At 64.6% G+C, this 56,629-nt stretch carries 51 protein-coding genes and 9 pseudogenes (1 of these 60 running past the window's edge); 40 read left to right on the top strand and 20 right to left on the bottom strand.

The features are described 5' to 3' along the window. The 3 genes in view from PE067_RS05160 to PE067_RS05150 are tightly spaced (each overlapping or abutting the next) and all read right to left on the bottom strand, a layout consistent with a single transcriptional unit that may run on beyond the window. Window positions 1–771: the 5' portion of a multidrug effflux MFS transporter gene (locus PE067_RS05160; RefSeq protein WP_276188126.1), read on the bottom strand. 435 nt of this gene lie to the left of the window's left edge; the window shows 771 of its 1,206 coding nt (coding positions 1–771); it begins with the start codon at window positions 769–771; the stop codon falls past the left edge of the window. Further along, the gene (locus PE067_RS05155) at window positions 758–1,108 is read right to left on the bottom strand and encodes a DMT family protein (protein WP_276188125.1); all 351 of its coding nucleotides are present in this window, start codon (window positions 1,106–1,108) and stop codon (window positions 758–760) included. Before PE067_RS05155 ends, PE067_RS05160 begins: the two co-directional genes overlap by 14 nt. Further along, complete coding sequence (locus tag PE067_RS05150) at window positions 1,105–2,601, bottom strand: replicative DNA helicase (protein ID WP_276188124.1); 1,497 nt, start codon at window positions 2,599–2,601, stop codon at window positions 1,105–1,107. Before PE067_RS05150 ends, PE067_RS05155 begins: the two co-directional genes overlap by 4 nt. 150 nt (window positions 2,602–2,751) lie before the next feature. On the opposite strand from PE067_RS05150, the gene PE067_RS05145 reads away from it, so the two are divergent. Next, a complete protein-coding gene (locus PE067_RS05145; RefSeq protein WP_276188123.1) occupies window positions 2,752–3,243 on the top strand; it encodes a nuclear transport factor 2 family protein in 492 nt (163 codons plus the stop codon). A 33-nt stretch (window positions 3,244–3,276) separates the two neighbouring features. On the opposite strand, the gene PE067_RS05140 is transcribed toward PE067_RS05145, so the two are convergent. Next, window positions 3,277–3,948 (bottom strand): orotate phosphoribosyltransferase, encoded by a 672-nt coding sequence (locus PE067_RS05140; protein WP_276188122.1) that lies wholly within the window; start codon window positions 3,946–3,948, stop codon window positions 3,277–3,279. Next, window positions 3,945–4,988 (bottom strand): dihydroorotase, encoded by a 1,044-nt coding sequence (pyrC, locus tag PE067_RS05135; protein ID WP_276188121.1) that lies wholly within the window; start codon window positions 4,986–4,988, stop codon window positions 3,945–3,947. Before pyrC ends, PE067_RS05140 begins: the two co-directional genes overlap by 4 nt. Window positions 4,989–5,113: 125 nt before the next feature. On the opposite strand from pyrC, the gene PE067_RS05130 reads away from it, so the two are divergent. Then, entirely contained in the window at window positions 5,114–5,431 is a 318-nt protein-coding gene (locus tag PE067_RS05130) for an antibiotic ABC transporter (RefSeq protein ID WP_276188120.1), read from the top strand. Window positions 5,432–5,508: 77 nt separating this feature from the next. Here the strand turns inward: PE067_RS05130 and gap are convergent, their stop codons facing one another. From gap to purB, 5 genes and pseudogenes are all read right to left on the bottom strand, one after another. Continuing rightward, a complete protein-coding gene (gene gap, locus PE067_RS05125; protein WP_276188119.1) occupies window positions 5,509–6,510 on the bottom strand; it encodes a type I glyceraldehyde-3-phosphate dehydrogenase in 1,002 nt (333 codons plus the stop codon). 110 nt (window positions 6,511–6,620) lie between these two features. Beyond that, window positions 6,621–6,764: a hypothetical protein gene (locus PE067_RS05120; RefSeq protein WP_276188118.1), complete on the bottom strand. Its 144-nt coding sequence runs from the start codon at window positions 6,762–6,764 to the stop codon at window positions 6,621–6,623. A 227-nt stretch (window positions 6,765–6,991) separates the two neighbouring features. Next, window positions 6,992–7,519: a FliG C-terminal domain-containing protein gene (locus tag PE067_RS05115; RefSeq protein WP_276188117.1), complete on the bottom strand. Its 528-nt coding sequence runs from the start codon at window positions 7,517–7,519 to the stop codon at window positions 6,992–6,994. Window positions 7,520–7,739: 220 nt separating this feature from the next. Continuing rightward, window positions 7,740–8,021: pseudogene (locus tag PE067_RS05110) on the bottom strand (hypothetical protein); the annotation flags it as partial. A gap of 58 nt (window positions 8,022–8,079) precedes the next feature. After that, window positions 8,080–9,396 carry an adenylosuccinate lyase gene (gene purB, locus PE067_RS05105; protein ID WP_276188304.1) on the bottom strand — a complete coding sequence of 439 codons (1,317 nt, stop codon included), beginning with the start codon at window positions 9,394–9,396 and terminating at the stop codon, window positions 8,080–8,082. Window positions 9,397–9,571: 175 nt separating this feature from the next. Between purB and PE067_RS05100 the strand changes: the two genes are divergently transcribed. Continuing rightward, window positions 9,572–10,825 carry a CAP domain-containing protein gene (locus tag PE067_RS05100; RefSeq protein ID WP_276188116.1) on the top strand — a complete coding sequence of 418 codons (1,254 nt, stop codon included), beginning with the start codon at window positions 9,572–9,574 and terminating at the stop codon, window positions 10,823–10,825. Between the two features lie 53 nt (window positions 10,826–10,878). Here the strand turns inward: PE067_RS05100 and glnA are convergent, their stop codons facing one another. Then, window positions 10,879–12,285, bottom strand: coding sequence for a type I glutamate--ammonia ligase (gene glnA, locus PE067_RS05095; protein WP_276188115.1), 1,407 nt, complete (start codon window positions 12,283–12,285; stop codon window positions 10,879–10,881). Window positions 12,286–12,404: 119 nt separating this feature from the next. Then, entirely contained in the window at window positions 12,405–12,743 is a 339-nt protein-coding gene (locus PE067_RS05090) for a P-II family nitrogen regulator (protein ID WP_276188114.1), read from the bottom strand. A gap of 131 nt (window positions 12,744–12,874) precedes the next feature. Between PE067_RS05090 and PE067_RS05085 the strand changes: the two genes are divergently transcribed. The 4 genes from PE067_RS05085 (at window position 12,875) to PE067_RS05070 (ending at window position 16,033) form a co-directional block, all read left to right on the top strand. Then, window positions 12,875–13,309, top strand: coding sequence for an NAD(P)H-hydrate epimerase (locus PE067_RS05085; protein WP_276188113.1), 435 nt, complete (start codon window positions 12,875–12,877; stop codon window positions 13,307–13,309). A 100-nt stretch (window positions 13,310–13,409) separates the two neighbouring features. Further along, complete coding sequence (locus PE067_RS05080; protein ID WP_276188112.1) at window positions 13,410–13,706, top strand: hypothetical protein; 297 nt, start codon at window positions 13,410–13,412, stop codon at window positions 13,704–13,706. Next, entirely contained in the window at window positions 13,610–14,485 is an 876-nt protein-coding gene (locus PE067_RS05075; protein ID WP_276188111.1) for an NAD(P)H-hydrate dehydratase, read from the top strand. The genes PE067_RS05080 and PE067_RS05075 overlap by 97 nt, the downstream gene beginning before the upstream one ends. A 261-nt stretch (window positions 14,486–14,746) precedes the next feature. Further along, window positions 14,747–16,033 carry an O-acetylhomoserine aminocarboxypropyltransferase/cysteine synthase gene (locus tag PE067_RS05070; protein ID WP_276188110.1) on the top strand — a complete coding sequence of 429 codons (1,287 nt, stop codon included), beginning with the start codon at window positions 14,747–14,749 and terminating at the stop codon, window positions 16,031–16,033. A gap of 155 nt (window positions 16,034–16,188) precedes the next feature. Here PE067_RS05070 and PE067_RS05065 read toward each other — a convergent pair. Continuing rightward, window positions 16,189–16,733: pseudogene (locus PE067_RS05065) on the bottom strand (SIMPL domain-containing protein). A gap of 397 nt (window positions 16,734–17,130) precedes the next feature. Between PE067_RS05065 and PE067_RS05060 the strand changes: the two are divergent. Together PE067_RS05060 and PE067_RS05055 are read left to right on the top strand one after the other, a co-directional pair. Beyond that, the gene (locus tag PE067_RS05060; RefSeq protein ID WP_276188109.1) at window positions 17,131–19,842 is read left to right on the top strand and encodes a hypothetical protein; all 2,712 of its coding nucleotides are present in this window, start codon (window positions 17,131–17,133) and stop codon (window positions 19,840–19,842) included. Continuing rightward, on the top strand, window positions 19,824–20,516 hold the full coding sequence (locus tag PE067_RS05055) for a hypothetical protein (protein ID WP_276188108.1): 693 nt from the start codon (window positions 19,824–19,826) through the stop codon (window positions 20,514–20,516). Before PE067_RS05060 ends, PE067_RS05055 begins: the two co-directional genes overlap by 19 nt. Here PE067_RS05055 and PE067_RS05050 read toward each other — a convergent pair. Beyond that, window positions 20,470–21,183, bottom strand: a complete 714-nt coding sequence (locus PE067_RS05050) for a lytic transglycosylase domain-containing protein (protein WP_276188107.1) — start codon at window positions 21,181–21,183, stop codon at window positions 20,470–20,472. The genes PE067_RS05055 and PE067_RS05050 overlap by 47 nt on opposite strands. Before the next feature lie 205 nt (window positions 21,184–21,388). Here PE067_RS05050 and PE067_RS05045 point away from each other — a divergent pair, with 205 nt between their 5' ends. The 7 genes and pseudogenes from PE067_RS05045 (at window position 21,389) to PE067_RS05015 (ending at window position 24,109) form a co-directional block, all read left to right on the top strand. After that, the gene (locus tag PE067_RS05045; RefSeq protein ID WP_276188106.1) at window positions 21,389–21,517 is read left to right on the top strand and encodes a hypothetical protein; all 129 of its coding nucleotides are present in this window, start codon (window positions 21,389–21,391) and stop codon (window positions 21,515–21,517) included. Then, window positions 21,514–21,888 carry a hypothetical protein gene (locus PE067_RS05040; RefSeq protein WP_276188105.1) on the top strand — a complete coding sequence of 125 codons (375 nt, stop codon included), beginning with the start codon at window positions 21,514–21,516 and terminating at the stop codon, window positions 21,886–21,888. Before PE067_RS05045 ends, PE067_RS05040 begins: the two co-directional genes overlap by 4 nt. Before the next feature lie 81 nt (window positions 21,889–21,969). Continuing rightward, window positions 21,970–22,188 (top strand): annotated as a pseudogene (gene gatB / locus PE067_RS05035) (Asp-tRNA(Asn)/Glu-tRNA(Gln) amidotransferase GatCAB subunit B); the annotation flags it as partial. A gap of 46 nt (window positions 22,189–22,234) precedes the next feature. Beyond that, on the top strand, window positions 22,235–22,813 hold the full coding sequence (locus tag PE067_RS05030) for a hypothetical protein (RefSeq protein ID WP_346429659.1): 579 nt from the start codon (window positions 22,235–22,237) through the stop codon (window positions 22,811–22,813). After that, entirely contained in the window at window positions 22,767–23,021 is a 255-nt protein-coding gene (locus PE067_RS05025; protein WP_276188104.1) for a hypothetical protein, read from the top strand. Before PE067_RS05030 ends, PE067_RS05025 begins: the two co-directional genes overlap by 47 nt. After that, window positions 23,015–23,491, top strand: coding sequence for a hypothetical protein (locus PE067_RS05020; RefSeq protein ID WP_276188103.1), 477 nt, complete (start codon window positions 23,015–23,017; stop codon window positions 23,489–23,491). The genes PE067_RS05025 and PE067_RS05020 overlap by 7 nt, the downstream gene beginning before the upstream one ends. 243 nt (window positions 23,492–23,734) lie before the next feature. Next, window positions 23,735–24,109 carry a DUF4177 domain-containing protein gene (locus PE067_RS05015; protein ID WP_276188102.1) on the top strand — a complete coding sequence of 125 codons (375 nt, stop codon included), beginning with the start codon at window positions 23,735–23,737 and terminating at the stop codon, window positions 24,107–24,109. A 19-nt stretch (window positions 24,110–24,128) separates the two neighbouring features. Here PE067_RS05015 and PE067_RS05010 read toward each other — a convergent pair. Beyond that, window positions 24,129–24,346: pseudogene (locus tag PE067_RS05010) on the bottom strand (SlyX family protein). 48 nt (window positions 24,347–24,394) lie between these two features. Between PE067_RS05010 and hisS the strand changes: the two are divergent. From hisS to PE067_RS04985, 5 genes and pseudogenes are all read left to right on the top strand, one after another. After that, window positions 24,395–25,881 (top strand): annotated as a pseudogene (gene hisS / locus PE067_RS05005) (histidine--tRNA ligase). After that, a pseudogene (locus PE067_RS05000) lies at window positions 25,881–26,948 on the top strand (ATP phosphoribosyltransferase regulatory subunit). Before hisS ends, PE067_RS05000 begins: the two co-directional pseudogenes overlap by 1 nt. Further along, window positions 26,945–27,637, top strand: coding sequence for an ATP phosphoribosyltransferase (gene hisG / locus PE067_RS04995; RefSeq protein ID WP_276188101.1), 693 nt, complete (start codon window positions 26,945–26,947; stop codon window positions 27,635–27,637). Before PE067_RS05000 ends, hisG begins: the two are co-directional and overlap by 4 nt. A gap of 51 nt (window positions 27,638–27,688) precedes the next feature. After that, window positions 27,689–28,072 (top strand): hypothetical protein, encoded by a 384-nt coding sequence (locus PE067_RS04990; RefSeq protein WP_276188100.1) that lies wholly within the window; start codon window positions 27,689–27,691, stop codon window positions 28,070–28,072. 106 nt (window positions 28,073–28,178) lie between these two features. After that, window positions 28,179–28,826, top strand: coding sequence for an HD domain-containing protein (locus PE067_RS04985; protein WP_276188099.1), 648 nt, complete (start codon window positions 28,179–28,181; stop codon window positions 28,824–28,826). A gap of 132 nt (window positions 28,827–28,958) precedes the next feature. On the opposite strand, the gene PE067_RS04980 is transcribed toward PE067_RS04985, so the two are convergent. Continuing rightward, entirely contained in the window at window positions 28,959–29,855 is an 897-nt protein-coding gene (locus PE067_RS04980; protein ID WP_276188098.1) for a LysR family transcriptional regulator, read from the bottom strand. Between the two features lie 190 nt (window positions 29,856–30,045). Here PE067_RS04980 and PE067_RS04975 point away from each other — a divergent pair, with 190 nt between their 5' ends. From PE067_RS04975 to polA, 5 genes are all read left to right on the top strand, one after another. Continuing rightward, entirely contained in the window at window positions 30,046–30,768 is a 723-nt protein-coding gene (locus PE067_RS04975; RefSeq protein ID WP_276188097.1) for an isochorismatase family protein, read from the top strand. Between the two features lie 90 nt (window positions 30,769–30,858). Further along, entirely contained in the window at window positions 30,859–32,934 is a 2,076-nt protein-coding gene (locus PE067_RS04970) for a hydantoinase/oxoprolinase family protein (protein WP_276188096.1), read from the top strand. A 1-nt stretch (window position 32,935) separates the two neighbouring features. Continuing rightward, window positions 32,936–34,717 (top strand): hydantoinase B/oxoprolinase family protein, encoded by a 1,782-nt coding sequence (locus PE067_RS04965; protein ID WP_276188095.1) that lies wholly within the window; start codon window positions 32,936–32,938, stop codon window positions 34,715–34,717. Window positions 34,718–34,832: 115 nt separating this feature from the next. Beyond that, the gene (locus PE067_RS04960; protein ID WP_276188094.1) at window positions 34,833–36,335 is read left to right on the top strand and encodes an NCS1 family transporter; all 1,503 of its coding nucleotides are present in this window, start codon (window positions 34,833–34,835) and stop codon (window positions 36,333–36,335) included. Between the two features lie 157 nt (window positions 36,336–36,492). Then, on the top strand, window positions 36,493–39,381 hold the full coding sequence (gene polA / locus PE067_RS04955) for a DNA polymerase I (protein ID WP_276188093.1): 2,889 nt from the start codon (window positions 36,493–36,495) through the stop codon (window positions 39,379–39,381). 34 nt (window positions 39,382–39,415) lie between these two features. On the opposite strand, the pseudogene hemN reads toward polA, so the two are convergent. Continuing rightward, a pseudogene (gene hemN / locus PE067_RS04950) lies at window positions 39,416–40,772 on the bottom strand (oxygen-independent coproporphyrinogen III oxidase). 53 nt (window positions 40,773–40,825) lie between these two features. Between hemN and PE067_RS04945 the strand changes: the two are divergent. Continuing rightward, window positions 40,826–41,575 (top strand): Crp/Fnr family transcriptional regulator, encoded by a 750-nt coding sequence (locus PE067_RS04945; protein ID WP_276188092.1) that lies wholly within the window; start codon window positions 40,826–40,828, stop codon window positions 41,573–41,575. Window positions 41,576–41,634: 59 nt separating this feature from the next. Here the strand turns inward: PE067_RS04945 and PE067_RS04940 are convergent, their stop codons facing one another. After that, complete coding sequence (locus tag PE067_RS04940; RefSeq protein ID WP_276188090.1) at window positions 41,635–42,468, bottom strand: universal stress protein; 834 nt, start codon at window positions 42,466–42,468, stop codon at window positions 41,635–41,637. Window positions 42,469–42,781: 313 nt separating this feature from the next. Between PE067_RS04940 and ccoN the strand changes: the two genes are divergently transcribed. The 8 genes and pseudogenes from ccoN (at window position 42,782) to ccoS (ending at window position 51,002) form a co-directional block, all read left to right on the top strand. After that, entirely contained in the window at window positions 42,782–44,401 is a 1,620-nt protein-coding gene (gene ccoN / locus PE067_RS04935; RefSeq protein WP_276188089.1) for a cytochrome-c oxidase, cbb3-type subunit I, read from the top strand. Window positions 44,402–44,413: 12 nt separating this feature from the next. Then, entirely contained in the window at window positions 44,414–45,139 is a 726-nt protein-coding gene (ccoO, locus tag PE067_RS04930) for a cytochrome-c oxidase, cbb3-type subunit II (RefSeq protein ID WP_276188088.1), read from the top strand. Window positions 45,140–45,152: 13 nt separating this feature from the next. Continuing rightward, complete coding sequence (locus tag PE067_RS04925; protein ID WP_276188087.1) at window positions 45,153–45,341, top strand: cbb3-type cytochrome c oxidase subunit 3; 189 nt, start codon at window positions 45,153–45,155, stop codon at window positions 45,339–45,341. After that, window positions 45,341–46,390 carry a cytochrome-c oxidase, cbb3-type subunit III gene (ccoP, locus tag PE067_RS04920; protein WP_276188086.1) on the top strand — a complete coding sequence of 350 codons (1,050 nt, stop codon included), beginning with the start codon at window positions 45,341–45,343 and terminating at the stop codon, window positions 46,388–46,390. The genes PE067_RS04925 and ccoP overlap by 1 nt, the downstream gene beginning before the upstream one ends. 298 nt (window positions 46,391–46,688) lie before the next feature. Continuing rightward, window positions 46,689–48,145 (top strand): annotated as a pseudogene (ccoG, locus tag PE067_RS04915) (cytochrome c oxidase accessory protein CcoG). 2 nt (window positions 48,146–48,147) lie between these two features. Next, window positions 48,148–48,612: a FixH family protein gene (locus tag PE067_RS04910; protein ID WP_276188085.1), complete on the top strand. Its 465-nt coding sequence runs from the start codon at window positions 48,148–48,150 to the stop codon at window positions 48,610–48,612. After that, complete coding sequence (locus PE067_RS04905; RefSeq protein WP_276188084.1) at window positions 48,613–50,826, top strand: heavy metal translocating P-type ATPase; 2,214 nt, start codon at window positions 48,613–48,615, stop codon at window positions 50,824–50,826. It begins immediately after the preceding gene. 17 nt (window positions 50,827–50,843) lie between these two features. Next, a complete protein-coding gene (gene ccoS, locus PE067_RS04900; RefSeq protein ID WP_276188083.1) occupies window positions 50,844–51,002 on the top strand; it encodes a cbb3-type cytochrome oxidase assembly protein CcoS in 159 nt (52 codons plus the stop codon). Window positions 51,003–51,109: 107 nt separating this feature from the next. On the opposite strand, the gene PE067_RS04895 is transcribed toward ccoS, so the two are convergent. Further along, window positions 51,110–52,681 carry a serine hydrolase gene (locus tag PE067_RS04895; RefSeq protein ID WP_276188302.1) on the bottom strand — a complete coding sequence of 524 codons (1,572 nt, stop codon included), beginning with the start codon at window positions 52,679–52,681 and terminating at the stop codon, window positions 51,110–51,112. A 361-nt stretch (window positions 52,682–53,042) separates the two neighbouring features. Here PE067_RS04895 and clpS point away from each other — a divergent pair. The 4 genes and pseudogenes from clpS to PE067_RS04875 form a co-directional block, all read left to right on the top strand. Continuing rightward, window positions 53,043–53,357 (top strand): annotated as a pseudogene (clpS, locus tag PE067_RS04890) (ATP-dependent Clp protease adapter ClpS); the annotation flags it as partial. 131 nt (window positions 53,358–53,488) lie between these two features. Then, window positions 53,489–53,719, top strand: a complete 231-nt coding sequence (locus PE067_RS04885; RefSeq protein ID WP_276188082.1) for a hypothetical protein — start codon at window positions 53,489–53,491, stop codon at window positions 53,717–53,719. A 5-nt stretch (window positions 53,720–53,724) separates the two neighbouring features. Further along, window positions 53,725–54,420 carry a methyltransferase gene (locus PE067_RS04880; RefSeq protein WP_276188301.1) on the top strand — a complete coding sequence of 232 codons (696 nt, stop codon included), beginning with the start codon at window positions 53,725–53,727 and terminating at the stop codon, window positions 54,418–54,420. After that, on the top strand, window positions 54,417–55,226 hold the full coding sequence (locus PE067_RS04875; protein WP_276188081.1) for an SDR family oxidoreductase: 810 nt from the start codon (window positions 54,417–54,419) through the stop codon (window positions 55,224–55,226). Before PE067_RS04880 ends, PE067_RS04875 begins: the two co-directional genes overlap by 4 nt. A gap of 7 nt (window positions 55,227–55,233) precedes the next feature. On the opposite strand, the gene PE067_RS04870 is transcribed toward PE067_RS04875, so the two are convergent. Continuing rightward, a complete protein-coding gene (locus PE067_RS04870) occupies window positions 55,234–55,638 on the bottom strand; it encodes a hypothetical protein (RefSeq protein WP_276188080.1) in 405 nt (134 codons plus the stop codon). 100 nt (window positions 55,639–55,738) lie between these two features. Here PE067_RS04870 and hemF point away from each other — a divergent pair, with 100 nt between their 5' ends. Then, window positions 55,739–56,599: an oxygen-dependent coproporphyrinogen oxidase gene (hemF, locus tag PE067_RS04865; RefSeq protein WP_276188300.1), complete on the top strand. Its 861-nt coding sequence runs from the start codon at window positions 55,739–55,741 to the stop codon at window positions 56,597–56,599. The last annotated feature ends 30 nt before the right edge of the window (window positions 56,600–56,629 follow it).

Raw genomic sequence — 56,629 nt, 5'->3', positions numbered from 1 at the left:
GACCGCAGGCGCCGCGAACCAGTATCCGACCTGCGACGAGGTCAGGTGGAACACCGTTTCCCCGATATAGGGGGCACCGCCCAGATAGGCAAAGAACGACCCGGAGGCCAGCATGGCGACGATGGAATAGCCCCAGAACCGCCATGACCGCGCCAGAACCGGATATTGGGCGAATTGCGCGCGCAGGGGCACGCCGCCGGGACGCGAGGTTTCGCCCATGTCGAACCAGCACAGGATCAGCACCGCCAGGCCCAACAGACCCATCATGGCGAAATTGGCTTTCCAGCCAAAAGCTTCGTCCAGCATGCCGCCAAAGATCGGGGCCAGCATCGGCACGATCGACATGCCCATCGTGACATAGCCCAGCAGGCTGGCCGCCGCATCGCCCGGCACGATGTCGCGGACCACGGCGCGCGACAGCACCATGCCCGCGGCGATCACCGCCTGCATCATGCGAAACACCAGGAACCATTCGGCGGTCGGCGCCAGCAAGGTGCCGATGGTGGCCAGCAGAAAGATCACCAACGCCCCAAGCATCACCGGCCTGCGTCCGAACATGTCGCTGATCGGGCCGACGAACAGTTGCAGGATGGCGGTGACGGCCAGATAGACCGACACGGAAAGCTGCATGACGCCGTAATCCACCTGAAACCAGCGGGCCATGCCGGGCAGCGAGGGCAGGAAGACGTTCATCGACAGTGCCGACAACCCGGCCAGCGCCACAAGCGTCACGATGCTGGGCGGCGTCCGCCCGGTCTCAGGTCCAGTCATGAAATACGAACCACGCGCCAAGGCAGATCAGGCCGAAACCGACCCCATGCTGCCAGCTCATGCGTTCCCCCAGGTAAGCCCATGAAAATATAGCAAAGATAGAAAGGCTGATGACTTCCTGAATGGTCTTCAGCTGGGCGGCGCTGAAATGGCCATGGCCGATGCGGTTCGCGGGAACCTGCATGACATATTCGAAAAAGGCGATGCCCCAGCTGACCAGAATGACGGCGATCAGGGGGGCGGATTTGTATTTCAGGTGACCATACCACGCGAAGGTCATGAAGACATTCGACGCGATCAGCAGGCCGATGGTCGCGGCCGGGACGGGCAGGCTCATTCGTGGTCCCAGCTACGATGCTTTTCCAGATTGCCGAAGCGGGTAAAGCGCCCTTCAAAGGACAGTTCCACCGTGCCGATGGGGCCGTGGCGCTGCTTGCCGATGATGACCTCGGCCTTGCCATGGCAGGATTCCATGATCTGTTGCCAGGCGGCCATCTTGTCCAGATCGTGGTCGGCGGGCTTTTCACGTTCGCGGTAATATTCCTCGCGGAAGACGAACATCACGATATCGGCGTCCTGTTCGATACTGCCGGATTCGCGCAGGTCGGACAGTTGCGGGCGCTTGTCCTCGCGGCTTTCGACGGCGCGGGACAGCTGCGACAGGGCGATGACGGGAATGTCCAGTTCCTTGGCGACGGCCTTCAGGCCCTGCGTGATTTCCGACACCTCGTTGACGCGGCTGTCCTTGGCCGATGCGGCGCGCAAAAGCTGCAAATAGTCGACGATCAGCAGGTCCAGCCCCATCGTGCGCTTCAGCTTGCGGGCGCGGGCGGCAAGCTGGTTGATCGGCAGGGCGGGGGTGTCGTCGATGAACAGCGGGCAGTTCTGCAGGTCATGCGCGGCCTGAACGAAACTGCGGAACTGATCCTCGGTCATGTCGCCGCGGCGGATCGATTCACTGGGCACCTCGGCGGCTTCGGACAGGATCCGGGCGGCAAGCTGTTCGGATGACATCTCCAGACTGAAAAAGCCGACGACCCCGCCCGCGACCGTGCCGTGGCTGCCGTCGGGCAGTTCGCCGGTGCGATGCGCCTTGGCGACGTTGAAGGCGATATTCGTTGCCAGCGAGGTTTTCCCCATCGAGGGGCGCCCCGCCAGAATGATCAGGTCGGAACGGTTCAACCCGCCCATCTTGTTGTCCAGATCGACCAGCCCGCAGGACACGCCCGACAACCCGCCGCCCCGGCTATAGGCGGCATTGGCGGCATGGACCGCGCCCGTCACCGCATGCAGAAAGCTTTGGAAACCGCGTTCCGCCACGCCCTGTTCGGCCAGCTTGTACAGGATCTGTTCGGCATCCTTGATCTGTTCTTCGGCATGGTCGCTGACCTCGACCGTGGCTGCGCGGGAAGCGATGTCATGGCCCAGCACGATCAGGTCGCGGCGCAGCGCGAATTCGCGGATCATCTGGGCGTAATCGCGCGCCGCATGGGATGAAATCGCCGCCGCCGCCAGCCGTGCCAGATAGGCGGGACCGCCCAGATCCTTCAGCCCCTGATCGTTTTCCATGAAGGCCTTGATCGTGACCGGGCTGGCCAGCGCATTGCGGGTGATGCGCTCGGCGCAGATTTCATAGATCCGGCGGTGGACGGGATCATAGAAATGTTCGGGCTTGATGATGCGCGAAACGTGGTCATAGACCTCGTTATTGGTCAGCAGCGCGCCCAGCAACTGCTGTTCCGCCTCGATCGAGAAGGGGACGGCCTGTGCGGCGGCCTCGGTGGCAATCTCGGATGGGTTCCTGATTTCGACCGCGCGCAGCTCGCTCATGATTCCGTTCCTTTGGTTCAAGCCTTCTTACTAGCCCAGAGGGGGCCGGCGGGGAAAGGCGTATCAGCGGGTCCGTCGGCGGCTTCGTGATTTGAGGCGCGACGGCTTCGCGGGCAAGGTGGGTGCGAACTGGTTTCACAAGGATCTTCCATGACGTTTCCCAAGCTTCGCCATGCCGCGCTGGCCCTGATGCTGGGCGCATCCAGCGCCACCGCAGAGATTGCCGCTTGCGGCGGCTCATCGGGTAATCCCTGCCGAAACCCGCAAGTGGAAGCGGCCAATCGCACGCTGGTCATTGATTTCTACAACAGTTTTTTCAACGACCATGACGTGACCGCCGCCGAGCGTTTCGTGGCCGAGGATTACATCCAGCACAACCCGACGGTGCCGGACGGGCGCGCGCCGATCATCGAATTCTTTTCGGACAATTTTCAGAAAAACCCCGAACGCAGTTCGCGCATCGTGCGCAGCGCGGCGGATGGCGATCTGGTCTGGTTGCATGTGATATCGAAACAGAACCCTGCTGATCGCGGCGTGGCGGTGGTCGATATATTCCGCGTCGAAGATGGCAAGATCGTCGAACATTGGGATGTCATCCAGCCGGTGCCGGAAACGGCGGCGAATGACAACACCATGTTCTGAAATGAAAAAGGCCCCGATATCCGGGGCTTTTCATCAGGGATGCGCGGCTTGCCAGGCGCGGGGATCGTTCAGGAAGCTTTCGACCTCGGCCAGCGTCGCCTCGTCATAGAAACCCTGCGCCTTGGCCTCGGCCAGCACGTCCCACCAGGTGCACAGGTAATGCAGGTTGACGCCGTGATCGGCCAGCCGCTGCTCGGTCCCCTTGAAAATCCCGTAGTAGAAAATCACCGCCGTATGGGCGCAAGCCGCCCCGGTTTCACGGATCGCATCGACGAATGACAGCTTGCTGCCGCCGTCCGTGGTCAGATCCTCGACCAGCAGCACGCGCTGGCCTTCGGTCATGGCGCCTTCGATGCGGGCGTTACGGCCGTAACCCTTGGGCTTCTTGCGCACATAGGTCATCGGCAGTTCCAGCCGTTCCGCGACCAGCGCGGCAAAGGGGATGCCCGCCGTTTCACCGCCGGCGATATTGTCGAATGCGTCGAAACCCGCATCGCGCAGCACCGTTGCCGCCATGAAATCCATCAGGGTCGAACGGATGCGCGGAAAGCTGATCAGCTTGCGGCAGTCGATATAGGTCGGGCCTTTCAAGCCCGACGCATAGGTATAGGGCTCGGCCGCGTTGAAATGCACCGCCTTGATTTCCAGAAGCATGCGGGCGGTCAGGCGGGCGATTTCCTCGCGCGGGGGGAAGGGCAGGGTCATGCGTTGTCCTCGACATGCCAGTAAAGCGGAAAGCCGGGGTCGAAGACGGTGACCTCGTCATCGCCGGCGGGGACTTTGGCGGGATAGGTGGCGGGCGTGTCGCGCCTGACCAGACGGATGGTGTCGTCATTCGCGGGCAGGCCATAGAACGCCGCGCCGTTCAGCGAAGCGAATTTTTCCAGCCGGTCCAGCGCGCCGTCCTCTTCAAAGACATGGGCAAGGATCGACATGGTGTTGGGCGCGGTAAAGCAGCCCGCGCAGCCGCAGGCCGATTCCTTGGCGTGATCGGGGTGGGGTGCCGAATCGGTGCCCAGGAAAAAGCGCGGGTCGCCCGAGGTCGCGGCCTGACGCAGCGCGATGCGGTGGCTTTCGCGCTTGGCGACGGGCAGGCAGTAGTAATGCGGTTTGATCCCGCCGACCAGGATATGGTTGCGGTTGATGACCAGATGATGGGTCGTGATCGTGGCGCCCAGATTGTCCTGCGAGCGGACATAATCCGCGCCGTCACTGGTCGTGATATGTTCCATGATGACGCGCAGGCCGGGGGTCTTGCGCCGAATCGGGTCCAGCACGCGGTCGATGAACACCGCCTCGCGGTCGAAAATGTCGATGTCGGGGTCGGTGACCTCGCCATGAACGCAAAGCGGAATGCCGGCCTCGGCCATCGCTTCGAACACCGGGCGGACCTTGTTGAAATCGCGCACGCCGCTGGCGGAATTGGTGGTCGCGCCCGCCGGATACAGCTTGACCGCCGCGATCACCCCGTCGCGATGCGCCTGCACCACATCGGCGGGATCGGTGGTTTCCGTCAGATAGAGCGTCATCAACGGACGCAACGTCACGTGTTTCTGCAGTGCAGCAAGAATGCGGCTGCGGTAGGATCGTGCCTGTTCCCCCGTGACAACCGGCGGGACCAGATTGGGCATGATGATCGCCCGCCCGAAATGTGCGGAATAACCACATATTGCATTCAACATGGCCCCGTCGCGCAAGTGAAGGTGCCAGTCGTCGGGGCGGCGGATGAGCAGGCTTTGGTTCATGGTCTGGCCTTATAGGTGGTGCTGCGGGGACAATGAAGAGGCCCATCCTGGCCAAAAGTCGAACTTGGCAAAGATTCACGACATGCCAAGCATGACGATAACGCGACAGGAAAGGAATATCGTGAATGAAACCCGGAATGTTTGATCCGGCACTGATGCTTGCACCCCTGACGATCTGGCGGCATGTCGCGCAGATCACCTGGGATCTGCAAATGGTCATCATGATGCGGACCGCCGGAATGATGGGACTGATGCGCCAGGACATCATGGAACCTCAGCGCATGGTCCTGGAAAAGGCCGATGCCGCGCAAGAGGCGATGGGCGCCGCGATCAGCGCCGCCGCGCGTGGCAAGCGCGCCGATCAGGTGCTGGCAGCCGCCCTGCGTCCCTATCGCCGCCGCACCAAGGCGAATGTCCGTCGTCTGAGCGGTCATCGCGGCTGATCCCGCGATTGCGACGGTCCCGCGACATGAAAAACGCGCCCCAAGGGGCGCGTTTTCGCGTGTCGTCGTGGTGCTGATCAGATCAGCTTGCCCATGGCGACGGCGGTATCGGACATGCGGTTCGAGAAACCCCATTCATTGTCATACCAGGTCAGGATGCGGACCAGCTTGCCTTCCATGACCTTGGTCTGGTCCAGGTGGAAGACCGAGGAATGGCTGTCATGGTTGAAATCCGACGACACCAGCGGTTCGTCGGTATAGCCCAGAATGCCTTTCAGCGGGCCATCGGCGGCCGCCTTGATCGCGGCGTTGATTTCGTCGACCGAAGTGTCGCGGGCGGCTTCGAAAACCAGATCGACGACAGAGACGTTCGGGGTCGGCACGCGGATCGCGACGCCGTCCAGACGGCCTTTCAGTTCAGGCAGCACCAAGCCCACGGCCTTGGCCGCGCCGGTCGAGGTCGGGATCATCGACAGTGCCGCAGCGCGGGCGCGATACAGATCCTTGTGCATCGTGTCCAGCGTCGGCTGGTCGCCGGTATAGCTGTGGATCGTGGTCATGAAGCCACGGGTGATGCCGATCGTGTCATTCAGCACCTTGGCGACGGGCGACAGGCAGTTGGTCGTGCAGCTGGCGTTCGAGACGACGATGTCATCGGCGGTCAGCGTGTCGTCATTGACGCCAAAGACGATGGTCTTGTCGGCATTGTCGCCGGGGGCCGAGATCAGCACGCGTTTCGCGCCCGTCGACAGATGCGGCTGGACCTTGTCCTTCGAGGTGAAGATGCCGGTGCATTCCATAATCACGTCGATGTCGCCCCAGGGCAGTTCGGCCGGGTTGCGGATCGCGGTGACCTTGATCGGGCCGCGGCCGACGTCGATCAGATCGTCGGTGACGGTCACCTTGGCAGGGAAACGGCCATGGACCGAATCGTAGCGCAGCAGATGCGCGTTGGTTTCGACCGGGCCAAGATCGTTGATCGCCACGACCTCGATATCGGTCCGGCCCGATCTGATGATCGCGCGCAGCACGTTCCGACCGATCCGTCCAAAGCCGTTGATTGCAACTTTTACAGCCATGCTAGTCCTCCGCCACTGATTCCGGTTTCGGCTGCAAATAGCCTGCAATTCACGGGGATTGCAAATGGCCAGAAGCGTGAAATGGCCTGATCGCGGCAATCTGTTCGATGTTAGCGCCAGAAACTGAGATATTCGATCAGGGCGACGAATTGTTTGGCCAGAAACAGCGGCATGTCGCCGCCGAAAAACGCCATGTCGGCGGCAAAGACCGCGATGATGACGGCGGCAAGGGCGATGGCGATCTGATTGGTCATGGCCTTGTCCATTCTTGCCGGGCGCGGGGCGACGCATCGGATGGTTTCCGGCACGGCCTGCGGCGACGGCTGTTCGTCCGCTGTCGATAGCTAGGAAAACTGGCGGGGCACCGCAAGGGTCGACAGGGTTGCCGGTCGGACGAGCGGGGCGGGCCGCCGACAGGGCCATGCGCAGGCGGACCGGATCGGGTGCCTTCATGCCGGATGGCGGGGCAGGGTTCTGGCGGTCATTCCTCCTCTGCATCGGGGGCGATCATGATCAACTGGTCCTCTGACTCGAGCCGGCGGATGGTTGCGACGACTTCGGACATGGCGAGTTCCGCATCCTTGGCCGAAACCTTGCCCACCCCCTCCATTTCTTCGCGCATGGAATCGGCCAGACGGGTCGACAGCGCGCCAAGGATGAATTCCGCCGTGGGCAGGTTCTGATCCCGTGCGCCCGCCAGCGCCTTGGTCATCAGCGCCGCATCCATTTCGCGCACGACGCGGGGGATGTCGCGCGGGTCGATGCGGGCGGGGATATGCGCCCAGGTGAAAATCGCCTTGCGGACGTTTTCGGCGAATTCGGCGTCATCGCTGTCCAGACCGGCCAGAACCGTGTCGCGGGTGTTCGATTGGGCGTAGTTCAGGATGGCGCCGACCGTGTCGACCGGCCCGCCGGGCAGCGCGGGCCGGGGCAGGGCGTCGGCGGCCTGAACCAGCGCCAGACCGATGCGGCGCAGGGCAGGCGCCTCGATCGCGCCGGTCAGGGACATGGCACAGGCAATCTGGCGCGCCAGTTCCGGGTCGATCAGCTTGAAGATTTCCGCCCGCGCGGGGCACGGGCAGGTTCGAGAACATGACGGCGGTGATTTCCACCGCCTCGACCCGGACCAGTTCAGCCAGGGTTTCGGCGGGCAGGGCGGCGATGCGTTCCCAGGGGTCGCTGATCCCCGACATGACCGCCATGCGCCGCAGCCGGTTGGTGGTCACATCGGACAGATGCCTGTCCAGCAGCGCCAGCGCGCCGTCGATGGTGCCCGGAAAGGACAGGCCCACCGCTTCCAGCATGTCGCAGAATTCGGTGATGACCGCGTCACGGGTTTCGCGGTCGATCAGCCCCATGATGGCCATTTCCTGCGCCAGCGCCGCCTGCACCGAGGTCGGCAACTGCCGCAGGTCAAGCTCCGCCCCCTCGGCCAGAAGATAGCGCACGACGATGGCGGCCTTCTGCCGGGAGGTCAGCACATTGGCCGCAAAGCCGGCATCCAGCGTCATTCTTGCCCCCGAATCGTCAATCCTCGGGGCAGGATGGCACGGAATTCCTAACGTCAGGTTAGCCGGTCACGCCTTCGCCGAAAACCCGCGCGAAAATCCGGCCGACGTTCTTGGTGTGATAGCCCAGATCGAATTTCTCGTCGATTTCTTCTGCGGAAAGGGCGGCGGTGACTTCGGCGTCTTTCAGCAGTTCTTCGCGGAAATCAGCGCCTTGTTCCCAGACCTTCATGGCGTTGCGCTGGACCAGACGATAGGCATCCTCTCGCGAGACGCCGGCCTGGGTCAGCGCCAGCAGAACCCGCTGAGACATGACCAGGCCTTTGAACTTGTTCATGTTTTTCAGCATGTTTTCCGGGTAGACGACCAGCTTTTCGATGACGCCCGCTAAGCGGTTCAGCGCGAAATCCAGCGTGATCGTCGCATCCGGCGCAATGCCGCGCTCGACCGAGCTGTGGGAAATATCGCGCTCATGCCAAAGCGCCACGTTTTCCATCGCGGGCACGACCGTCATGCGCACCAGACGGGCAAGGCCGGTGAGGTTTTCGGTCAGCACCGGGTTGCGTTTATGCGGCATCGCAGAGGAACCCTTCTGGCCGGGGCTGAAGAATTCCTCGGCCTCCAGCACCTCGGTGCGCTGCATGTGGCGGATCTCGATCGCGATGTTTTCCATCGAGCTTGCGATGACGCCAAGCGTGGCAAAGAACATCGCGTGGCGGTCGCGCGGGATCACCTGCGTGCTGATCGGTTCGGGGCGCAGGCCCAGCCTGGCGCAGACATGTTCCTCGACCGCGGGGTCGATATTGGCGAAGGTGCCGACCGCGCCCGAGATCGCGCCGGTCGCGACCTCTTCGCGCGCGGCGGCCAGGCGGGCGCGGCCCCGGTCCATTTCGGCATAGAACCGCGCGAAGGTCAGGCCCATCGTCGTCGGTTCGGCATGGATGCCGTGGCTGCGGCCGATGCGGACCATATCCCGGGTTTCAAAGGCACGCTTTTTCAGTGCGGCCAGAACCCGGTCCATATCGGCCAGCAGGATATCGGCGGCGCGCACGAGCTGGACGTTCAGCGTGGTGTCCAGCACGTCGGAACTGGTCATGCCCTGATGGACGAAACGCGCCTCATCGCTGCCGATATGTTCGGCCAGATGGGTCAGGAAAGCGATGACGCCATGCTTGGTCACGGCCTCGATCTCGTCGATGCGGGCGACGTCGAATTCCACGTCGCGCGCCTTCCAGACGGCTTCGGCGTTTTCGCGCGGGATCACGCCCAGATCGGCCATGGCATCGCAGGCATGGGCTTCGATTTCATACCAGATCCGGAATTTGGTCTCGGGCGACCAGATGGCGGTCATTTCGGGGCGGGAATAGCGCGGGATCATCGTGGCCTCCAAGGTTTGCAGGGGCTGTAGCGCGATGCGGCGCAGGCGGCAACCTTTGGTGCGCGGCAAGGATCGGGTCCCCATGCGGCCTGATGCGGAAAATGCGCGGTTTAACCGGACTTTAACATATGGCATGGCAGGTTAGCATGGCGGCGGGTCAACAGGGAACGAACGCATGTCTTTCGCATCAAGTGATGAGCGGTATTTTGTCAGCCTGGTCAATCAGGCGCGTCAGGCGCAGGGGCTGGCTCCCTTGCGCATCGAAAAGCGGCTGAACGATTCGGCCGATGCGCATAGCCGCTGGATGCTGGACCGCGATATCTTTTCCCATACCGGGGTGGGCGGCTCGTCCTCTCGCCAGCGGATGGAGGCGGCTGGTTTCGATCTGGCCGGAAGCTGGCGCACCGCCGAAAACATCGCCTATGTCAGCATCCGGGGCGAGGCGGATCTGAGCGATGAGATCGAGCAGTTGCACCAGAACCTGATGAACAGCCCCTCGCATCTGCGCAATATCCTGGGCGATACGGCCTATATCGGGATCGGGCTGCAGGTCGGCGAATTCGCCGGGCATCGCGTGCTGATGGTGACGCAGAATTTCGCGGATACCGACGGGCATGTGATGCTGGACCTGGGGCGGTTCATGCCGGGCAATCTGCCCGCTGTCGATCTGTCGGTCCAGACGCGGCAGCAATGGCTTGGCGGCTTCAATGGCAGCGTCTTCTTCCCACCGCTGCCGGGGCAGAACACGCCAAGGAATGACGAATTCAGGCTGACCGCCCGCAACGATCTGGCGAATGGCGGTGCCGGTCACGACTGGATGAACGGCGCTGGCGGCCATGATACGCTGAATGGCGGCATGGGCAATGACCGCATCCCTGGCGGCTTTGGCCATGATGTCCTGAGCGGCGGCATGGGGGCCGATACGATCGACGGCGATGTCGGCAACGACAAGGTCGTTGGGGGTGGGGGCGCCGATCTGCTGCGCGGCGGGGCCGGGAATGACACCATTCTGGGCGGGTTGGGCAATGACCGGATTCTGGGCGGTGCGGGCCACGACCAGATGAATGGCGGCGATGGCCATGATCTGCTGCGGGGCGAAGGCGGCAACGATCTTTTGCTGGGCGGTGCCGGTCGCGACACGCTGGTCGGCGGGCCCGGCAATGACACGCTGAACGGGGGTGCCGGTGCGGATGTCTTTGTCTTTGCCAGGGGCAGCGGCGTTGATGTGATCAATGGCTATGAAAAGGGGGTGGACCGGCTGTTCATCGATGCGCGGCTGCTGGATGCAAATCCCGCGCAATTCATCGCCGACCACATGCGCAAGATCGCGACCGGCGTGGTCATTGATTTCGGCGCGGATGGGCGGATGACGATCAACGGTGCGGGCCTGACGGTTGCCAATGTCGCCGATGACATCTTTGCCCTGTAACGAAAAAAGGCCGCCCGTCAGGGCGGCCGTTCCGGTCACTGTCCGGGCTGCGGTCAGCAGCTGAAATACATCGCGTATTCGACCGGGTGCGGGGTGTGTTCGTCGGCGTAGACCTCTTCCCACTTCAGCTTGATATAGGCCTCCAGCTGATCGCGGGTAAAGACATCGCCCGCCAGCAGGAAATCCATGTCCTTTTCCAGCTCTTCCAGCGCCTCGCGCAGCGAACCGCAGACGGTCGGGATTTCGGCCAGTTCCTCGGGCGGCAGGTCGTACAGGTCCTTGTCCGATGCAGGGCCCGGGTCGATCTTGTTCTTGATCCCGTCCAGACCGGCCATCAGCAGGGCGGCAAAGGCCAGATAGGGGTTCGCCGCGGGATCGGGAAAGCGGGCCTCGACACGTTTCGCCTTGGGCGATTCGGTCCACGGAATGCGCACGCAGCCCGAGCGGTTGCGGGCCGAATAGGCGCGCAGGACGGGGGCCTCGAAACCGGGGATCAGACGCTTGTAGCTGTTGGTCGAGGGGTTGGTCAGCGCGTTCAGCGCCTTGGCATGTTTCAGGATGCCGCCGATGAAATACAGCGCCTCCTGGCTCAGGTCGGCGTATTTGTCGCCTGCAAACAGGGGCTTGCCCTCTTTCCAGATCGACATGTTCACATGCATCCCGGACCCGTTGTCGCCCTTCATGGGCTTGGGCATGAAGGTCGCCGATTTGCCATAGGCGGCGGCGACGTTGTGGATGACATATTTGTATTTCTGGATGTTGTCGGCCTGTTCGACCAGCCCGCCAAAGATCATGCCCAGCTCGTGCTGCGCGGATGCGACCTCGTGATGGTGCTTGTCGACCTTGATGCCCATGCGCTTCATGGTGGACAGCATCTCGCCGCGGATATCCTGGGCCGCGTCGATCGGGTTGACCGGGAAATAGCCGCCCTTATGGGCCGCGCGATGACCACGGTTGCCCGATTCGTAAACCGTATCAGTGTTCCATGCCGCATCGACGGCGTCGATTTCAAAGGAGACCTTCTGCGGCGTGACCGCATAGCGCACGTCGTCGAACAGAAAGAATTCCGCCTCGGGGCCGAAATAGGCGGTATCGCCGATGCCGCTGGATTTCAGATAGGCTTCGGCCTTTTTCGCGGTGCCGCGGGGGTCGCGGGAATAGGCTTCGCCGGTGTCGGGTTCGGCCACGTCGCAATGGACGCACAGGGTTTTTTCCGCATAGAACGGATCGACATAGGCCGAGGCGGCATCGGGCATCAGCTTCATGTCGGACTGGTCGATGGATTTCCAGCCCGCGATCGACGAGCCGTCGAACATGAAGCCTTCTTCGAAAAAGTCCTCGTCGATCAGATCGACATCCAGGGTGACGTGCTGCAGCTTGCCCTTGGGGTCGGTAAAGCGGACATCGACATAGGCGATCTCCTCGTCCTTCAGCAGGTCAAGAACGTCTTTTACTTTCATGGGTCGTTTCTCCGGGATTCCTGGCGGTTCAGATCCGGCAGGGGCTTGGTCCCTATGCGCGGGCTTTGCGCTTATGGTTGATCTGTCTGATTGCGCGGTCGTTCAGCAGAATTCGGGCCTTACAGGGCGTCGTCGCCGGTTTCTCCGGTGCGGATGCGGACGGCCTGTTCGACGGGCGAGACAAAGATCTTGCCATCGCCGATCTTGTCGGTGCGGGCGGCGCTGACGATCGCATCGACGGCGGTGTCGACCATATCATCGGGCAGCACCATTTCGATTTTGACCTTGGGCAGGAAGTCGACGACATATTCCGCACCGCGATACAGTTCGGTATGACCTTTCTGACGGCCGAAACCCTTGATTTCGGTGACCGACAGACCTTGAACTCCGACCTCCTGAAGCGCCTCTTTCACGTCATCCAGTTTGAACGGCTTGATGATCGCCTCAACTTTCTTCATCGCCTGATCCTTCCTCGCGACTTGTCTGCCCCCTGATTGGCGGGTTTCATGACGCAGGTCCACGACCAAGCGGCGATGGCGCGGGTGGAAAACCGGAAACCGGGATTGCTGCACAATATATAGGCACAGTGATGAAAAAAGCGGCTGATAACGTGCTGGGAAGCTGTGAAATCCTGTCTTCTGGGCAGATGCGCGCGCTGGAATCTGCGGCAATCGCCAGCGGAAAGGTGACCGGGGCGGCGCTGATGGAGCGTGCGGGCCGTGCCGTTGCGGGACAGATTCGCCTGCGCTGGCCCGTGCCGGGGCGCGCCTGCGTGCTGTGCGGGCCGGGCAACAATGGGGGCGACGGCTATGTCATCGCGCGGCTGCTGCACCGCGCGGGCTGGAAGGTGCGGGTTCTGGGGCTGGACAACGCGCCCCCCGCCGATGCCGCGCGGATGCGCGCGCTGTGGCTGGAAATCGGGCCGGTTGCGCCCCTGACCTGCGATTCCCTGAAGGGCGCGGGCGATGACATCTATATAGACGCGATTTTCGGCACCGAGCCTGCGCCGTGCGCCGCAGGGTGACATTCTGGCTGTCCTGCGCCATCTGGGCGCGGATCCGGCTTATGCCGAGCGTCTGATCGCGGTCGATTGCCCAAGCGGGCTGGATCTGGACAGCGGCGCGATGCCGGGCTGGCCGCGCCGCGACTGTCGCGATTCGCCGCGCGCCTGCCTGACCGTTACCTTCGACAGCCCGCGCCTTGGTCATGTGCTTGAAATCGGGCCGCAGATCTGCGCTCAACTGGTCGTCGCGGATATCGGCCTTGGTCCCCGGCGCGGCACGGCCTTTGATGCGCCGCCCGCCGAACTTGCCGGTCCGGGCTTTTGCCGTCATGCCGGGGGCGGTTTGACGATCTGGCCCGCGCCCTGCTGGACAAGGCGCCCCGCGCGCATAAATTCGATCATGGCCATGTGCTGGTGATCGCGGGCGGGCCGGGGCAGGGCGGTGCGGCGCGGCTGGCTGCGCGCGCGGCGCTGCGGGTTGGCGCCGGGCTGGTCACCATCGCCCCGCCATCCACCGCGATGGGCGAACATGCCGCTGCGCCCGATGCGCTGATGCGGCGTCCGGTCGATGGGCCGCAGGATCTGGTCGGGCTGCTGCGCGATCCGCGCATCTCGACCGTGCTGATCGGGCCGGGTTGCGGGATCGAGCGGGCGCTGAGCCTGTTGCCTGCGGTGCTGCAGGCGGGGCGCAAGACCGTGTTTGATGCCGATGCGCTGACCGCGTTGTCGCGGCATGGCGGCTTTCAGGGGCTGACGCAGGATCACGTCCTGACCCCGCATCTGGGCGAATTCGCCCGGCTGTTCCCCGATCTGGCGCGGCTTTTGACGGCTGACGGCCCCGATACCCTGTCGCGGGTCGATGCCGCGCGGACCGCATCGCTGCGCGCGGGGGCGGTCGTGCTGTTGAAGGGGGCGGATACCGTGATCGGTCGCGGAGGGCTGCCGGTGCGGATTCAGGCATCTTGCTATGATGCGGCGGCGCCATGGCTGGGGACGGCGGGATCGGGGGATGTGCTGGCCGGTCTGATCGCCGGCCTGCTGGCGCGCGGCTTTGCGGCAGGCCATGGCGCGGCCATCGGGGCGGCGCTGCATGCGGCGGCGGGGCGCGTGCTGGGGCCGGGGCTGATCGCGGACGACCTGCCGGAAATCCTGCCCCGAATTATTAAAAACGTCATTCAGTCAACTGATTACAAATGAAATTATACCGTTCGCCGTGGCGCGGTTCGCAGGTTTCGGCTGTAACGTCCTGATCCTGTGGCGGCGCATTCGGGGGTTGTGCGATTCCCGTGACCCCGCCCGGCCTGCGGAAAACGATCCTTCCCGAACCGGCCCCACCGGAAACGCCTGTTCCCCGCAAGGCGGATTTCGCGCAGGATGTCATCTCGTTTCCTGCTGCGGAATTGCAAGCCCGCACAGCACTGCTTAGGGTGTCGCCAGACATCCCGAGGGAGGAAGGCAATGACCGATATCAAGGGCTTCGACACGCTGGCGATCCATGCCGGCGCGGCACCCGATCCGGCGACCGGCGCGCGGCAGGTGCCGATCTATCAGACCACGTCCTATGTGTTCAAGGACGCCGCCCATGCCGCGCGGCTCTTTGGCCTGCAAGAGGTCGGTTACATCTATTCGCGCCTGACCAATCCGACCGTCGCCGCGCTGCAGGCGCGGGTGGCGGAACTGGAAGGCGGCGCGGGTGCGGTCTGCTGTTCCTCGGGTCATGCGGCGCAGATCATGGCGCTGTTTCCGCTGATGGGGCCGGGCCGGAACATCATCGCCTCGACCCGGCTGTATGGCGGGACGGTGACGCAACTGGGCCAGACCATCAAACGCTTTGGCTGGTCGTGCAAATTCGTCGATCTGGACGATCTGGAGGCGCTGCGGGCGGCCGTCGATGACGACACCCGTGCGATCTTCTGCGAATCGGTGTCTAACCCCGGCGGCTACGTCACCGATATCCCGGCCGTGGCCAAGGTCGCGGATGAGGTCGGCCTGCCGCTGATCGTCGACAACACGCTGGCCAGCCCCTATCTGTGCCGCCCGATCGAGATGGGCGCGACGCTGGTCGTCCACAGCCTGACCAAATTCATGACCGGCAATGGCACGGTGACGGGCGGGGTGGTCGTTGACAGCGGGAAATTCGACTGGTCGGCCTCGGGCAAGTTCCCCAGCCTGTCAGAGCCTGAACCCGCCTATCACGGGCTGAAGTTTCACGAGACCTTTGGCGCGCTGGCCTTTACCTTCCACGGCATCGCCATCGGCCTGCGCGATCTGGGCATGACGATGAACCCGCAGGGCGCGCATTACACGCTGATGGGTATCGAAACGCTTGGCCTGCGCATGCGGCGCCATGTCGAAAACGCCCAGAAGGTCGCGGAATGGCTGGAAAAAGATCCGCGCATCACCGCCGTGACCTATGCCGGGCTGCCGTCCTCGCCACGGCATGACACGGCAAGGCGCGTCTATCCCAAGGGCGCGGGCGCCCTGTTCACCTTTGCGGTCAAGGGCGGTTACGAATCCTGCGTCAAACTGGTCGACAGCCTGAAACTGTTCAGCCATGTCGCCAATCTTGGCGATGCGCGCTCGCTGGTTATCCATTCGGCCTCGACCACGCACAGCCAGTTGACGGATGCGCAGAAAGAGGCTGCGGGTGCCGGGGCCGATGTGGTGCGTATTTCGGTGGGGATCGAGGATCCGGAGGATCTGATCGCGGATCTGGATCAGGCGCTGACCCTGGCGACTGCCTGAAATATCGCGCGTAAAATCCTGACAAGAAATGAAAAAGGGCGGCGTCTCAACCTGCCCTTTCGCGTCTTATTCCGTGGGGGACACGGGTTCCGTGGGGGACTCGGGGGTGGTCTGATCGGGGGCGGCCTCATTGGGCGGCAGGGCGTAGACCACGGTCACGCGCGCGGAAATCGACAGCTCACCCGCCTGAATCGGGGTCGAGGCCTTTCGGCGCGGGCCATGCCCATCAGCATCGGCTGCGGCCCGGACGGGATTTCGCTGTCCGAAATCGACATGATCGGGCCAAGGCGCTGATCGGCGGCATTGGCCATCACCTCGGCGCGGCGGGCGGCTGCGGAAATCGCATCGACGCGGGCGGCGTCTTCGGCCTCGGTCGTGTCTTCGCGCGAAAAGCTGATGCCGCTGATTTCATTCGCGCCGCTTTCGACCAGCTTGTCCAGAACCGCACCAGTTTCGCCAGATCGCGGACGCGCACCGAAACCGGTGTTTTGCGCCTATAGCCGGTGATGACCGGCGGTTTGCCGTCCTGCGAAAAATCTTGGATCGGCGACAGGTTCAGGCCAGCGGTCTGGATATCGCGATCCTCGATCCCCTCGGCCTTCAACTGGTCGATCACCGCTTGCTGGCGCGTGGCGTTTTCCGTCATCGCCCCGGATGCGGTGGCGGCCTGCGTGCTGACGCCGACGGTGATCTGCGCCATATCCGGTTCCGCGGCCGATTGGCCGGTGCCGGTCACGGTCAGCATCGCCGGGCGGACATGCATCGGACCCGGGCGTGCCGCCGGCGCGTCCTGCGCGGTGGCGGGCAGGGCGCCCGCGACCAGCGCAAGGGCGGTCAGCCCCGCAACCAGCGTGCGCGGCGCGACGGCAAGAGGGTGAAAGCGGTTGATCGGCAATGCCATATCGTTCTCCGGGCCTTTGAATACGCATGCGATTTTTCTGCATGCAGGGTGATTTGTGACGACAGAACGCGGACAAGTGAAATCAGTTCGCCTCACAATACAGTGTTTGGCTTTTCACAGGTGTCAATATGAGGTAGTTCATGGACAAAACCTATAAACAAACGGCAAGCCGTCAGCAGTCAGAAAAGCCCCATTGATGCCGCTCGATCACGCAACCGAATTCGCCCTTTCGTTTACGGCCGAAGCCGTGCACCTGCTGCGTCGCGGCCCCGATACAACGGGGGGCGATGCGGTGGACCGGTCCTGGCAGTCGCTTGGCTCGGCCGATTTTGCCTCGTCCAGTTTCCGGGCGGATCTGGCCGCGCTGCGGGCGCGGGCCGCCGATCCGGGTCTGCATGGCGACGGGCTGCCGGTGATGCTGCTGATTCCGCAGGACCAGATCCTGTATACCAGCCTGTCGGTGCCCACGGGGCCTGAACGCGGCGCCGCCGTGGGGCAGGCGCTGGACGGGCTGACCCCCTATGACATTGACGAACTGGCCTATGACTGGACCGATGAGGGCGCCGATGTCCGCGTCGCCGCCGTCGCCCGTCAGACCCTGATCGAGGCGCGCGAATTCGCCGAGCGCCACGGTTTCGCCAGCTTTGGCTATTCCGCCTTGCCCGAGGATGACGAATATCCCGGCATGCCGGTCTTTGGCCTTGATGAGGCGGCAGGGGACGGCCCCGCCGATACGCTGAGCCTGGATCTGGACGCCGATCTGCCCGACGAATTCGCCGATGAGGCGGGATTTCGCGACCACGACGAATTCACTGGCGAAGAGGTTGCGCCCGAGGCAGAGGCTGCCGAAGACATCACCGACGTATCCTATACCGAACTGCCCCCCGCATCGGCGGATGAAGGGGAACAGCCCGTGCTTTCCGGGCTGGAACTGCCACAGGCGCAGGCCGGGGCGCATGACGCCGCGCTTGACGAACCGGACGATCGGCCCGCCCCGGCAGAGGGGCAGGCGGATCTGTTTGCCGATACCGCAGAACAGGCCGAGGGTGACGAGGCTGCGGTTGAGGTGCCCTCGGACGGGGACGCGCCCGCAGGTCAGCCGGATGAGGGCTTGAGCGCCGATCTGTCCGAACCCGCAGATCCGGACGTCGAGACGGCTGTTTCCGATGACCCCGCTGACGATGCCCCCGCCGCTGATGTTGCGGATGCCGGGGATGACGCTGACGCCACGCAGGCCGTGGCCGATTCGGATGACGCCGTTGCGGAAGCTGCCGCAGCCGGGGTTCAGGATGCGCCGTCGCCGGAAGCGACCGATACCGAACCCGCCCCCGAAGATGATGATCTGACCGAGGCGGAACAGGCCGCGCTTGCCGCCGCCGCCGAACTCGCTGCTGCCGAACTCGCCGCTGCCGAGGCGGCAGAGGTCACGGCAAAGACCCGCCTGCGTGCCGAACCTGCGCTGCGTGCCGAACCTGCGCTGCGTGCCGGCGCGGCGGGCGGGCCGACGGTGGTGCGCCATGCGCCCTCCGGGGATGGCGCGGACAGGGGCCGCAAGGCGCGCGCCAATCCCGCCGCTGCCGCGTCGGGACGGGCGCAGGTCGCCAAGCGTGGCGGGCTGGTCGAACTGATTGCCATGCTGGGCGCGCTGGTCGTGGGGCTGCTGCTGGTCTGGGCCTTCCTTGTGCCGCGCGACACTGTTCCGGTCATGCCGGAATTCGCCGAAGACGCCGCGCCAGCGGAAACCACGCCCGCCGAAACCACCGCTGTCGCGACGGCGCCGGTTGAGGCGCTGCCTGACGAAGCGACCCCCATCGAAGCCGCGCCCATCGAAACCGCGCCGGTTGAAACGGCGGATGCCGCGCCCGATGCTGACGCAACCGGGCCGCTCACCGCCGAAAATCAGGCGGGTGAACAGCCTGTGATGGAAACGGAAAGCGTCGCCACGGCATCGGATGCCGCGCCCGATGGCACAGCGGATGCGCAGACCGCAGCCACGGATCCTGCGGCCAGTGTTGTCGCGCCAACCCCTGCCGCCGATCCGCAGCCCGCCGCCAATGTCGCCGCGCAGATGAGCCCGGCCGAACAGGCTCTGGCGATTGCGCTGGCGACCAGCGCGGCGGATATGGCTGCGCGTCCTCCGGCACCGCGCCCGCAGCCCGAACGCACGCAGGCAGAACCGGCCCGCACGACGACCCCGGCGCCCGCGCAGGCATCGGCGCAATCGACGCGGCCCCGGCTGTCCAGTTCGGCCCGCCCGATCAGCGCGCCGCGCAGGCAGGCGACCGCGCCGATTGCGGATACGCCGCCCGCCGTGCCCGACAATCCGCTGCCGCTGGAAACCGCGCAGCGCCAGACGCCGCGTCCCGCAGGCGTGCGCCCGCCGCGCCCCGCCACGCGCACAGCCGCCCCCGCGCCGACCCCGGCGGCCACTCCCGCCGCTGCCGCGCCACAGCAAAGCGCGCCTTCGGTCAGCAGCCTGCGCAGTTCCTCGCGCCCGCCCTCGCGGCCCGAAGGCTCGGTCCCGGATGTGGGGCGCGATGACCTGACCCCCGCCGAGCAGCGCCATATCGACCGGTTCCTGCATGATCTGCGCCGCGCCGAAGCGCGCGACGCGGATCAGCCCGCCAACTGGAACAACAGCGAATCCTATCGGCTGGCCGAAAACCGCCCGCAGCGCCGGCTACCGGCTCGGCCGCGACCGCGTCGCAGGCGGCGGCGGTCGAAAGCGCCGTCAGGTCCGCCGTCGATTCCGATCCACCCGCCGCGCGGCCCGGATCCAATGCGACGAGTTCCGCCTCGACGATGCCCGCCCGCGATTCCGGCGGGCTTTTACGCAGCTCGAACCGTCCGCGTGGCAAGCCCGAAGGGCGCAGGGCCGGGGCGCCGGCGATGGATGAGGCGGCGGTGACGCAGGCGATTGCCGAAGCGGTCACGGCCTCGACCGCGACGCCGGGGGCCGTGGCGCTGAGCGCGCTGACCTCGTCCAACCTGCCGCCGCGCCGCTCGGGCGGCAGCCGTGCGCTGCTGCCGATAGCGCCGCAGCACCCCGCAGCCGCAGCCGACACCGGCGGCGGCCCGAGCGAGGCGCAGCAGGCCGAACGCCGCCGCCTCGACGAACAGTTGCAATCCCGGGCCGAAGCGCGCATCCGCGCCCGCGCCCAGGGGCCGATGCCGCTGCCGAAGCGCAGGCCCGCGCCTGCGCCAGGCAGGCCCGCGCCCGCGCCCGAGTCGCCGCCGAGGAACGCGCCGCAGCCGCCCGCAGGCAGACCTACAAGCCGCAGGAAGTGGATGACGAGCCCGAGGTCGCGCAGGCCGTGCGGTCAGGGGGGGCAACCGCCGCATCCGTCGCGGCGGCTGCGACGCAGCGGCGCGGCACTGATCTGGGACGGACGACGATCATCGGGATCGTCGGGGCCGGCCAGGGCCAGCCGCGCGCTGATCCGTCTGCGCAATGGCAAGATCGTCACGGTGCGGCTTGGCGACCGGATCGACGGCGGCACGATCATCTCGATCGGCGGCGGCAAGATCACCTATGTCAAGAACGGCCGCCAGCAGGAGCTGCGGATGCTTGACGGGCGCTGACCGGGCGGGCGCTGACCGGGCGGGTGGCCTTCGCGGTTTGCGCGCAATAGCTTTGCTGGCTGGTCCAGCCCGCGATATCGGCGCGTTTCGAGCTGGAGCGCAGCGGCAGCCAGTCGCGGGCGATGCCGCGCCAGCCGCTGCCCTGCCCGCTGGCGATGGCCTGATCGCGCGAGACGTTGCGCGCCGCGATCCTGACCGCGCAGGCCATGTTGCTGGCACCGTCCAGCATGGTGCCGTCGCAGCCGTAACGGCGCGCGGTCGCCGGGGAAATCTGCATCAGGCCCAGATAGCGGCCACCGCCACCCTGCGCGCCGGGGTTGTAGCTGCTTTCATGTTTCGCGACCGAAGACAGCAGCCCGACCCAGAAATGCTTGCGGGTTTCACGGTCGAGCGCGGCATGTTCCGGACAGAACGACCGCACATCCGACGGCACCGTGGACAGCAGCGTCACGCCTTCGGCCTCCAGCGCGGCCAGAGCGGCGCTGGTCCATTCCTGCGATCCCGAACGCTGACCCCAACGCATGTCGGGGACGGTCTGGACCTGCGGAGCCCCGGCCTCGGCGAAATTCGCGCCGTTTGCGGTGGCCGCGGTGTCACAGCCCGCCAGAGCCATCATCGCCGCGAAAGCTGCTGCACCTATCATGCGCGCGGCAAGGGTCACTTGCATCCGGATCATCCGTCACTGTTGCGTTGATGTCCGACTACATCTTGTGGCGGGTTTCGCGAAGCCTGCCAGTTCGGCACATGGCGAAAATCCCGCCACCCGCTGCTGGGCTGTTTGGGGTGGAAATCCGCGCATCCGGTGGTGCAAAGCTGACGGAACGCCGGTAATCTGCCCGAAAATCTGGATCTTTTGAACAAGGTTGCTGAAGATGCCGGTCATTCTGGGCCTGATTGGATTGATGCTTGCCGCAGGTATCTGGGCCTGGCGGATCCGCATGGCGAAACAGGCGCTGGACGATGTGTCGCTGATGGCGGGCGATGCCATCGCCGCCGCTTGAACCTTCACCCTGTCGAAAGCGTCGATGAGCCGGATCTGGCGATTGCCGCGCTCGGCGTCGCGTTTCTGGATCTGGCCGCCATGCCGACCGCCGAACAGGTCGAGACGCCGAAGGGATCGCTGGCCGCGCATCTGGGCGTCAGCGCGCTGCGCGCCGATGAAATGGTCATCGTCGGGCGCTGGCTGGTCAATGAATGCAAGGGCGCCGATGCCGCTGTCGCGCGGGTGACCAAACGGCTATACGAGCTGGACGGGCAAAGTCTCACCGGCCTGCTGGCGGTGCTGAACGATATCGGCCAGTCGGGCGGCGGCCTCAGCCCGCGCCAGCGTGACGCGCTTGACGATATCGCGCGGATCATGCGGCTGAAGTGACCGCCCCGCTCTTGCTCTGCCCACTCTTGCTCTGACGGGGTTCTGGGCCTAGAACAGCCCCAAATTTCCAAGGATTTCGCGATGCTCGATCTGCTCAGCTTTACCTCTCCGCAACCCAGGGTCATTCAGGGCGCCAAACAGGATTGGGAACTGGTGATCGGGCTGGAGGTTCACGCGCAGGTCGCCTCGAATGCGAAACTGTTTTCCGGGGCCTCGACCGGGTTCGGGGCGGAACCGAACAGCCATGTCGCATACGTCGATGCGGCCATGCCGGGCATGCTGCCGGTCATCAACGAATTCTGCGTGGCGCAGGCGGTGAAGACGGGGCTGGGGCTGAAGGCGGCGCATCAACCTGACCAGCGCCTTCGACCGCAAGAACTATTTCTATCCCGACCTGCCGCAGGGCTATCAGATCAGCCAGCTTTACCATCCCATCGTGGGCGAGGGCGAGGTGATCGTGGACATGGGACCGGGCGTCGCCCGCCGCGTCCGCATCGAACGCATCCACCTGGAGCAGGACGCCGGCAAGTCGATCCATGACATGGACCCGAACATGTCCTTTGTCGACCTGAACCGCACCGGCGTCGCGCTGATGGAGATCGTCAGCCGCCCCGATATCCGCGGCCCGGAGGAGGCGGCGGCCTATGTCAGCAAGCTGCGCCAGATCATGCGCTATCTGGGCACCTGCGACGGCAATATGCAGAACGGTAATCTGCGTGCCGATGTGAACGTCAGCATCTGCCCGCCCGGCGCCTATGAACGTTATCAGGAAACCGGCGATTTCAGCCATCTGGGCACGCGCTGCGAGATCAAGAACATGAACTCCCTGCGCTTCATCCAGGCGGCTATCGAATACGAGGCCCGGCGCCAGATCGCGATTGTCGAAGACGGCGGCAAGCGTCGTTCAGGAAACCCGTCTATATGATCCCGACAAGGGCGAAACCCGGTCGATGCGCTGCAAGGAAGAGGCGCATGACTACCGCTATTTCCCCGATCCCGACCTGCTGCCGCTGGAGATCGAACAGGCCTGGGTCGATGATATCGCAGCCGCGATGCCCGAACTGCCGGACGCCAAAAAGGCGCGTTTCGTCAGTCGATCCTCGGCCTGTCCGAATATGATGCGGGCGTGCTGACCGCCGAGGTCGAGAACGCCGATTATTTCGAAGCCGTGGCACAGGGCCGCGACGGCAAGCAGGCCGCGAACTGGGTCATCAACGAGCTTTTCGGCCGGCTGAACAAGGAAGGCCTGACGGTCGAAACCTCTCCGGTTTCGGCAGGCCAACTGGGCGGCGTGATCGACCTGATCGGCTCAGGGCGACGATCTCGGGCAAGATTGCCAAGGATCTGTTCGAGATCCTGTGGACCGAAGGCGGCGACCCGGCCGCAGATCGTCGAATCGCGCGGCATGAAACAGGTCACCGATCTGGGCGCCATCGAGGCGGCCGTGGACGATATCATCGCCGCGAACCCCGAACAGGTCGAAAAGGCCAAGGCCAATCCGAAACTGGCTGGCTGGTTCGTCGGTCAGGTGCTGAAGGCCACGGGGGGCAAGGCCAACCCGGCGGCGGTCAACGAACTGGTCGCAAAAAAGCTGGGCCAATAGCAAGCCGGGCCAGTAATGCCATCCGGCGGGGCGGCGGTGCTGGCTGCTGCCTTGCTGACAGGCCGGGCGGTCGGCATTGCGCTGCTGGCGCGTGACGCGGATCAGACGGGCAGGGGTTGGCCTGACCCTGCGGTCATTCGCATTTTGGCGGGAAACCGCGTTGTGCCGTAAAGGCAAAGGCATTCGGGGTGGTCACGCTGCGCCAGCGGGATTATCTGCTGTCACAAGCAACAGGGAAAACCGATGACCGCTTACGAATATACCGTGCTTCCCGCCCCCGAACGCGGCGAAAAGGCCAAGGGCGCCAAAACCCCCGCCGACCGCTTTGCGCTGGCGCTGACCGAAGAGCTGAACCGCATGGCCGCCGATGGCTGGGAATATATCCGCGCCGAGACCCTGCCGACCGAAGAACGCAGCGGGCTGACCAGCCGCACGACCGTCTATCACAATGTTCTGGTCTTTCGCCGCGCGATCGAGGCCGAACAGCCGGCATCCAGCGCCACCGTCGCGCCCTTCAGCCGGCCGATGCGCGTGACCCGCCCCGAACAACCCGCGCCGCAACCCGCCGAAAGCACGGCGGAAGCCCGCAGCGAAGAAGCCCGCAGCGAAAACGTCTGACGTCCCTGCCAGTGGGGGCCTACCAGTGCGGCGGGCGTTGATCTGCCAGGGGATTTTGGTTCCGCTGGCGGCTTCGCGTTCGGCCTCGCGCTCGATCAGCATGCCGACGCGGCGCATCAGCCGCGTGATCTCGGATTGCTGGGATGCGACGACCGCCGACAGGTCTTCGTTCGCGCGCATCAGATGGGCCAGCGTTTCTTCCAGCCGTTCGATCCGGCTCTCGTCCGTCTTGTCCATGCAGTCTCCATCCGCTAGACCCACGGCCGAACAGCCAAAAGGCAGGTCATGGCCAAGGATACCAAAAAGCAGCCCCGTCCCAAGGCGGAAACGCCCAAGGGCTTTCGCGACTATTTCGGCGCTGATGTCACGGAACGCAAGCAGATGCTGGACCGTATCGCGGCGGTCTATCATCGCCACGGCTTTGACCCTCTGGAAACCAGCGCCGTCGAGACGGTCGAGGCGCTTGGCAAGTTCCTGCCCGATGTGGATCGTCCGAACGCGGGGGTCTTTGCCTGGCAAGAGGCGGATGTGCCGGGCGGCGGTTCGGGCGACTGGATGGCGCTGCGCTAGGACCTGACCGCGCCGCTGGCGCGCGTCGCGGCGCAGTTCCGCAACGATCTGCCCTCGCCTTACCGCCGTTACGCAATGGGGCCGGTCTGGCGCAACGAAAAGCCGGGTCCGGGTCGTTTTCGCCAGTTCTATCAATGCGATGCCGATACGGTCGGCGCCCTGTCCGTCGCGGCGGATGCCGAGATCTGCGCCATGCTGGCCGATGCGCTGGAGGCTGCGGGATCGAGCGCGGCGATTACATCGTGCGCGTCAACAACCGCAAGGTGATGAACGGCGTGCTGGAGGAAATGGGCGTGACGGCGGGCGAACAGGCCGATGCCGTGCTGCGCACCATCGACAAATTCGACAAGGTGGGCGAGGCAGGCGTGCGCGAACTGCTGACCACGGGGCGCAAGGATGACAGCGGCGCCTTTATCGACGGCGTCGGGCTGGCAGCGGATGCCGTGGATCCTGTAATCGCCTTCCTGTCCTCGAAAGGGGCGGACAATGCGGAAACGCTGGCCAATCTGCGGGCGGCGGCTGGCGCGTCTGTCGTCGGGCTGGAAGGCGTCGAGGAACTGGCCGAAATCGCGGGTCTGCTGGCCGCCCAGGGCGTCGGCCCGGATCGCGTAGTCATCGACCCGTCCATCGTGCGCGGCCTTGGCTATTATACCGGCCCGGTGTTCGAGGCCGAACTGACCTTTGAAATCCTTGACGAAAAGGGCCGCAAGCGGCAGTTCGGCTCGGTCGCGGGCGGCGGGCGCTATGACGGTCTGGTCGAACGCTTCACCGGGCAAAAGGTGCCCGCGACGGGCCTGTCCATCGGCGTCGACCGCCTGCTGGCCGCGCTGCGCGCCAAGGGGCTGGCGGGCACGCAGGATCAGGGGCCGGTCGTCGTCACCGTCATGGACCGCGCCCGCATGGCCGATTATCAGGCCATGGCCGCCGAATTGCGCGCGGCAGGCATCCGCGCCGAGGTCTATCTGGGCAATCCGAAGAATTTCGGCAACCAGTTGAAATATGCGGATAAACGCCGCTCGCCGGTCGCGGTGATCCAGGGCGGGGACGAGGCAGAGCGGGGCGTCGTCCAGATCAAGGACCTGGTTCTGGGCGCGAAAATCGCGGCCCAGGCCAGCCATGACGAATGGAAGGCGCAGCCTGCCCAATCTGAAGTTCCCCGCGCCGATCTGGTCGCCGCTGTCGCAAAGATCCTGAGCGCATGATCGACAAAAGCACCCGTCAGGCGGTCGGCCAGCGCATCCTGTCGCAGTTCCGTCAGGCGGGCGCGGTCGAGGTCGCGCCCGATATCCTGCAACCCGCCGAAACCCTGTTGGATCTGTATGGCGAAGACATCCGCGCCCGCGCCTATGTCACCCATGACCCGATCCGGGGCGAAATGATGCTGCGCCCGGATTTCACTGTGCCGGTCGTGCAGATGCATATGGCGGGTGGCGCCGAACCCGCCCGCTACTGCTATCTGGGCGAGGTTTTCCGCAAGCAGGACCACGGCGACATCCGCCCCGAACATCCGCGCGAAAACGAATACCTGCAGGCGGGCTACGAACTTTTCGCCCGCGACGACAATGCGGATGCCGAGGTTTTCCTGCTGTTTTCCCGCATCCTTGCCCCCTATGGCCTGACCGCACGGATGGGTGACATGCGGCTGATGCTGGATGCGATCCGCGGCTTGCCCCTGTCGCAGATCCGGCGCGAGACCCTGCTGCATTACATCTGGACCCCGGCGCGTTTCCGCAGCTATCTGACCCGCTTTTCCGCCGCGCCGCGCCCGCGCGACTTTGCCCCGGCGACCGGCCCCTGGACCGGCCTGCGCAGTCAGGCAGAGATGCAATCGCGCATCGACCGCCTGTCACGGCCGACCGATGCGCCCCTTGCCCCCGAATGGTCCGAAGGCATCCGCAGGCTGCTGGATATCTCGGCCCCGGCGCCGCAGGCCATGGAAGAACTGCGACAACTGGCCTGCGACATGCCTGAAATCGGCGAGGCGGTCGGGCTGGTCGCGCGCCGCTTTGAACGGATCGCGGCGGCCGGGCATGACCTGAACCTGATCCATTTCGACCCGACGCACGGGCGGCAGTCGATGGAATATTACGACGGCCTGACCTTTTCCTTTACCGCGCCGGGGCGGGACGACTGGCCGCCGGTCGCCACGGGCGGGCGCTAGGACGCGCTGGCCCGTGTGCTGGGGCAGGGGCAGGAACCGCCGCGCGCCATTCCCGCCGTCGGGGGCATCATCCGCCCCGGCCTGATCGCCGAATTGGAGTCCGCATGATCCGCCTTGGCGTGCCGTCCAAGGGGCGGCTGATGGAACAGACCTTCGACTGGTTCGCGGCCCGTGGCGTGCGCCTGTCGCGGGCAGGTTCGGACCGCGAATATTCCGGCCGGATCGAGGGCGCCGAGGGCGTGTCGCTGGTGCTGTTGTCGGCGGGCGAAATCCCGCGCGAACTGGCCGCGGGCCGGATCGAACTGGGCGTGACCGGCACCGATCTGCTGCGCGAAAAGCTGGCGGGCTGGCGTTCCCACGTGGTCGAACTGGCGCCGATGGGCTTTGGCCATGCCGACCTGATTCTGGCGGTGCCGAATTGCTGGCGCGATTGCGAAACCATCGACGATTTTGCCGCGATCACCCGTGAGTTCCGCCGGAACCACGGCTTTCGCCTGCGGATTGCGACGAAATATCATAGGCTTGTCCGCGCATACCTGTCCGCCCGAGAGGTCGCGGATTACCAGTTGGTGGACAGTCAGGGCGCGACCGAAGGCACGGTTGCCAATCTGACGGCCGAGGCGATCGCCGATATCACCTCGTCCGGGGAAACCCTGCGCGCGAACCATCTGAAGATCATCGGGACCGAACCGATCCTGCGATCTCAGGCGACGCTTTTTGCCAATCTGGCGGCGCGCGGGCCCGCACTCGACGCCTCTGTGAAGCTGATCGGGCTGGATCGTCCGACCCGCGATTGAACCCTGACGGGGCCGATGCGTTCGGTTCAGAACCGAGAGAGAGGAGCCGAGATGCGTATTCTGCCGCTGACCCTGATCGCGCTGACGGCCAGCCCGGCGCTGGCCTCGTCCGAGGATGCCCGGCAGGAATTCCGCGCCGATGTCGAGGCCGCCTGCACCGAACTGGCCGCCGCCACCGTGCCCGAGGGCGGCGAGACGGTGATCGAGGTCAACCCCTTTGGCTCGGAAAGCTATGGCGTGGCGCTGATCGTCCAGACCACCTCTGACGAATTCGCCGACCGCTACATCTGCGTCTATGACAAGCAGACGAGAAAGGCCGAACTCAGCGCGCCCTTCACCCCGCCGCAGGCCGGCAGTCAACTCAGCGCCGACCCCGCTGGCAATGTCGAGGCGGCGCCGGGCGAAACCACCGACGCGCATCTGGCGGGCGAATAGCTGCATCGTCCCGGCGTGATCGCGCGCGGGGCCGTTGACGATGGAACAGCCGCGCGCCCTGGGGATAAGGATGCGGCCAATACCCCGCACCGAGATGGAGCCGGACGTGACCGAGACCCCCTGCGAACCCCTGTCCCTTGGCAGCGCGGAACTGTCCGACATCGTGCAGAACGACCGGCTGCGCCAGCAATTCCTGTTCATCCTAGAGGTCGAAAGCTTCAAGCAGGTCTTGCGCCGCACGCCGCTGCTGGATGGGTCGCGGCGCGAAAACGACGCCGAACATAGCTGGGAACTGGCGATGATGGCGGCGGTCCTGCATGAACATGCCGATGAAGGCACCGACCTGCTGCATGTTCTTCGGATGCTGCTGATCCACGACATCGTCGAAATAGATGCGGGCGATACGTTCATCTATGACGGGGCGGCCTCCGCCGATCAGGAGGAGAGAGAGCAAGGGGCCGCCGAGCGGATTTTCGGGCTGCTGCCCGCAGATCAGGCGGCCGAGTTCGCGGCGCTCTGGGATGAATTCGAAGCGCGCAAAACCCCCGAGGCCAGATTCGCCCGCGCCATGGATCGGCTGCAGCCCCTGCTGCACAATTTTTTCACCAGCGGCGGCACATGGCATACCCCCGGCGTCACCGCTCGCGATGTTCTGGCCCGCAAGGCGCCGATCGGGCAGGCGTCAGAACTGCTGTGGCAGACCGCGCAGAGCCTTGTTGGCGAAGGCGTCAGGCGCGGGTTTCTGAAAGGGTAAAGCGCGCGGCTGTCAGCGGCCGGGCCGGGCATCACCGCAAGACCGTCCCGAAAGGGTGCCGGCTGGTCGCCGTGACGCTCTTTTTGCGCATGCCCCTTCACCCTGCATCCGCCCGCCGTCCGGCATGCCCCCTTATCTGCTGCCTGTCAGCTTTGCGACCTCGACGAAGTCTCGGAGCTGACGCGCGCGGTTCGACCTTTTCCAGACCAGCACCGTGCGGCTGCGGAACAGGGGGTGGATGATCTGGCGGACCTCGACGTTGCGGCCCAGAAAGCCGATCAGGCTTTCGGGATAGATGGTGATGCCCAGCCCCGCCGCAACCAGCCCGATCAGCGCCAGCGTGTTCGACGCCTCCAGCGTGACGTTCAGCGAAATCCCCTCGGCGCTGAACAGGTGGTTCAGTTTCCAGCGATATTCGCCCCACTCGTCCAGATCGCCCAGAATAAGCCCTTGCCCGGCCAGATCGGCCGGCGTGATGACGGGCAGCCGCAGCAGGGGATGGCTGCGGGGGGTAACGACATAAAGCGGCTCGGCCGTCAGTCCCAATGTGTGATAGTCGGAATGGTCGAACGGCCCGATCATATAGCCCGCGTCGATTTCGTCATTGGCCAGCGCGATCTTTTGCCCCTGCGTGCGGATATAGCGGATGGTCAGATCGACATGGGGATGCAACTGGCGGAACCGCGCCACCGCGGCGGGCATCAGCTCGGTCGCGGCAAAGGCCATATAGCCCACCGTCAGCGACCCCGCCTTGCCTTCGGCGATCCGGCGGGCCAGCGCGACCGAGGCCCCATAGCGGCGCAGCAGATGGGCGTTGTCTTCGTAAAAGCTGCGCCCGGCCTGGGTCAGCGTCACCTCGCGCGTGGTGCGTTCCAGCAGGCGGAAACCCAGGACCGATTCGAGCTTCTGGATGCGGCGGCTCAGCGCGGACTGGTCCAGGTTCAGCCGTTCTGCCGTGCGGCGAAAGTTCAGTTCTTCGGCAAGCGTGATGAAGGAATGAACATTCTCGATGCCCGCAATATCATGCATGGGACCACCCCGGTTTATTGATGCATATGGCGCATGAATAAATGCTGACACGCCAATTCCCTTGCGTCAATCATCCACCGATCATGGCAATCAGAGCGGCGGATCGCCATGCCTGCAAGGGTTGGGGACGGCTCGTAAACCACAGGCACGCAAAAGCGACCCTGCATCAATGACACAAGGAATACCGACCATGAGCGAAGTCGACACCAAGGAACTGGACCGTCTGCTGCAAGAGGCCTTTGACACGGCAACCAAGCTGTACAAGGAACGCGGCTTTCAGCGCCGCGTCGGTTTTGGCAAGCGCCCGGCGCTGGTCAGCGTCGATCTGGCCAATGCCTGGACCCGGCCGGGCAACCCCTTCACCTGCGATCAGGAGAAGATGGACAATGAAATCATCCCCGGCATGCAAAAGCTGCTGAAGGCGTTCCGTGGTGCCGGCCTGCCCGTGGTCCATGTCACCACCGCCTATGAAATCACCGACCGCAACGCCGATTTCACCGATATGGGCCTGTGGCACAACAAGATCCCGGTCGATGTCGTCGATATCAAGGACAAGGAGCTTTGGGCCATCGACAGCCGCATCGCCCCGGTCGAGGGTGAATATACCCTGCTGAAAAAACGCGCCTCGTCCTTCCACGGCACCGAACTGGCGGGCATCCTGCGCGCGAACGGGGTGGATACGATCCTTGTGACCGGCGTGACCGCCTGCGCCTGCGTGCGCCAGACGATCTGCGACGGCATCGCCGACGGTTTCCGCACCATCGCGGTCAAGGAAGCCATCGGCGACCGCGTGCCGGGCGCCGTCGCCCGGAACCTGTTCGATATCGACGCGAAATTCGGCGATGTCCACACGGTCGATGAATGCGTGGCCTATATCGAAGGCCTTGCAGCCCAGAAAATCGCCGCCGAATAAGCCGCCCTTGCCCCGCCCGATCCGTTCGGGCAGGGCGCTTCAATCAGGCGTCCGCGCACGAACCCGGCCGCCAGCAACAGGAGAGACGACATGGCCAGAATTGGCGTCGATGTGGGCGGGACCAATACCGATCTCGTTCTCGAATGCCCCAAGGGTGTGTTCTATCACAAGGTTCCGACCACGCTGAAAAACCAGTCGATCGGCGTGGTTCAGGGTGTTCAGGGCATCTGCACCAAAGCCGGAATCGATCTGTCCGAGGTCGAGATGATCGTTCACGGCACCACCACCGCGACGAATATCACCATCGAACACAATGGCAGCGAATGCGGGATGCTGACGACCGCAGGGTTCCGCGACATCCTGCATATCGGGCGGCACAAGCGCCCCTATAATTTCAGCCTGCATTTCGACGTGCCGTGGCAGACGCAGCCGCTGGTCAAACGCCGCAACCGCATCGCGATTGCCGAACGCATCCTGCCGCCCAAGGGCGAGGTTGCCGTGGCGCTGGACGAACAGGCCGTGCGCGATGCCTGCGCGCTGTTTCGCAAGCGCGGCATCCATTCGGTCGTCATCGGCTTCATGTTCAGCTTTCTGAACGACGCCCACGAACTCCGTGCGAAAGAGATCGTGCTGGAGGAAATGCCCGACGCCTATGTCACCATCTCGTCGGAACTGGCGCGGGTGATGCGTGAATACGAACGTTTCTCGACGGCGGCGATGAACTGCTATGTCGGGCCCAAGACATCCTATTACCTGCGCGATCTGGATGCGCGGCTGCGCGAGGCGGGGGTCACATCGAAGCTGCGGATCATGCAGTCGAATGGCGGCGTCTCGACCGTTGATTCCTGCGCCCGCCGTCCGATCCGCATCCTGATGTCCGGCCCTGCGGGCGGTGTCATCGGTGGCGGGGCAGAGGGCGAGATGGCCGATACACCCAATATCATCACCGTCGATATCGGCGGCACCTCGGCCGATATTTCCACCATTCCGGGCGGCCAGCTGAAGATCATGAACCAGCGCGATACCTATGTGTCGGGCTATCCGGTGCTGACGCCGATGATCGACCTTGTGACCATCGGCGCGGGCGGCGGTTCGGTCGCCTTCATCGACGAGGCGGGGGCGTTCAACGTCGGCCCGCGTTCGGCGGGGTCGGAACCCGGTCCGGCCTGCTATGGCCGTGGCGGCGAAGAGCCGACCGTGACAGATGCGCAGATCGTGCTGGGGCGGCTGGATCCCGACATGGCGCTAGGGGGCGATCTGCAACTGGATGCCGATCTGGCCCGCAAGGCGGTCGAGGAAAAGATCGCCAAGCCACTGGGCATGACGGTCAAGGACGCGGCTCTGGGAATCATCAGGATCATCAACAACAACATGGCGCTGGCGATCCGGTCGAACTCGGTCGCGCGAGGCATCGACCCGCGCGAATTTTCCATCATGCCCTTTGGCGGCGCGGGTCCGCTGCATGGTGTCGCTCTGGCCGAGGCGGTCAGCGCGCGCGACGTGATCGTGCCGGTCGCGCCGGGCATCACCGCCGCCGTGGGGCTGCTGAAAACCGATCTGCAATATGAACATACCGAGGCGGGCATTCTTGTCCTGAACTCTGCCAGCGACGCCGATCTGGCCCGCATCAACGGCCATATCGAAAAGCTGTGCCGGGACGTGCATGCGGAACTGGACGCCGACGGCATCGCCCGTGATGCTCAGGCGCTGAAGATCATCGCCGAATGCCGCTATCAGGGGCAGGGGTTCGAACTGCGCGCCGAATTTCCCGAAGGCGAACTGACGCAGGACAACAAGCGCGTCATCATCGACAGCTTCCACGACGCGCATGAACAGGATTACGGCTATGCCTATCGCGACGCCGAGGTGGAACTGATCACCCTGCGGGTCATCGGTTCGGCCAGCGTGCGGCGGATCGAGATTCCGAAGGTGCAGCCCACCGATGGTTCCTCGATCGACCGGGCGCTGATGTTCGTGCGCCCGACGACCTTCGATTGCGGCCGGACGCTGGAAACCCCGCGCTATGATCGCACCCGGCTTTATGCGGGCGACCGCGTGCCGGGGCCGGCGATCCTGATCCAGCACAATTCCACCACCTTGGTTCCGCCGGGCTATGTGGCCGAGACGCTGGACTATGGCAACACGCGCATCAGCAAAGGGGCCTGAGATGAACCAGATGACCACAATCAAGGAAGTCGATCCCATCACCCTGCAGGTGATCCGCGGGGCCCTTGAAACTATCGCCGAGGAAATGGGCCATGTCCTTTACCGGATGTCCTTTTCCTCGATCATCCGCGAAAGCCAGGATCTGGGGGCGGGGCTGTTCGACGTGAATTTCAACACGCTGTGCAGATCAGGATCGACGCCGATGCATATCGGCTCGATCCCCGGCTATCTGCGCGGCATCGCCGAAACGCTGGAGGATGGCGAATGGTATGAGGGCGACGTGGTTGTCCACAACCACCCCTATCACGGCTCCAGCCATACCCCCGATCTGGCCATCGTCGTGCCGGTCTTTTATCAGGACCGGCTGGTCGGCTTCGCGGGCAATACCGCGCATCACGTCGATATCGGCGCGGCGACGCCGGGGCTGATCATCGACGTGCCCGATGTCTATGCCGAAGGGATGCTGTTCGCGGGCACCAAGCTGTATCGCAAGGGCGAACGCAATGGCGCGATGTGGAACTATATCCGCAACAACAGCCGCGCCGCCCAGCAACTGGTGATGGATATCGAGGCGCAGGTGGCTTCGGCCCGGCTTGGCGCGCGCCGTTTCGTCGAACTGATCGAGAAATACGGCGAAGGCATGGTCTTTGGCGCGGCCAATCAGTTGATGGATTATGCCGAACGCATGACCCGCCAGCGGATCAGCGAAATCCCCGATGGCGATTACACCGCCGAGGGCTGGCTGGACGATGACGGGCGCAACCGCGACCAGCGCCTGAAGGTCAAGGTGACGGTCCGCGTACGCGGCGACGAGGTCGAGGTGGACCTGACCGGTTCCGCCGATCAGACGCCCACCGCCTATAACGTGCCCTTTGAAGGCTCGACCAAGGTGGCCGCCTATGCCGGTTTCCGCAAGCTGCTGCTGGATGCCGCGACCTCGGATACGCGGGTGCCATCGAACGAAGGCTCTTTCCGGCCCATCAAGGTGACGGCGCCATTGGGGTCGATCTTCAACCCGCGCGCGCCCGCCAGCGCCGAGGCGCGGTTCACCCAATGCAACCGCATGATCGACCTGATCATCCGCGCGCTGGCCCCGGTAATGCCGGAACAGGTGATTGCGGGGTCGTCGGCCTCGATCAGCTTCGCGGCCTATTCGGGGGTGCGGCCCTCGGGCGATTACTGGGTGTTTCTGGAGGTGAACGAGGGCGCCTATGGCGGGCGGCCACGCAGCGACGGACCGGACAGCATCGACAACCTGATGGCCAACACCCGCAACAACCCGCTGGAAGATCTGGCGATGCATATCCCGATGATCTGCGACCGTTACGAGCTGCGCGACGATGCCATGCCCGGCGCGGGCGAGTTCCGGGGCGGGATCGGCGTGGTCAAGTCGCAGCGGGTGCTGACGCCGGGCTTCATCACCCATGGATCGGAACGCCACACCGATGCGCCCTGGGGTATCTTTGGCGGCCATGACGGCGTGGTGGGGCGCTGCACCATCACCAACCCCGGCAAACCCGGCGAAGAACGCGAGATGCATTCCAAATTCTCGGGGCTGGCGGTCGGGGCGGATGACGTGATGACCTATTACAGCCCGAATGGCGGCGGCTATGGCGACCCGCTGAACCGCCCGGCCCGCAAGGTGCTGGAGGATGTTCTGGACGGCTATTGCTCGCTGGAACATGCGCGCGGGGTCTATGGCGTCGCCATCGACCTCGATGCCGAAACGGTCGATGTCGCGGCAACCGAGAAACTGCGCGCCGCGATGCGGAAACCGGACTGACCGAAGGGACCGCGCAACGCGGCCCTTTTCACATCCAACGACGGGTTCACGTCAAAGAACGGGCCGCACGCGAGGTTTGCGTGACGGCCACGCGACAGATCAACAGGGGTTAACCATGTCACTGACACAAGAAGGCCTTGACGCAAGGTCGGATCGCACATCGCTGATCGAGGAAAGCATCCTGCCCACGCGCGCCGGGCAGCGGCCCATCGGGATGCTGGGCTATGCCTGGATCTGGGTCGGCATCGCGGTCATCATCGCCACCTATTCACTGGGCGCGACCGGGGTTCAGGGCGGGTTCGGCCTGACCACGGTGGTGCTGACCATCATGCTGGCCAATCTTGCCATCGGCGCGCTGATGCTGGCCACCGCCGATATCGGAACCGAACACGGGCTGTCCTTTGCGGTCTATCTGCGCGCGCCCTTCGGCATCCACGGCACCCATCTGCCGGCGGTGTCGCGCGGGGTGGTCGCGGCCATGTGGTTCGGCATCCAGACCTATCTGGGGGCGCTGGCGCTGAACGGGATCGGGGAATATTTCCTGGGCTTTTCCAACTGGTTCCTGTGGTATGCGATCTTTGCCGTGGTGCAGGTCGCCAATACCATGCTGGGCATCAAGTCGGTCGAGCGGCTGGCCGCACTGGCCGCCCCGGCGATCATCGCGATTTCCGTCTGGATGTATTTCACGCTGGAGGGCGTGGCCGAAACCCAGGGGCTGAACATCTGGACCTTCCGCGCCGAGGCGCAGGCCTCGCTGATCGTGCTGTTCATCGCCAATATGAGCTTCTGGTCCACCATGGCGATCGACATCCCGAACCTGACGCGCTTTGTCCGCACGCAGACCGGGACGCGCAGTTTCACGGCCCGCAACCGCAATATCTTCGTGGCGCAGCTGATCGCGCTGCCGGTCACGCAGGCGATGATCGCGGGGATCGGCGCGGTGTCCTTCATCGCCACCGGCAACTGGAACCCGGTCGAGGTGATCCAGGGCGACGCGCAGGGTTTCGCGCTGCTGGCGCTGCTGATCCTGGTGGTGCTGGCGCAATGGTCCACCAACAACTCGGCCAACCTGATCCCGGCGGCGCTGACATTCGTCAACCTTGCGCCCCGCATCATCACCTATCGCAGCGGCGTGGCCTTGGCGGGCGTGATCGGGACGCTGTGCTTTCCGTGGCAGATCCTGAACAACCTGTTCGTCTTTCTGGGCTACTACGGCGCGTTCCTGTCGGCCATCGGCGGGATCATGGTCGCCGATTACTATGTCATCCGCCGGCGCCGGATCAACGTTCCCGCGCTTTACGACCCGTTCGGGCAATATCGCTATATGCGCGGCGTCAACCCGGCGGGCATGGCGGCATGGCTGCTGGCGGGCGCGATTGCGGCATGGTGGTCCTCCTATGCCTTCGTGATCGGCTTCCCTCTGGGTTTCCTGCTGTATCTGGTGCTGATGAAGACATTCGTGCTGCCGCGCCTGCATCAGTCCGAACTGGATGACCCGGATGCCGACGACTACCTTGCTGCATCCGTCGGCATGGACTGGGTTCACCAGTCGGAAGGCCGGTTCACGCGCGAACCCTGCCTTGAGGCGAGCGCCAGCGCCGGTCGCGAAGATCTGTGATCCCCGTTTGATCCCCATCCGGCCGGGGTGCCGGACAAGGCAAACCGTGTCATCGTCAGGGCGGATCCCGCCTTGACGATGACGACATTGCCCGCGACCACCGGGACAGCAGCCGCGCCCCTTTGCCCTTCGGCGCGGTTTCTGCCAGAACGGGCGGATGGACAGGCAAGGGGATGCGATCATGGCGGCAGGCGACAGCACGGAAACTGACCCGAACGATTTCGGCCCGACAGATTTTGGCCCGACAGATTTCGGCAAGGGCCATCATCTGCATCTGATCGACGGATCGGCCTTTATCTTTCGCGCCTATCACGCCCTGCCGCCCCTGACGCGCAAGTCGGACGGGTTGCCCATCGGTGCGGTGGCCGGTTTCTGCAACATGCTGTGGAAATACATTCAGGATGCCAAGGGCGCGGATGCGCCGACCCATGCCGCCGTGGTCTTTGACCATTCGGCCAAGACCTTCCGCAACGACATCTACCCCGAATACAAGGCCAACCGTCCCGAACTGCCCGAGGATCTGCGCCCGCAGTTTCCCCTGACCCGCGAGGCGACCCGCGCCTTCAACGTCGCCTGTATCGAGACCGAAGGCTATGAGGCCGATGACATCATCGCGACCCTGTCCTGTCAGGCGCGCGATGCGGGCGGGCGCGTCACCATCATCAGTTCCGACAAGGATCTGATGCAGCTGATCGGCGGCGGGGTCGAGATGATGGACCCGATCAAGGGCAAGCTGATCGGCCCCGACGAGGTGGTCGAGAAATTCGGCGTCGGCCCGGATCGCGTTGTCGACGTGCAGTCGCTTGCCGGGGATCTGGTCGATAACGTGCCGGGTGCGCCGGGCATCGGCATCAAGACGGCGGCCCTGCTGATCAACGAATATGGCGATCTGGAAACGCTGCTGGAACGCGCGGGTGAAATCAGGCAGCCCAAGCGCCGGCAGGTGCTGATCGACCATGCCGACCAGATCCGCATCTCGAAACGGCTGGTCACGCTGGATTGCGACACGCCGCTGGATTTCACCCTGCAAAGCCTTGAGGTGCAGGATCCGCAGCCCGATGCGCTGATGGATTTCCTGTCGCGGATGGAGTTCCGCACCCTGACCAACCGCGTCGCCGACCGCTTCGGCGCCGAGGCGCCGGTGATCGCGGCCCCGGCGGCCCCTGCGGCCAGCGCCGAAACGGCGCCTGCGATGCCCGCCATCGACCACGCCGCCTATGTCACCATCCGCGACGCCGAAACGCCGCAGGGCTGGCTGGCCGAGATCGCCGGGCTGGGCGTCGTCGCGGTCGATACCGAAACCACCGGGCCGGATGAGATGGTGGCCGATCTGGTCGGGATCTCGCTGGCGGTCGGGCCGGGCAGGGCCTGCTATATCCCGGTCGGGCATGTCGACGGCAGCGCCGATCTGTTCGCCTCCGGCGCGCTGTCGGCGGGGCAGATGCCGCTGGATCAGGCGCTGGCACTGCTCAAGCCGATGCTGGAAGACGACGCGACGCTGAAGATCGGCCAGAACGTCAAATACGACTACAAGATTTTCGCCCGCCAGGGCATCCGCATGGCCCTGGTCGAGGATACCATGCTGATGTCCTTTGCGCTGTCGGCGGGCGGCAGCTTTGGTCACGGCATGGATGCGCTGGCCGAGGAGCATCTGGGCCACCGGCCGATGCCGATCAAGGATCTGATCGGCTCGGGCAAGTCGCAGATCAGCTTTGCCCAGGTGCCGATCGACAAGGCCAGCGCCTATGCGGCCGAGGATGCAGAGGTGACGTGGCGCCTGTGGCAGCATTTTCGCCCGCTGCTGGCGCCCAATCAGGTGATGACGCCCTATCGCACGCTGGAACTGCCGATGATCCCGGTTCTGGCCGATATGGAAATGGCGGGGATCAAGGTCGACACCGACCATCTGGCCCGCATGTCGAACGCATTCGCCCAGAAGATGGCCCAGCTGGAAGATGAGATCCATGCGCTGGCCGGGCAGAAATTCAACGTCGGGTCGCCCAAGCAGTTGGGGGAAATCCTGTTTGACGCCATGGGGTTGCAGGGCGGCAAGCAGGGCAAGACCGGGGCCTGGTCGACCAGCGCCGACGTGCTGGAGGATCTGGCCGCCGAAGGCCATGACCTGCCCGCCCGCGTGCTGGACTGGCGCCAGATCGCCAAGCTGAAATCGACCTATACCGATGCGCTGCAAACCCATGTCAACCGCGACACGGGGCGCGTCCATACCAGCTATTCGATCACCGGGGCGCAGACCGGGCGGCTCGCCTCGACCGAGCCGAACCTGCAGAACATCCCCGTCCGCACGGATGAGGGTCGCCGCATCCGCGAGGCCTTCATCGCGACGCCGGGCCACCGTATCGTCAGCCTGGACTACAGCCAGATCGAGCTGCGCATCCTAGCCCATGTCGCCGATATTCCAGCGCTGAAACAGGCGTTTCGCGACGGGATCGACATTCACGCCATGACCGCCAGCCAGATGTTCGGCGTCCCGGTCGAAGGCATGGATCCGATGATCCGCCGCCGCGCCAAGGCGATCAACTTTGGCGTCATCTACGGGATCTCGGGCTTTGGACTGGCGCGCAACCTGCGCATCCCGCGCGCCGAGGCGCAGGCCTTTATCGACACCTATTTCGAACGCTTTCCCGAAATCCGCGCCTATATGGACGGCACGGTCGAACAGGCCAGACGCGACGGCTATGTCCGCACGCTGTTCGGGCGCCGGATCATGACGCCCAATATCAACGACAAGGGCCCGGCGGCAGGCGGAGCAAAACGGCAGGCGATCAATGCACCTATTCAGGGGGCCGCCGCCGATATCATCCGCCGCGCGATGGTCAGGATGCCCGATGCGATCCGCGACCTGCCGGTCAGGATGCTGCTGCAGGTCCATGACGAGCTGGTATTCGAGGCGCAGGAGGATGCCGTCGACGACCTGATCCGCATCGCGCGGGAGGTGATGGAATCCGCCCTCGAACCCGCCGTGAAACTGGCCGTGCCGCTGGTCGTCGATGCCGGGCAGGGCGCGAACTGGGCCGCCGCACATTAGGGTAAAGGCCGCCCTTTTGCGGGTGGCCCAACCCTCAGATCGCCGTCGAATGACCCTGCGATTGCATGTCGTAGCCGTCGAACATCCGCGCGATCATCCGGGTCAGCGGACGGCCCGCCTCGGTGATGCGCAGGCCCTTGTCGTCGCATCTCGACCAGATCGCCGAATTGCGCGGCAACCGGGGCAAGGATCCGGGTCAGGTCGGCGGGTGACAGCGCGTAATCGCGGGTGAATTCGGCGGTGTCGATCTGGAAATCGCACATCAGCGCCTCGATCATGCGGGCGCGCCAGCGGTCTTCGGTCGTGAATTCGTGGCCGCGCGCGGTGGCGAAACGCCCGGCCTGAACCGCCCCCATCCAGGCGCGGGTGGCCGGCGCGTTCTGGGCATAGCCCTGCGGAAAGCGCGAAATCGACGAGGCGCCAAGCCCGATCAGCACCTCGGCCCGGTCGTCGGTATAGCCCTGGAAATTGCGACGCAGCAGGCCATGCACCTGCGACCGGGCCAGCCCGTCGCCCGGACGCGCGAAATGGTCGATGCCGATTTCCTGATAGCCGTCGGCCAGAAACAGCTCGCGCGCGGTTTCGAACAGGACCAGCCGCGCCTCGGGATCGGGCAGCTTGTCCGAAGGGATCATCACCTGCCGCCGCGCGACCCAGGGCACATGGGCATAGCCATATAGCGCGACCCGGTCGGGCGACAGGGCCAGCAGCTTCTGCACGCTGTCGGCGATGCGGGTCGGGGTCTGGTCGGGCAGGCCATACAGGATATCGGCATTGACGCTGGCAATCGCGCGGTCGCGGATCATGTGGACGGTGCGGGCGGTCACCTCAAAGCTCTGGTGACGGCCGATCATGTCCTGGATCTCGGCATCGAAATCCTGCACCCCGATCGAGGCGCGGTTCAGCCCGGCATCGGCCAGCGCATCCATGCGCGCGTCGTCGATTTCATTCGGGTCGATTTCCACCGAAAATTCGCCGCCCGGCGCCAGCGGCGCGACGTCCTGAATCGCCGCGGCCAGCGCGCGGATCAGATCGGGCGGCAAGAGCGTCGGCGTGCCCCCGCCCCAATGCAGCCGCGACAGCCGGACACCGCGCGGCAGGTGGCGCGCCAGCAGGGCGATTTCGCGCAACAGCATATCGGCATAGCTGCGCACCGGTTCGTCCGATTGGGTGCCCTGGGTGCGGCAGGCGCAGAACCAGCACAGGCGGCGGCAGAACGGCACATGCAGATACAGCGAAATTTCGGCGCCTTCGGGAATGCGACCGACCCAATCGGCAAAGACCGCATGTGTGACCCCGCCCGCGAAATGGGTCGCGGGCGGATAGCTCGTGTAACGTGGCACACGCGCGTCAAAAAGTCCCAATCGTCTAAGTTGCGAAATGTTCTGCATGATCTTATCATGGCTGTGATTTTCCCCACGCTCCTTGACGTAGGTCAACTCGCATGCCGACCGATGTGAAACTTCAGGTGAAGCCGTTCACTTGCGACACCTGTTCCATTCGCCATCGGGCGGTTTGCGCACATTGCGACAGCCACGAGTTGACGATTCTGGAACAGATGAAGTTCTATCGCAATTTCAGCGCCGGCCAGACCGTGATCTGGGCCGGGGACGAAATGGATTTCGTCGCATCCGTCGTCGAAGGCGTGGCGACGCTGACCCAACAGCTTGAGGACGGGCGCACCCAGATGGTCGGCCTGCTGCTGCCAAGCGATTTTCTGGGTCGCCCGAATCGCGAAACCGCCAGCTATACGGTGACCGCGACCACCGATCTGATGCTGTGCTGTTTCCGGCGCAAACCCTTTGAGAAACTGTTGATCGAAACGCCGCGCATCGCCTCGCGCCTGTTGGAAATGACGCTGGACGAACTGGATGCGGCGCGGGAATGGCTGCTGCTTCTGGGGCGCAAATCGGCGCGGGAACGAATCGCCTCGCTGCTGGCGATCCTGTGCCGCCGCGATGCGGCGCGCCTGGGCGAACCGGCCGACGGGCGGCGCACGATCAACCTGCCCCTGACGCGCGAGGCGATGGCGGATTATCTGGGGCTGACCCTTGAAACCGTCAGCCGCCAGATGACCGCGCTGCGCAAGGACGGCATCATCGAGCCGGCGGGCAAGCGCAACATCGTCATCCCTTCGGTCGCGCGGCTGGTCGAGGCCAGCGGCGACGATGTCGATGGCGGTCCGCTGATCTGACCCGCCTATCTGATCCGGGGGCGATCAGGGGCGGCGTCACCCGCCGCCCGTGGTTCTTGTCAACGCGCCATCAGCACCGGAACCTTGCTTGATTCCAGCATGTTGCGCGTCGCCCCGCCGAGGATCGCCTGACGGAAGCGCGAATGCCCATAGGCGCCCATCACGATCATGTCGGCGCCGATTTCGGCGGCGCGCTGCGTGATGATCGCGCTGACCCGAGGCAGGGTCTTGGCCAGCACCGCGACCTCGGTCTTGACGCCGTGGCGGGTCAGCATCTGGGCCAGCGCCTGACCGGGTTCGGATTTTTCCGGGCTGTAGGGCGAAGGGTCGATGACGGTGATCTCGACGCTTTCGGCGGCGATCAGCAGGGGCAGGGCGCGGCGTGCGGCGGTCAGCGCCTCGTTCGACTGATTCCATGCGACCAGAATTTTCTTGCCGAAACTTTCGGTGATCGGGCAGGGGACGGTCAGCACCGGGCAACTGCCTTCGAACAGCGCGGCCTCGGTGATGGCTTCGGCATCCGATCCGCCTTTTTCGCCATAGGGGCGGCTCAGCACGACCAGATCGGCAAAGCGGGCGCGCATGCCGACCAGCGTCGACAGCCCGCCCAGTTGCGCCACCGCCGAATCGATGGAAAAGCGCATGTTGTTCTGTTCGGCGATGCCGCGTGCCCATGCTTCCAGTGCGGCGGCTTCCTCCATCGCGCGGTCGATCGCCTCCTGGAATACATAGGCCGAGGCGCCGGCGTAATAATAGCCGCTTTGGGTGTGGTCGACGGCAAGGCAGAAGATGTCGAGATGCGCATCCTCGTGCCGGGCGATGGCCATGGCGGCTTCCAGCTGGGCCTGCTGACCCTGGTCGGTCAGGACGGTGAGAATGGTTTTATAGCCCATGTTCGGGTTCTTTCTGTCTGTTGGACCGGTCTTTGTGGATGGCTGGAATCATAGCATGATCCGGGCTGCCCCGCATTGATACGCGTCAAGGTTGACCCAAGGATAGCCGTGCCGCGCCGCAATGCCCGCCTGCAATGCCCACCTCAGGCCTTCGGCCGCCGCAAAACCGCACGCGAATGTGACGGCGCGCGACCATCCTTGACCCAGATCAAGGCGCCGGGATGCGACCCGGCGGTAACTGCGCTGGTCGGAGCGGCGAAAGCCGTTTTGCGGCATTGCCGTATTCGACCTTGGACAAGAGGACTCAGAGCTCATGTGGGACACCATCAAGCTGATCGTGCTTGGCATCATCGCGGTCGGCGCCGCGATCGCCGCCAACTATGCCAGCGCGGACGATCTGGCCTATCAGGTCAACGCGCTGATCGTCATGTTGGTTGCGGCTGTCATGTTCATTCGCACGTTGCGCCAGACCGGGAACGAGCAGCCGCTGCCCGATCCGCATCCCGAAAATCAGTATATGGACGGCGTCGTCCGTGCGGGCGTGATCGCGACCGCTTTCTGGGGCGTGGTCGGCTTTCTGGTGGGCGTCGTCATCGCCTTTCAGCTTGCCTTTCCGGCGCTGAACCTCAGTGAGCTGATGCATGGCTATACCAATTTCGGCAAGCTGCGGCCGCTGCACACATCTGCGGTGATCTTTGCCTTTGGCGGCAATGCGCTGATCGCGACCTCGTTCTATGTCGTGCAGCGCACCAGCGCGGCGCGGCTGTGGGGCGGCAATACGGCGTGGTTCGTGTTCTGGGGCTATCAGCTTTTCATCGTGCTGGCCGCCACCGGCTATATCCTGGGCGCCACGCAATCCAAGGAATATGCGGAACCGGAATGGTATGTCGACCTGTGGCTGACGATTGTCTGGGTGGCTTACCTTGCGGTGTTCCTTGGCACGGTGATGAAGCGCCGCGAGCCTCACATCTATGTCGCGAACTGGTTCTACCTGTCGTTCATCGTGACGATCGCCATGCTGCATATCGTCAACAACCTGGCCGTCCCCGTCAGCGTCTTCGGGTCGAAATCGGTGCAACTGTTCGGCGGCGTTCAGGATGCGATGACGCAATGGTGGTATGGCCACAACGCCGTGGGCTTTTTCCTGACCGCCGGTTTCCTTGGGATGATGTATTACTTCATCCCCAAACAGGCCGAGCGTCCCGTCTATAGCTACAAGCTGTCGATCATCCACTTCTGGGCGCTGATCTTCATGTATATCTGGGCGGGTCCGCACCACCTGCATTATACCGCGCTGCCCGAATGGGCGACGACGCTTGGCATGGTGTTTTCGATCATGCTGTGGATGCCCAGCTGGGGCGGCATGATCAACGGTCTGATGACGCTATCGGGAGCATGGGACAAGCTGCGCACCGACCCGATCCTGCGCATGATGGTCGTGGCCGTCGGTTTCTACGGCATGGCGACCTTTGAAGGGCCGATGATGTCGATCAAGGCCGTCAACTCGCTGAGCCACTACACCGACTGGACTATCGGCCACGTTCATTCCGGCGCGCTTGGCTGGAACGGCATGATCACCTTTGGCGCGCTGTATTACCTGACGCCGCGCCTGTGGGGCCGTGACCGCCTGTATTCGCTGCAACTGGTCAGCTGGCATTTCTGGCTCGCGACCATCGGTCTGGTGCTTTACGCGGCCTCGATGTGGGTGTCCGGCATCATGGAAGGGCTGATGTGGCGCGAGGTCGACAGCCGGGGCTTCCTGGTCAACGCCTTCGCCGACACCGTGCAGGCCAAATTCGCGATGAACGTGGTCCGTGCGCTTGGTGGCGTGCTGTATCTGACCGGCGGGATCATCATGGCCTATAACCTCTGGGCCACCGTCGCCAAACAACCCAAGACGAGCGCGACCATCGTCGCCGTCCCGGCAGAATAAGGGAAACGGATCATGGCCATTCTTGAAAAGCACAAGATCCTTGAAAAGAACGCGACGCTGCTGCTGGTCTTTTCCTTCCTTGTCGTGACCATCGGCGGCATCGTCCAGATCGCGCCCCTGTTCTATCTGGAAAACACCATCGAGAAGGTGGAAGGGGTCCGCCCCTACACCCCGCTAGAGCTGAAGGGTCGCGATATCTACATCCGCGAAGGCTGCTATACCTGCCACAGCCAGATGATCCGTCCGATGCGTGACGAGGTCGAACGCTATGGCCATTACAGCCTTGCGGCGGAATCGATGTATGACCACCCGTTCCAATGGGGGTCGAAACGCACCGGGCCGGATCTGGCGCGGGTCGGCGGGCGCTATTCGGATGAATGGCATTTCGACCATCTGGTCGATCCGCAATCCGTCGTGCCGGAATCGATCATGCCGAAATACGGCTTTCTGGCGAACCGCATGATCGATCTGTCGCAGATGTCGCAGCGCCTGCACACCGACAGCCTGGTCGGCGTCCCCTATACCGAGGAGATGATCGCCGAGGCCCGTCAGGATTTCCGCGCGCAGGCCGATCCCGATCAGGACGCCTCGGGGCTGGAGGAACGCTACCCCGGCGCGCAGCAGCGCAACTTTGACCGCCGTGCCGGGATTTCGGAAATGGATGCGCTGATCGCCTATCTGCAAGTGCTTGGGACGATGGTCGATTTCTCGACCTTCCAGCCCGATCCGAACCGTTAAGGAGGGTGCTGACATGGAAACATACAGCCTGCTTCGCCAATTCGCGGATAGCTGGTTCCTGCTGGCCTGGGTGCTGTTCTTCGTGGGGGTCGGGGTCTTTGCGCTGCGACCCGGATCGCGGGCCATCCATCGCGATGCCGCCGAAAGCATCTTCCGCAACGAAACCCATCCGGCCCCCCGGCAGGACATGGAGAGAAAGTGATGTCCGGTAAAGACGACGAGCAAGCAAGCGCCGGCAATCCGGACAACCGGATCGCGCTTGAACGCCAGGCCGCCGATCGCGAACACATGGCCGATATCGCGGCGAACCCGCCGACCGATCCGCAGGGTCACGCCGTGACGCCGCCCGTGGATGTCGCCACCCGCGAAACCCGTGTGGTGCGCAACCGCAAGGGCCGGCGTCAGGTGGTCGAGGTCCCCTCGACCGGGCATGAATGGGACGGGATCCGCGAATATGACAACCCGCTGCCGCGCTGGTGGCTGTGGACCTTTTACGCCACGGTCGTCTGGTCGCTGGCCTATGTCATCGCCTATCCGGCCTTTCCGCTGGTCGACCGCGTGACGCAGGGCGTGCTGGGCTATTCGGTGCGCAATGACGTGGCGGCCGAAATCCAGCGCTTCAACGCGGCGAATGCCCCGGTGCAGGCCAAGCTGGTCGATACGCCGCTGACCGATATCGGGGCCGATCCCGAACTGGTCAACTATACCCAGAACGCGGGCGGCGCGGTGTTCCGGACATGGTGCGCGCAATGCCACGGTTCGGGGGCTGCGGGGGCGCTGGGCTATGCCAACCTGCTGGACAACGATTGGCTGTGGGGCGGCACGATCGACGATATCCACACGACGATCCGGCACGGCATCCGCGACCCGCTTGACGGCGATACGCGCTATTCGGAAATGCCGCGCTTCGGCACCGATGGCCTGCTGGATCGCGGCCAGATCGGTCAGGTCACGCAATATGTGCTGGCGCTGTCGGGCCAGAGCCATGATGCCGCAGCGGCGGCCGAAGGCGCCACCGTCTATGCCGACAACTGCGCGGCCTGCCATGCCGACGACGGCAGCGGCGACCGCGAACAGGGCGCGCCCGACCTGACGGATGCGATCTGGCTGTATGGCGGGGACGCTGCGACGATTTCGCGCATCATCGCAAGCGGTCCGTTCGGCGTGATGCCCGCATGGCAGGGGCGCCTGTCGGATGCCGATATCCGCGCCGTCGCAAGCTATGTCCACAGTCTGGGCGGCGGCGAATAGGCCCGCCGTCCTGACGAAACCACGGCATTCCGCGCGGTTCGCGCCACGCGGATAGGCACCGACCTCCTCCTGTTCGCGCGTTTCCTGGGGGTCGGTGCCGTTTTGATCCTGACGCAGCGGGCGGGCTGCCGTCCAGATGTTTCGGCCCGCAGGGGTCATCCCGCTGCCTCGCTGCGACAATCAGGCCCATGCCACGCGGCGGGCAAAAGGCCAAAGATCCGGGCTGCGTTTCTGATGCAGGTCAAGGTGGCGCCCGGCGAAGGGGTCCATAACGCCCCTGCGAACAAGGAGAGCCAGGATGTCATCGCAGCATGCCGAGCCGCCGCAATTGTATCAGGCCCGAGAGCCGATCTTTCCGCGCCGGGTCAAGGGCAGGTTCCGCAACCTCAAATGGGTGATCATGGCGATCACTCTGGGGATCTATTACATCACGCCGTGGATCCGGTGGGATCGCGGGCCGAATCTGCCTGATCAGGCGGTGCTGGTCGATCTGGCCAACCGCCGTTTCTTCTTTTTCTGGATCGAGATCTGGCCGCATGAATTCTATTTCATCGCGGGTCTCTTGATCATGGCGGGGCTGGGGCTGTTCCTGTTCAACTCGGCCTTTGCCGGGTCTGGTGCGGCTATACCTGCCCGCAGACCGTCTGGACCGATCTGTTCATCCTGACCGAAAGATGGGTCGAGGGCGACCGCAACGCTCGCCTGCGGCTGTGGAATGAAAAATACAGCCTGCGGAAACTGCGCCTGCGCCTGACCAAATGGCTGATCTGGCTGGTCATCGCGGCTTTGACCGGCGGGGCATGGGTGTTTTACTTCACCGACGCGCCGACGCTGCTGCGCGACCTCGTGACGCTGAACGCCCATCCCGTCGCCTGGTCCACCATCGCGATCATGACCGCCACGACTCTCGTCTTTGGCGGCTTCATGCGCGAACAGGTCTGCATCTATATGTGTCCCTGGCCGCGCATTCAGGCCGCGATGATGGACGAAAGCACCCTGACCGTCGCCTATCGCGACTGGCGCGGCGAGGAGCGCGGCAAGATCCACAAGGGCGAATTGACGCGCTCTGACGGCGGGACCAAGGGCGACTGCATCGACTGCATGGCCTGCGTCAACGTCTGCCCGATGGGCATTGACATCCGCGACGGCCAGCAGCTTGAATGCATCACCTGTGCGCTGTGCATCGACGCCTGCGACGAGGTCATGGCCAGGATCGGCAAGCCGCGCGGGCTGATCGACTATATGGCGCTGAGCGACGAAACCGTCGAACGCGCCGGCGGCAGGGCCCGCCCGATCATCAGTCATATCCTGCGCCCGCGCACGCTGGTCTATTTCGCGCTGTGGTCGGGTTTCGGCGTCGGGCTGCTGGTGCTTTTGCTGATGCGTTCGCCCTTTGACCTGAACGTGACGCCGGTGCGCAACCCGCAATTCGTCACCATGTCGGACGGTTCGATCCGCAATGCCTATGAAATCCGGCTGCGCAACAAGGATGGCAGCGATCAGCCCTTTGCCATCACCGCGACCGATGGCGCGGGCCAGCCGATCCCGGGCGCCGAACTGGTGCTGGAAGGTCATTCGGACAACACGCTGACCGTGCCCGCCGATGCCACGCAGATGCAGCGCATCTATCTGACCGCCCCCGCCGGTTCCGCCCTGGCGCAGCAGGGCAGGACCGACATCGACCTGTGGGTCGAAGGGCAGGGGCAGGGCATCCGCACCTCTGTCGGGACGGTTTTTCATGGAAAGGGAATGTGACGATGACACGCGAATTGACCGGAAAACACGTCCTGATGATCTGCCTTGCGGCTTTCGGCGTGATCATCGGGGTCAATGTGCTGATGGCCGTCAAGGCGGTATCGACCTTTCCGGGGCTGGAGGTGAAAAACAGCTATGTCGCCTCGCAGAGCTTCGACCGCGACCGCGCTGCGCAGGACGCGCTGCACTGGACGGTGACGCCGGAATATGACGGGCGGGTGCTGTCGCTGACCATCCGCGACGCGCAGGGCTATCCGGCGCGGCTGCAATCGCTGGCGGTGACGATCGGCAGGCCCACCCATGTCCGCGATGATCAGGAACTGAACCTGACCTATCAGGGCGGGATCTTTTCGACGCCCTTGCAACTCGCCCCCGGAGCCCGGATCATCCATCTTGCCGCCGTGGCCGAGGATGGCACCCTGTTCCGCCAGCGTATCGACCATTTCACCGGCGCAAGGGTCAGATAGATGAGCGACGCAACCGCCCAAGGCTTTGAGGATCAGGGATCTGATTCGCGGCTGTCGGCCTGCCCGGCCTGCGACGTGGCCCCCATCGCCATGCGGATCGCGCAGGAAAAGGCCCGCAAGGACGAGGTGATCCTGTCGCTGCCCGGCATCCATTGCGCGACCTGCATCACCGATATCGAACGCGCGCTGAACAACCATCCCGGCGTCGACAGCGCCCGCGTCAACCTGACCCTGCGCCGCGTCACCGTCAAAGCGCCCGGCCTTGGCGCCGATGACCTGATCCCGGTGGTCGAACGCGCGGGCTATGAGGCGTTGGAGCTGGACCCCTCGGCGCTCAGTTCGACTGCGGCGGATCGCAAGGGGCGCGATCTTCTGATGCGCACCGGGGTCGCCGGTTTCGCGATGATGAACGTCATGCTGCTGTCCGTCGCCGTCTGGTCGGGTGCCGAAGGCGCGACTCGCGACCTGTTCCACATGGTATCCGCGATGATCGCGCTGCCGACCATCGCCTTTGCGGGCCAGCCCTTTTTCGCCAATGCCCGGCGCGGGCTGCGCCATGGCAAGGTGGTGATGGATTTCCCGATCTCGCTGGCGCTGATCCTGGCCAGCGGCATGTCGCTGTATGAGACGATGAACTCGGGCCGCCACGCCTATTTCGACGGCGTCGTGACCCTGTGCTTTTTCCTGCTGATCGGGCGCTATCTGGATTACCGCACCCGCGCCGTCGCCCGTTCCGCCGCCGAGGAACTGACCGCGCTGGAGGTGCCGCGCGCCTTTCGCATCACCGACACGGGCGAAGAACTGGTGCCGGTCGCCGCGCTGGTACCGGGCGATCTGATCCGCATCCGGCCCGGTTCCCGCGTGCCTGCGGATGGCCGGATCACCAGCGGCGAAAGCGAAATCGACCGCTCGCTGCTGACGGGCGAAAGCCTGCCCGTGGTCGCCGCGCCCGGCACGATGCTGTCGGCGGGCGAGGTCAACCTGACCGGCCTGCTGACCGTCCGCGTGACCGCGGCCGGCCGCGACAGCTCGCTGGCGCAGCTGACCGAACTGGTGGCCAATGCCGAATCCGCGCGCGGCCGCTATACGACGCTGGCGCAGCAGGCCTCGGCGCTTTACACGCCCATCGTCCATATCGTCGCTTTCGGCAGTTTTCTGGGCTGGATGATTCATGCGGGCGATCTGCGCATGGCGGTGAATGTCGCGGCGGCGGTGCTGATCATCACCTGCCCCTGCGCCCTTGGTCTGGCCGTGCCCGCCGTGATGACCGCAGCCTCGGGGCGGCTGTTTCGCAAGGGGTTGCTGATCAAGGACGCGACCGCGCTGGAACGCCTGTCCGAGGTCGATACCGTAATCTTTGACAAGACCGGCACGCTGACCATGGGCACCCCGCAACTGGTCGATCCGGATGTGTTGCCGGTCGAACACCGCCCCGTCGCGCTGGCCCTGACCGAAGGTTCCTCGCATCCGTTGTCGCGGGCGCTGGCCCATGCGCTGGCCACGCAGGGCGTGACTGCCGTGACGCTGGAGCGCGTGACCGAGGTCCCCGGTCACGGGGTCGAGGGGCTGTGGCAGGGCCAGCCGGTCCGCATCGGTCGCGCCGACTGGATCGGTGCGGCGCCGGGGCAGGGGCGGGTGGCCTCGACCTGGCTGCGCATCGCGGATCTGCCCCCGATCCGGCTGGAGTTCGAGGATCGCATGCGCCCGGGCGCCGAGGAGGCCGTCGCTGGTCTGCGCCGCGCGGGTTGCCGGGTGATGCTGCTGTCGGGCGATACGCAGACGGCGGTCGCCGATATCGCCGGGCGCCTTGGCATCGCCGAATGGCGGGCCGGGGTCACGCCGGTCGACAAGGCCGAAGCCGTGACCGGACTGGGCGCACAGGGCGCGCGCATTCTGATGGTCGGTGACGGGCTGAACGATACGGCGGCACTGGCTGCGGCCCATGTCGCCATTTCTCCGGCATCGGCGCTGGATGCGGCGCGGGTCGCATCCGATATCGTGCTGATGGGCACCGACCTGCGTCCCGTCCCCGAGGCTTTGGCCGTGGCCCGTTCCGCCCGCAAGCGGATCAAGGAAAACTTCAATATCTCGTTCGGCTATAATATCTTTGCCGTGCCCATCGCGATCCTGGGATTTGCCACGCCGCTGATTGCGGCGCTGGCCATGTCGCTCAGTTCGATCTGCGTGACCCTGAACGCGCTGCGGCTGCGCTGAATATCGAAAGAGGGCCCATGTCCATCGTCGCCATCCTGATCCCGGTCACCTTGCTGCTTGGCGGCCTTGGCCTTGCGGCCTTCGTCTGGTCGCTGATGCGCCAGCAATACGAAGATCCCAAAGGCGATGCCGAACGGATTCTAAGCTCGGAATGGGACGACCACCCCAAGCCGTAAAGGCGGCTTCGCGGGGCCCATGCTGATGCGAAAGCTGCATCAGGAAACAGGACATGACAAAGGGCCGCAGATGCGGCCCTTTGTCATGATGCCTGTCCGCCCGATATTCAGGGGCGCAGGATATTACAGTTCATCTGACGGGCAACCAGCCGGTCGCAGGCCAGTTCCGCCGAGGCGCGGGTCAGGCCGACGAAATTCGCCTCGAACCCGCGATTGGTATTGGCCACGCGGCGCAGCGCGCTGTCCAGGGTGGCGCTTTCCTGCAGGGCGGTGCGCAGCAATATCTGCTCTGCCTCTTTTTGCGAGGTATAGCGGCCGATATTCACGCCCCAGTTCTTGCTGCCGCCATTGATCCGCGAGACGATTTCGGTTGCCTGCGGTTCCTGCTGCTCATCCGGGGCCATCGAGGCCAGGATGATCGTATCGGCCCGACGTGCGGGGGCGACGGCGGCGGTCCGGGTCAGAGCTTCGGGCGCCGCGGCATCGGCCTGCGGAAACAGCGATGCCGCATCGGCGGGCTGGACGTCGGCGGCCGAACTGATCTCGTCCACGCGACCGGCGCGGCGGGCGGGGCGGGCCGAACTGCTCAGCCCGGGGGCGGAGCTTGCCGCGTCACCTTCTTCGGGGCGGGCTTCCGGACGGGCTTCCATCGCCAGCGCCACGGCGGAATCCGTCGCCGATTTGGTCGCGACGACCGCCGGGGCATGGCCGGGTTTGCGGCTTGGGCGGGCGCTGGCCTGCAGGGCTGCGCCCCGCGCGGGGGCTGCGGCGGCAGCCGGGGCGGCCGGTTGCGCCGGCGCAAGGTTCGCCAGCGATGCCGAATTCGACCGCGCCGCCGGACGGGCCGAGGCTGCGATGCGGAAGTTTTGCGGTGCCCTGGTCGTTTCATTGCGGGCGACCTGCGTGCGGCGGACGCGGGTTTCGGCCATGTATTGCGGCGGCTCGGGTCTTATTTCCCGCACCCGTGTCGGGGCCTTGCCAAAGCCCGCATCCAGAAGTTGCGCCATGATCTGATTGCGATGTGCGGTCGATTGCCCGCCCATCACGGTCGCGATCAGCCGTTTGTTGCCACGCTGCGCCGAGGCGGTCAGGTTGAAGCCCGCGGCGCGGGTGTAGCCGGTCTTGATGCCATCCGCGCCTTCGTAGCTGTCCAGGAACCGCTTGTTCGTGCTGGCGACATTCGCGATCCCGGCATCCGCCGAGCGGCGCGAGAAGATGTTGTAATATTGGGGGAAATCATAAAACAGCCGACGGCCCAGAATGGACATGTCGCGCGCCGAGGAAAAATGCCCCTCGGTCGTCAGGCCATGGGCGTTGCGGAACTGGCTGTTGCGCATGCCAAGCGCCCGCGCCATCGAGGTCATCTGCTGGGCAAAGACCTGTTCCGACCCGCCGCCAAGCCCTTCGGCGATGGCGGTGGCGGCGTCATTGGCCGATTTCACGGCGGCGGCGCGGATCAGATAACGCAGTTCGATCCGCTGGCCGGGCTTCAGCCCAAGGCGCGACGGCGGCTGATTGGCCGCGTGCTGCGAGATCAGGATCTTGCTGTCCAGACGGATCTGGCCGCGTTCGACGGCGGTAAAGGCCAGATACAGGGTCATCATCTTGGTCAGCGAGGCCGGGTGCAGCCGCGTATCCGCATTCTGCGAATACAGGTCGCGTCCCGTCCGGGCGTCCATGACATAGGCTGCGAAAGGCGCTGCGCTTGCCGCGACCGGCAGGATGCACGCCAAAATGAAAAGTAGTCCTGCACGGACTCTGGTGCTGATTCTGCTCACTATCCCGGTCTCTTTTGCCTGTATCGGCCCGTCATGTTTGCGGGCTCTTTATTAATATTCCAATAATAGCACGGGTTTTTCCGCGCGGGAACCGTGGTTTTCACCATTTTTCCGGGAAATGGCCGAATTCTGCGAGCGCAGGGGCGGCGATCGGCGATGCGCCGCGCTCTCGGGGTCTTTCATCTTCGTCCGATCGGCATATATTCTGGGGTGACGAGATTTTCCGCAACACCGGACTGGCCTATTCGTGACTGAACCGTTCATGACCGACAACCCTGGCGACCGCGAGGACGTTGAACTCGTGGTCAAGACGCGGCCGCGCACGCAGCGGCCCCCGATGTACAAGGTCCTGCTTCTCAACGATGATTTCACGCCGATGGAATTCGTCGTCTATGTGCTGGAGCGGCTGTTCGGCATGACCTATGCGCAGGCGCATGAAATCATGCTGACCGTGCATCGCAGGGGCATCGCGGTGGTCGGCGTCTTTTCGCACGAGGTCGCGGAAACCAAGGTCGCGCAGGTCATGGAACTGGCCCGCCGACAGCAGCATCCGCTGCAATGCACCATGGAAAAAGAGCAAGGAAGAACGTGGCCGTTTCCCGTCTTCGACTGGCGCTGCAGGATGCGCCGCAACAAGGCCGCCTGCTGCTATGGGGGCCGTCGGCGCGCGATGATCTGGGCGGTTTCGACCCCGCGCAAACCCAGGTCGTGCAGGGGTTTTACCCCGACAACCGCCTGATCGCGGCGCGGGGCCTTGCCGTCGCCACAGCGCCCGAGGGGCGCTTTGACAATGCGGTGATCTTTGTCGCCCGCGCCCGTGCCGTCACCCATGCCCGCATCGCCGGGGCGGTGGCCCTGCTGCCCAGGGATGGCGCGTTCTGGGTCGATGGGCAAAGACCGACGGTGTCGATGCGATCCTGCGCGAGCTGCGCGGGTTGACCCAGGTGGACGAGGTCGATTCCCGCGCGCATGGCAAGATCTTTCGCGTCGCGGTCGCGGGCGGTGCATGGGTGCCGCAAAGCTGGCGGATGCAGGATATTCAGGCCGCGCCGGGCATGGTCACGCGTCCGGGCGTCTTTTCCGCCGATGGTCCGGATCCGGCCAGTCAGGCGCTGGCCGCGCTGCTGCCCGAAAAACTGCCCACCCGCATCGTCGAACTGGGCTGTGGCTGGGGCTGGCTGGGGGCGCGTATCCTGGAACATCCCGGCGTCGAGACCCTGCACATGGTCGAGGCGGATGCCGATGCGCTGGATTGCGCGCGGCGCAATGTCACCGACCCGCGCGCGCTGTTCCATTGGGCGGATGCGCTGGATTTCAGCCTGCCCGAACCGGTGAACGGCGTCATCATGAACCCGCCCTTTCACGAGGGGCGGGCCGCCGATCCGCGGCTTGGCGCGGGCTTCATCGCCGCCGCCGCGCGGCTTTTGACCGGGGCGGGGCGGCTGTGGATGGTCGCCAATCGCCACCTTCCCTATGAAGAGCCGCTGCGCGCCTCTTTTGCCGAAGTGGCCGAACTGGGCGGCGACACGCGTTTCAAGATCCTGACGGCCAGCGGTGCGGGACGGGGGGACGCGGGACGGGGTGGCGCCAGATCTGCGGGCCGCAGCACGGGGCGTAGCAGCACGGGGCGTAAAGGATGATCCATTCGATTCAGGGCAAGGTCGCGATCGTCACCGGCGCGGGCCGGGGGATCGGTCGCGCCATTGCCCGCCACTTCCACGAAGCGGGCGCCATCGTCATGTATGCCGACAGCGACGAGGCCGCGCTGCAGGTGGAGCTGGGCGATCTGCCGGCCAGTTCCGCCGGGCAGGTGCAAAGTTTCGCGGGCGATCTGGGGAAAAAGCTGACGCTGGCCAATCTGGTTTCGGCCACCATCGACGCCTTTGACCGCGTCGATATTCTGGTCAATGCCCATCGCAACGTGATGCAATGCGACCCGCTGTCCACCGATGAGGACCAGTTGGGCGAATTGATGCGTCAGAACATGGTCTCTGCGCTGCGGCTGTCGCAACTGGTCGCGAAACGCATGGTGGCGCAGGCCGAAACCGACCAGCCCGGCGTTCAGGCGGGGGCGATCGTCAATGTGACCTCGCTGGCGGCAGAGCGGCCGCAGCCCTGCAACCTCAGCTATTCCATCGCCTCGGCCGCGCTGGCGCAGGCGACGCGGTCGCTGGCGGTGGCCCTTGCGCCCAAACGGATCCGGGTGAACGGGCTGGCCTTTGCCAGCATCATGTCGAACAACCTGCAGAATATGCTGCGCGAGGATCCGGGGCTGCGCGACCGTCTGATTTCGGCGACGCCGCTTGGCCGGATCGCGGGGGCGGATGAGCTGGGGCCGGTGGCGGCCTTTCTGGCCGGCGAGGCCTCGGGCTTCATGACCGGGCAGATCCTGCGGGTCGATGGCGGGCGCAGCCTTGCCGATGGTGCGACACCCGCCGTTTTCTGAGCGGGCGCTATTCGGGATAGGCGGATTTGCAGGCGGAAACCGCCGATTGCGCCGATTTCGCCAAACTCGCCTTGCGGGCGGCCAGATTGTCGCGCTTGCGGGTTTCGGCGGCGGGGTCGATGGGAACGCGGAAACGTTCCGTCTCGATGACATTGCGCAGGCGAGGGCGGTAACCCATGGCGCGATTGCCGTTCTTGTCGCGGATGACATAGGGGCAGCTGTCCCATTCGGTGCCGGGGACGTTGCGCTCTTCCCAGGCATAGCCGCGGGCGATATTGCCCTCGACCTCGGCCAGCAGGCTGCTGACCGTGCGGTATTCACCGGTATTGCGGCGGATGCATTGTTCCTGCGGGGTGCCGCAGGCGGTCAGGATCAGCACCGGGATCAGGGCAAGGGTGATGTTGCGGGTCATGGATCAGGCCTTTACTGAAAGACGCGGCATCACTGTCATGCAATGGTGATGCCAAGACAAGCGGGAACAGGAAAAAGGAAGGCGCGCGATGGCTGGCACTCTGGATGATCGTGTGAAACGCGAACAGGCGGCGCTTTGGTTCCGTGCCCTGCGCGACCACATCGTCGCGGCCTTCGAGTCGCTGGAGGATCGTGGTCCCGGCGACAGTGCGCCGGGCCGGTTTCAGGTGACGCCGACCACCCGTCCCAACGATGGCGGCGGCGGCATCATGTCGCTGATGCGGCGCGGCCGGGTCTTTGAAAAGGTCGGCGTCAACTGGTCCGAGGTCCATGGCACGCTGGCCCCCGCCGCGCAGGCGTCCATGCGCGAACGCGGCATCCCCGGCGTGACCGAGGATCCGCGTTTCTGGGCCAGCGGCATCAGCCTTGTCGCCCATATGCAAAACCCCCATGCCCCTGCCGTCCACATGAACACGCGGATGTTCTGGACCCCCGGCGCATGGTGGTTCGGCGGCGGGGCTGACCTGAATCCGGCCATCGAATATGGCGAAGATACCGCGCATTTTCATGGCGTTCTGCGCGAATGCTGCGATGGATTCGAGGGTGGGTTGTATGATCGCTACAAGGCATGGGCGGACGAATATTTCCATATCCCGCATCGCAATCGCGCGCGCGGCGTCGGCGGCATCTTTTACGACGATCTGAATTCGGGCGACTGGTCGGCCGATTTCGCCTTTACCAAGGCCGTGGGCGAGGCGTTCCTGCCCGCCTTCCTGCCCTTGGCGGAAAAGCGCATGGCCCAGCCCTGGACTGATGCGGATCGCGAGGCGCAGCTGGTGCATCGCGGGCTTTATGCGGAATATAATCTGGTCTATGACCGCGGCACGAAATTCGGTCTGGCGACCGGCCATGACGCCAATGCTGTTCTGATGAGCCTGCCGCCGCTGGCGAAATGGGAATGACGTATCGCAATCTTTGCATCCGCCCCGCCA

Source organism: Paracoccus sp. DMF-8 (genome assembly GCF_029309835.1).
Lineage (GTDB): Bacteria > Pseudomonadota > Alphaproteobacteria > Rhodobacterales > Rhodobacteraceae > Paracoccus.
Note: the sequence above shows the minus strand (reverse complement) of the source record. Positions and strands in the feature narration are given on the sequence as shown.

Bases quoted from the DNA above. Each gene is read 5' to 3' on its own strand.
- PE067_RS05155 (WP_276188125.1), bottom strand. From the start codon at position 1,108: ATGAGCCTGCCCGTCCCGGCCGCGACCATCGGCCTGCTGATCGCGTCG.
- PE067_RS05060 (WP_276188109.1), top strand. From the start codon at position 17,131: ATGCCGCTCGATCACGCAACCGAATTCGCCCTTTCGTTTACGGCCGAA.
- ccoN (WP_276188089.1), top strand. From the start codon at position 42,782: ATGTGGGACACCATCAAGCTGATCGTGCTTGGCATCATCGCGGTCGGC.
- PE067_RS05070 (WP_276188110.1), top strand. From the start codon at position 14,747: ATGACCGATATCAAGGGCTTCGACACGCTGGCGATCCATGCCGGCGCG.
- PE067_RS04965 (WP_276188095.1), top strand. From the start codon at position 32,936: ATGAACCAGATGACCACAATCAAGGAAGTCGATCCCATCACCCTGCAG.
- PE067_RS04895 (WP_276188302.1), bottom strand. From the start codon at position 52,681: ATGGACGCCCGGACGGGACGCGACCTGTATTCGCAGAATGCGGATACG.
- polA (WP_276188093.1), top strand. From the start codon at position 36,493: ATGGACAGGCAAGGGGATGCGATCATGGCGGCAGGCGACAGCACGGAA.
- ccoS (WP_276188083.1), top strand. From the start codon at position 50,844: ATGTCCATCGTCGCCATCCTGATCCCGGTCACCTTGCTGCTTGGCGGC.
- PE067_RS04925 (WP_276188087.1), top strand. From the start codon at position 45,153: ATGGAAACATACAGCCTGCTTCGCCAATTCGCGGATAGCTGGTTCCTG.
- PE067_RS05140 (WP_276188122.1), bottom strand. From the start codon at position 3,948: ATGACCCTGCCCTTCCCCCCGCGCGAGGAAATCGCCCGCCTGACCGCC.
- PE067_RS05115 (WP_276188117.1), bottom strand. From the start codon at position 7,519: ATGTCCCTGACCGGCGCGATCGAGGCGCCTGCCCTGCGCCGCATCGGT.
- PE067_RS04940 (WP_276188090.1), bottom strand. From the start codon at position 42,468: ATGGGCTATAAAACCATTCTCACCGTCCTGACCGACCAGGGTCAGCAG.
- ccoP (WP_276188086.1), top strand. From the start codon at position 45,341: ATGTCCGGTAAAGACGACGAGCAAGCAAGCGCCGGCAATCCGGACAAC.
- PE067_RS04905 (WP_276188084.1), top strand. From the start codon at position 48,613: ATGAGCGACGCAACCGCCCAAGGCTTTGAGGATCAGGGATCTGATTCG.
- PE067_RS04945 (WP_276188092.1), top strand. From the start codon at position 40,826: ATGCCGACCGATGTGAAACTTCAGGTGAAGCCGTTCACTTGCGACACC.
- PE067_RS05080 (WP_276188112.1), top strand. From the start codon at position 13,410: ATGCCGGGCTGGCCGCGCCGCGACTGTCGCGATTCGCCGCGCGCCTGC.
- pyrC (WP_276188121.1), bottom strand. From the start codon at position 4,988: ATGAACCAAAGCCTGCTCATCCGCCGCCCCGACGACTGGCACCTTCAC.
- PE067_RS04980 (WP_276188098.1), bottom strand. From the start codon at position 29,855: ATGCATGATATTGCGGGCATCGAGAATGTTCATTCCTTCATCACGCTT.
- PE067_RS05145 (WP_276188123.1), top strand. From the start codon at position 2,752: ATGACGTTTCCCAAGCTTCGCCATGCCGCGCTGGCCCTGATGCTGGGC.
- PE067_RS04910 (WP_276188085.1), top strand. From the start codon at position 48,148: ATGACACGCGAATTGACCGGAAAACACGTCCTGATGATCTGCCTTGCG.
- glnA (WP_276188115.1), bottom strand. From the start codon at position 12,285: ATGAAAGTAAAAGACGTTCTTGACCTGCTGAAGGACGAGGAGATCGCC.
- PE067_RS05085 (WP_276188113.1), top strand. From the start codon at position 12,875: ATGAAAAAAGCGGCTGATAACGTGCTGGGAAGCTGTGAAATCCTGTCT.
- PE067_RS05120 (WP_276188118.1), bottom strand. From the start codon at position 6,764: ATGACCAATCAGATCGCCATCGCCCTTGCCGCCGTCATCATCGCGGTC.
- PE067_RS05090 (WP_276188114.1), bottom strand. From the start codon at position 12,743: ATGAAGAAAGTTGAGGCGATCATCAAGCCGTTCAAACTGGATGACGTG.
- PE067_RS05050 (WP_276188107.1), bottom strand. From the start codon at position 21,183: ATGCAAGTGACCCTTGCCGCGCGCATGATAGGTGCAGCAGCTTTCGCG.
- PE067_RS04960 (WP_276188094.1), top strand. From the start codon at position 34,833: ATGTCACTGACACAAGAAGGCCTTGACGCAAGGTCGGATCGCACATCG.
- PE067_RS05045 (WP_276188106.1), top strand. From the start codon at position 21,389: ATGCCGGTCATTCTGGGCCTGATTGGATTGATGCTTGCCGCAGGTATC.
- PE067_RS04875 (WP_276188081.1), top strand. From the start codon at position 54,417: ATGATCCATTCGATTCAGGGCAAGGTCGCGATCGTCACCGGCGCGGGC.
- PE067_RS04975 (WP_276188097.1), top strand. From the start codon at position 30,046: ATGAGCGAAGTCGACACCAAGGAACTGGACCGTCTGCTGCAAGAGGCC.
- PE067_RS04990 (WP_276188100.1), top strand. From the start codon at position 27,689: ATGCGTATTCTGCCGCTGACCCTGATCGCGCTGACGGCCAGCCCGGCG.
- hisG (WP_276188101.1), top strand. From the start codon at position 26,945: ATGATCCGCCTTGGCGTGCCGTCCAAGGGGCGGCTGATGGAACAGACC.
- PE067_RS04970 (WP_276188096.1), top strand. From the start codon at position 30,859: ATGGCCAGAATTGGCGTCGATGTGGGCGGGACCAATACCGATCTCGTT.
- PE067_RS05130 (WP_276188120.1), top strand. From the start codon at position 5,114: ATGAAACCCGGAATGTTTGATCCGGCACTGATGCTTGCACCCCTGACG.
- purB (WP_276188304.1), bottom strand. From the start codon at position 9,396: ATGATCCCGCGCTATTCCCGCCCCGAAATGACCGCCATCTGGTCGCCC.
- PE067_RS04870 (WP_276188080.1), bottom strand. From the start codon at position 55,638: ATGACCCGCAACATCACCCTTGCCCTGATCCCGGTGCTGATCCTGACC.
- ccoO (WP_276188088.1), top strand. From the start codon at position 44,414: ATGGCCATTCTTGAAAAGCACAAGATCCTTGAAAAGAACGCGACGCTG.
- PE067_RS05150 (WP_276188124.1), bottom strand. From the start codon at position 2,601: ATGAGCGAGCTGCGCGCGGTCGAAATCAGGAACCCATCCGAGATTGCC.
- PE067_RS05100 (WP_276188116.1), top strand. From the start codon at position 9,572: ATGTCTTTCGCATCAAGTGATGAGCGGTATTTTGTCAGCCTGGTCAAT.
- gap (WP_276188119.1), bottom strand. From the start codon at position 6,510: ATGGCTGTAAAAGTTGCAATCAACGGCTTTGGACGGATCGGTCGGAAC.
- PE067_RS05015 (WP_276188102.1), top strand. From the start codon at position 23,735: ATGACCGCTTACGAATATACCGTGCTTCCCGCCCCCGAACGCGGCGAA.
- PE067_RS05055 (WP_276188108.1), top strand. From the start codon at position 19,824: ATGGATGAGGCGGCGGTGACGCAGGCGATTGCCGAAGCGGTCACGGCC.